Annotated in this window: 50 protein-coding genes (2 of these 50 cut by a window edge); 31 read left to right on the forward strand and 19 right to left on the reverse strand. The window is 67.6% G+C overall.

The features are described 5' to 3' along the window. From acnA to CA236_RS18660, 3 genes are all read right to left on the reverse strand, one after another. A protein-coding gene (gene acnA, locus CA236_RS01720; RefSeq protein ID WP_125944283.1) for an aconitate hydratase AcnA crosses the window boundary here: on the reverse strand, positions 1-2,455 show its 5' portion. 230 nt of this gene lie to the left of the window's left edge; only the first 2,455 of its 2,685 coding nucleotides appear in the window; it begins with the start codon at positions 2,453-2,455; its stop codon lies beyond the left edge, outside the window. Between the two features lie 150 nt (positions 2,456-2,605). Further along, positions 2,606-3,961, reverse strand: coding sequence for a putative O-glycosylation ligase, exosortase A system-associated (locus CA236_RS01725; protein WP_125944284.1), 1,356 nt, complete (start codon positions 3,959-3,961; stop codon positions 2,606-2,608). Continuing rightward, on the reverse strand, positions 3,954-4,091 hold the full coding sequence (locus CA236_RS18660) for a hypothetical protein (protein WP_164518821.1): 138 nt from the start codon (positions 4,089-4,091) through the stop codon (positions 3,954-3,956). Before CA236_RS18660 ends, CA236_RS01725 begins: the two co-directional genes overlap by 8 nt. Before the next feature lie 122 nt (positions 4,092-4,213). On the opposite strand from CA236_RS18660, the gene CA236_RS01730 reads away from it, so the two are divergent. After that, entirely contained in the window at positions 4,214-5,431 is a 1,218-nt protein-coding gene (locus CA236_RS01730) for a TIGR04063 family PEP-CTERM/XrtA system glycosyltransferase (RefSeq protein WP_125944354.1), read from the forward strand. After that, positions 5,422-6,480 carry a hypothetical protein gene (locus CA236_RS01735; protein ID WP_164518822.1) on the forward strand — a complete coding sequence of 353 codons (1,059 nt, stop codon included), beginning with the start codon at positions 5,422-5,424 and terminating at the stop codon, positions 6,478-6,480. The genes CA236_RS01730 and CA236_RS01735 overlap by 10 nt, the downstream gene beginning before the upstream one ends. Positions 6,481-6,493: 13 nt before the next feature. Here CA236_RS01735 and CA236_RS01740 read toward each other — a convergent pair whose 3' ends face one another. Beyond that, positions 6,494-6,805, reverse strand: coding sequence for a hypothetical protein (locus CA236_RS01740; RefSeq protein ID WP_125944286.1), 312 nt, complete (start codon positions 6,803-6,805; stop codon positions 6,494-6,496). Beyond that, complete coding sequence (locus CA236_RS01745; protein ID WP_046409226.1) at positions 6,805-7,023, reverse strand: hypothetical protein; 219 nt, start codon at positions 7,021-7,023, stop codon at positions 6,805-6,807. The genes CA236_RS01740 and CA236_RS01745 overlap by 1 nt, the downstream gene beginning before the upstream one ends. Before the next feature lie 87 nt (positions 7,024-7,110). Here CA236_RS01745 and CA236_RS01750 point away from each other — a divergent pair, with 87 nt between their 5' ends. Then, complete coding sequence (locus CA236_RS01750) at positions 7,111-7,731, forward strand: S24 family peptidase (RefSeq protein ID WP_125944287.1); 621 nt, start codon at positions 7,111-7,113, stop codon at positions 7,729-7,731. A gap of 29 nt (positions 7,732-7,760) precedes the next feature. On the opposite strand, the gene CA236_RS18665 is transcribed toward CA236_RS01750, so the two are convergent. Then, entirely contained in the window at positions 7,761-7,934 is a 174-nt protein-coding gene (locus CA236_RS18665) for a hypothetical protein (RefSeq protein WP_164518823.1), read from the reverse strand. Between the two features lie 123 nt (positions 7,935-8,057). Between CA236_RS18665 and CA236_RS01755 the strand changes: the two genes are divergently transcribed. From CA236_RS01755 to CA236_RS01795, 9 genes are all read left to right on the forward strand, one after another. Beyond that, entirely contained in the window at positions 8,058-8,267 is a 210-nt protein-coding gene (locus CA236_RS01755; protein ID WP_046409229.1) for a hypothetical protein, read from the forward strand. A gap of 49 nt (positions 8,268-8,316) precedes the next feature. Further along, positions 8,317-10,272, forward strand: a complete 1,956-nt coding sequence (locus CA236_RS01760; protein ID WP_125944288.1) for an autotransporter assembly complex family protein — start codon at positions 8,317-8,319, stop codon at positions 10,270-10,272. Then, positions 10,272-14,384: a translocation/assembly module TamB domain-containing protein gene (locus CA236_RS01765; RefSeq protein WP_125944289.1), complete on the forward strand. Its 4,113-nt coding sequence runs from the start codon at positions 10,272-10,274 to the stop codon at positions 14,382-14,384. Before CA236_RS01760 ends, CA236_RS01765 begins: the two co-directional genes overlap by 1 nt. A gap of 85 nt (positions 14,385-14,469) precedes the next feature. Further along, entirely contained in the window at positions 14,470-15,072 is a 603-nt protein-coding gene (locus CA236_RS01770) for a polysaccharide biosynthesis/export family protein (protein WP_241212465.1), read from the forward strand. 79 nt (positions 15,073-15,151) lie between these two features. Next, the gene (locus tag CA236_RS01775; protein ID WP_125944290.1) at positions 15,152-16,420 is read left to right on the forward strand and encodes an outer membrane beta-barrel protein; all 1,269 of its coding nucleotides are present in this window, start codon (positions 15,152-15,154) and stop codon (positions 16,418-16,420) included. A 10-nt stretch (positions 16,421-16,430) separates the two neighbouring features. After that, a complete protein-coding gene (locus CA236_RS01780) occupies positions 16,431-18,557 on the forward strand; it encodes an AAA family ATPase (protein ID WP_164518824.1) in 2,127 nt (708 codons plus the stop codon). Positions 18,558-18,764: 207 nt separating this feature from the next. Beyond that, positions 18,765-19,040, forward strand: coding sequence for a PadR family transcriptional regulator (locus CA236_RS01785; RefSeq protein ID WP_241212466.1), 276 nt, complete (start codon positions 18,765-18,767; stop codon positions 19,038-19,040). 44 nt (positions 19,041-19,084) lie between these two features. Next, positions 19,085-20,215, forward strand: coding sequence for a hypothetical protein (locus tag CA236_RS01790; RefSeq protein WP_125944293.1), 1,131 nt, complete (start codon positions 19,085-19,087; stop codon positions 20,213-20,215). A gap of 4 nt (positions 20,216-20,219) precedes the next feature. Further along, positions 20,220-21,152, forward strand: a complete 933-nt coding sequence (locus CA236_RS01795; RefSeq protein ID WP_206430487.1) for an alpha/beta hydrolase-fold protein — start codon at positions 20,220-20,222, stop codon at positions 21,150-21,152. 365 nt (positions 21,153-21,517) lie between these two features. On the opposite strand, the gene CA236_RS19035 is transcribed toward CA236_RS01795, so the two are convergent. Continuing rightward, a complete protein-coding gene (locus CA236_RS19035; RefSeq protein ID WP_125944294.1) occupies positions 21,518-22,915 on the reverse strand; it encodes a sugar transferase in 1,398 nt (465 codons plus the stop codon). Between the two features lie 338 nt (positions 22,916-23,253). On the opposite strand from CA236_RS19035, the gene CA236_RS01805 reads away from it, so the two are divergent. Next, on the forward strand, positions 23,254-23,466 hold the full coding sequence (locus CA236_RS01805; RefSeq protein ID WP_125944295.1) for a hypothetical protein: 213 nt from the start codon (positions 23,254-23,256) through the stop codon (positions 23,464-23,466). Positions 23,467-23,494: 28 nt separating this feature from the next. Here CA236_RS01805 and trpS read toward each other — a convergent pair whose 3' ends face one another. The 3 genes from trpS to secB all read right to left on the reverse strand — a co-directional run bounded on the left by trpS (position 23,495) and on the right by secB (position 26,799). Then, positions 23,495-24,502 (reverse strand): tryptophan--tRNA ligase, encoded by a 1,008-nt coding sequence (trpS, locus tag CA236_RS01810; RefSeq protein ID WP_046409235.1) that lies wholly within the window; start codon positions 24,500-24,502, stop codon positions 23,495-23,497. Positions 24,503-24,514: 12 nt separating this feature from the next. After that, positions 24,515-26,074, reverse strand: a complete 1,560-nt coding sequence (gene murJ, locus CA236_RS01815; RefSeq protein ID WP_046409236.1) for a murein biosynthesis integral membrane protein MurJ — start codon at positions 26,072-26,074, stop codon at positions 24,515-24,517. Between the two features lie 197 nt (positions 26,075-26,271). Then, positions 26,272-26,799 carry a protein-export chaperone SecB gene (gene secB / locus CA236_RS01820; RefSeq protein WP_125944296.1) on the reverse strand — a complete coding sequence of 176 codons (528 nt, stop codon included), beginning with the start codon at positions 26,797-26,799 and terminating at the stop codon, positions 26,272-26,274. Between the two features lie 150 nt (positions 26,800-26,949). Here secB and CA236_RS01825 point away from each other — a divergent pair, with 150 nt between their 5' ends. The 3 genes from CA236_RS01825 to CA236_RS01835 are packed head-to-tail and all read left to right on the forward strand — an operon-like array spanning position 26,950 to position 29,376. Further along, on the forward strand, positions 26,950-27,594 hold the full coding sequence (locus tag CA236_RS01825; protein ID WP_136450662.1) for a Tim44/TimA family putative adaptor protein: 645 nt from the start codon (positions 26,950-26,952) through the stop codon (positions 27,592-27,594). Beyond that, entirely contained in the window at positions 27,594-28,847 is a 1,254-nt protein-coding gene (locus tag CA236_RS01830; protein ID WP_125944297.1) for a murein transglycosylase A, read from the forward strand. Before CA236_RS01825 ends, CA236_RS01830 begins: the two co-directional genes overlap by 1 nt. 31 nt (positions 28,848-28,878) lie before the next feature. Then, positions 28,879-29,376, forward strand: a complete 498-nt coding sequence (locus CA236_RS01835) for a Smr/MutS family protein (protein ID WP_125944298.1) — start codon at positions 28,879-28,881, stop codon at positions 29,374-29,376. Between the two features lie 6 nt (positions 29,377-29,382). Here CA236_RS01835 and CA236_RS01840 read toward each other — a convergent pair whose 3' ends face one another. Beyond that, positions 29,383-31,551 (reverse strand): primosomal protein N', encoded by a 2,169-nt coding sequence (locus tag CA236_RS01840; RefSeq protein WP_125944299.1) that lies wholly within the window; start codon positions 31,549-31,551, stop codon positions 29,383-29,385. Positions 31,552-31,609: 58 nt separating this feature from the next. Between CA236_RS01840 and CA236_RS01845 the strand changes: the two genes are divergently transcribed. Continuing rightward, positions 31,610-32,494: a tyrosine recombinase XerC gene (locus CA236_RS01845; RefSeq protein WP_125944300.1), complete on the forward strand. Its 885-nt coding sequence runs from the start codon at positions 31,610-31,612 to the stop codon at positions 32,492-32,494. Positions 32,495-33,018: 524 nt separating this feature from the next. Here the strand turns inward: CA236_RS01845 and CA236_RS19040 are convergent. Then, complete coding sequence (locus CA236_RS19040) at positions 33,019-33,396, reverse strand: hypothetical protein (RefSeq protein ID WP_241212468.1); 378 nt, start codon at positions 33,394-33,396, stop codon at positions 33,019-33,021. On the opposite strand from CA236_RS19040, the gene CA236_RS01850 reads away from it, so the two are divergent. Genes CA236_RS01850 through CA236_RS01860 form a run of 3 tightly spaced genes read left to right on the forward strand, consistent with a single transcriptional unit; the run spans position 33,388 to position 37,166 of the window. Further along, positions 33,388-34,323 (forward strand): EAL domain-containing protein, encoded by a 936-nt coding sequence (locus CA236_RS01850; protein ID WP_241212470.1) that lies wholly within the window; start codon positions 33,388-33,390, stop codon positions 34,321-34,323. The genes CA236_RS19040 and CA236_RS01850 overlap by 9 nt on opposite strands. Next, positions 34,323-36,725: an ATP-binding protein gene (locus CA236_RS01855; protein ID WP_125944302.1), complete on the forward strand. Its 2,403-nt coding sequence runs from the start codon at positions 34,323-34,325 to the stop codon at positions 36,723-36,725. Before CA236_RS01850 ends, CA236_RS01855 begins: the two co-directional genes overlap by 1 nt. Before the next feature lie 54 nt (positions 36,726-36,779). Continuing rightward, positions 36,780-37,166: a response regulator gene (locus CA236_RS01860; RefSeq protein ID WP_125944303.1), complete on the forward strand. Its 387-nt coding sequence runs from the start codon at positions 36,780-36,782 to the stop codon at positions 37,164-37,166. 20 nt (positions 37,167-37,186) lie between these two features. Here the strand turns inward: CA236_RS01860 and CA236_RS01865 are convergent, their stop codons facing one another. Next, positions 37,187-38,125 (reverse strand): D-2-hydroxyacid dehydrogenase, encoded by a 939-nt coding sequence (locus CA236_RS01865; protein WP_046409241.1) that lies wholly within the window; start codon positions 38,123-38,125, stop codon positions 37,187-37,189. Positions 38,126-38,205: 80 nt separating this feature from the next. Between CA236_RS01865 and CA236_RS01870 the strand changes: the two genes are divergently transcribed. Beyond that, on the forward strand, positions 38,206-39,135 hold the full coding sequence (locus tag CA236_RS01870; RefSeq protein WP_164518825.1) for a M48 family metallopeptidase: 930 nt from the start codon (positions 38,206-38,208) through the stop codon (positions 39,133-39,135). Between the two features lie 12 nt (positions 39,136-39,147). Here the strand turns inward: CA236_RS01870 and cysS are convergent, their stop codons facing one another. After that, positions 39,148-40,578, reverse strand: a complete 1,431-nt coding sequence (gene cysS / locus CA236_RS01875) for a cysteine--tRNA ligase (RefSeq protein ID WP_125944305.1) — start codon at positions 40,576-40,578, stop codon at positions 39,148-39,150. Positions 40,579-40,775: 197 nt separating this feature from the next. On the opposite strand from cysS, the gene rpsU reads away from it, so the two are divergent. Both rpsU and CA236_RS01885 read left to right on the forward strand, forming a co-directional pair. Then, positions 40,776-40,982 carry a 30S ribosomal protein S21 gene (gene rpsU, locus CA236_RS01880; protein WP_007404630.1) on the forward strand — a complete coding sequence of 69 codons (207 nt, stop codon included), beginning with the start codon at positions 40,776-40,778 and terminating at the stop codon, positions 40,980-40,982. 114 nt (positions 40,983-41,096) lie between these two features. Continuing rightward, the gene (locus CA236_RS01885) at positions 41,097-41,669 is read left to right on the forward strand and encodes an FKBP-type peptidyl-prolyl cis-trans isomerase (RefSeq protein WP_125944306.1); all 573 of its coding nucleotides are present in this window, start codon (positions 41,097-41,099) and stop codon (positions 41,667-41,669) included. 280 nt (positions 41,670-41,949) lie between these two features. Here the strand turns inward: CA236_RS01885 and CA236_RS01890 are convergent, their stop codons facing one another. Together CA236_RS01890 and CA236_RS01895 are read right to left on the reverse strand one after the other, a co-directional pair. Next, positions 41,950-42,246 (reverse strand): EthD family reductase, encoded by a 297-nt coding sequence (locus CA236_RS01890; RefSeq protein ID WP_125944307.1) that lies wholly within the window; start codon positions 42,244-42,246, stop codon positions 41,950-41,952. Positions 42,247-42,307: 61 nt separating this feature from the next. Continuing rightward, positions 42,308-43,738: an aldehyde dehydrogenase family protein gene (locus CA236_RS01895; protein WP_125944308.1), complete on the reverse strand. Its 1,431-nt coding sequence runs from the start codon at positions 43,736-43,738 to the stop codon at positions 42,308-42,310. 212 nt (positions 43,739-43,950) lie between these two features. On the opposite strand from CA236_RS01895, the gene CA236_RS01900 reads away from it, so the two are divergent. Next, positions 43,951-44,886, forward strand: a complete 936-nt coding sequence (locus tag CA236_RS01900; protein WP_125944309.1) for a right-handed parallel beta-helix repeat-containing protein — start codon at positions 43,951-43,953, stop codon at positions 44,884-44,886. A 52-nt stretch (positions 44,887-44,938) separates the two neighbouring features. Here CA236_RS01900 and CA236_RS01905 read toward each other — a convergent pair whose 3' ends face one another. Further along, positions 44,939-46,591: an alkaline phosphatase family protein gene (locus CA236_RS01905; protein WP_125944357.1), complete on the reverse strand. Its 1,653-nt coding sequence runs from the start codon at positions 46,589-46,591 to the stop codon at positions 44,939-44,941. Positions 46,592-46,674: 83 nt separating this feature from the next. On the opposite strand from CA236_RS01905, the gene CA236_RS01910 reads away from it, so the two are divergent. The 5 genes from CA236_RS01910 (at position 46,675) to CA236_RS01930 (ending at position 52,643) form a co-directional block, all read left to right on the forward strand. Further along, on the forward strand, positions 46,675-48,666 hold the full coding sequence (locus tag CA236_RS01910; RefSeq protein ID WP_241212479.1) for a protein-disulfide reductase DsbD domain-containing protein: 1,992 nt from the start codon (positions 46,675-46,677) through the stop codon (positions 48,664-48,666). A gap of 11 nt (positions 48,667-48,677) precedes the next feature. After that, positions 48,678-49,277: a redoxin domain-containing protein gene (locus CA236_RS01915; RefSeq protein ID WP_241212472.1), complete on the forward strand. Its 600-nt coding sequence runs from the start codon at positions 48,678-48,680 to the stop codon at positions 49,275-49,277. A gap of 120 nt (positions 49,278-49,397) precedes the next feature. Beyond that, positions 49,398-50,873 carry a circularly permuted type 2 ATP-grasp protein gene (locus CA236_RS01920; protein ID WP_046409250.1) on the forward strand — a complete coding sequence of 492 codons (1,476 nt, stop codon included), beginning with the start codon at positions 49,398-49,400 and terminating at the stop codon, positions 50,871-50,873. 37 nt (positions 50,874-50,910) lie between these two features. Continuing rightward, positions 50,911-51,846 (forward strand): alpha-E domain-containing protein, encoded by a 936-nt coding sequence (locus tag CA236_RS01925; RefSeq protein ID WP_046409251.1) that lies wholly within the window; start codon positions 50,911-50,913, stop codon positions 51,844-51,846. After that, a complete protein-coding gene (locus CA236_RS01930) occupies positions 51,846-52,643 on the forward strand; it encodes a transglutaminase family protein (RefSeq protein ID WP_125944312.1) in 798 nt (265 codons plus the stop codon). Before CA236_RS01925 ends, CA236_RS01930 begins: the two co-directional genes overlap by 1 nt. Positions 52,644-52,656: 13 nt before the next feature. Here the strand turns inward: CA236_RS01930 and CA236_RS01935 are convergent, their stop codons facing one another. Both CA236_RS01935 and CA236_RS01940 read right to left on the reverse strand, forming a co-directional pair. Continuing rightward, positions 52,657-53,424 (reverse strand): arginyltransferase, encoded by a 768-nt coding sequence (locus CA236_RS01935; protein WP_046409253.1) that lies wholly within the window; start codon positions 53,422-53,424, stop codon positions 52,657-52,659. A 181-nt stretch (positions 53,425-53,605) separates the two neighbouring features. Further along, positions 53,606-54,850, reverse strand: a complete 1,245-nt coding sequence (locus tag CA236_RS01940) for a threonine ammonia-lyase (protein ID WP_125944358.1) — start codon at positions 54,848-54,850, stop codon at positions 53,606-53,608. Between the two features lie 177 nt (positions 54,851-55,027). Between CA236_RS01940 and CA236_RS01945 the strand changes: the two genes are divergently transcribed. Then, positions 55,028-55,867: an NAD(P)-dependent oxidoreductase gene (locus tag CA236_RS01945; protein WP_125944313.1), complete on the forward strand. Its 840-nt coding sequence runs from the start codon at positions 55,028-55,030 to the stop codon at positions 55,865-55,867. Further along, positions 55,864-57,455, forward strand: partial view of an amidohydrolase gene (locus CA236_RS01950; RefSeq protein WP_125944314.1) — the 5' portion only. Its footprint extends 115 nt past the window's final position; the window shows 1,592 of its 1,707 coding nt (coding positions 1-1,592); the start codon lies at positions 55,864-55,866; its stop codon lies off the right edge, out of view. The genes CA236_RS01945 and CA236_RS01950 overlap by 4 nt, the downstream gene beginning before the upstream one ends.

The raw sequence follows: 57,455 nt of genomic DNA on the forward strand, positions 1-57,455 counted from the left end.
ACTGCAGCGGCAGGACGCCCATGCCGACCAGGTTCGACCGGTGGATACGCTCGAAGCTCTCCGCGATCACCGCGCGCACGCCGAGCAGGTTGGTGCCCTTCGCGGCCCAGTCACGCGACGAACCGGTGCCATATTCCTTGCCGGCGACAACGACCATCGGCGTGCCATCCGCCTTGTGGCGCATCGCGACGTCGTAGATCGGCATCACTTCCTCGCCATAGCGGCTCATGCCGCCTTCGATCCCCGGCACCATCTCGTTCTTGATGCGGATGTTGGCGAAGGTGCCACGCACCATGACCTGGTCGTTGCCGCGGCGCGAGCCATAGCTGTTGAAGTCCGCCTTGGAGACCTGACGCTCCATCAGCCACGCGCCCGCCGGGCTGTCGGCCTTGATCGAACCGGCCGGGGAGATGTGGTCGGTGGTGATCGAATCGCCCAGGATCGCCAGCGGCTTCGCCTCGATGATGTCGGTCACCGGCGCCGGGGTCATCTCCATGCCCTCGAAATACGGCGGGTTGGCGATGTAGGTCGATGCGGCCGGCCAGCTGTAGGTGTCCGAACCGGTCACGTCGATCGCGCGCCACTTGGCATCGCCCTCATACACGTTGCCGTAGCGGGTACGGAACATGTCGTCGTCAATGTTGGCGGTCATCAGCTCCGACACTTCCTGGTTCGAAGGCCAGATGTCCTTGAGGTACACCGGGCCGTTCGTCCCCTCGCCGATCGGCGTGTCGTTCATGTCGGTGGTGACGGTGCCCTTCAGCGCATAAGCGACGACGAGCGGCGGCGAGGCGAGGAAGTTCGCGCGCGCATCCGGCGACACGCGGCCTTCGAAGTTGCGGTTCCCCGACAGGACCGATGCGACGACGAGGTCATTCTCGTTGATCGCGCTGCTGATCGGCGCGGCGAGCGGACCTGAATTGCCGATGCAGGTCATGCAGCCATAGCCGGTGAGGTTGAACCCCATGGCATCGAAATCGTCCTGTAGGCCCGACTTCACGAGATAGTCGGTGACGACCTGCGAACCCGGCGACAGCGACGTCTTGACCCAGGGCTTGGGCTTCAGGCCCAGCGCGCGTGCCTTGCGGGCGACGAGGCCGGCAGCGACCAGCACCGACGGGTTCGACGTGTTGGTGCAGCTGGTGATCGCGGCGATCACGACGTCGCCGTCGCCGATGTCATGGCCACGCTCGGCCACCTCGACGCGCTTCGGCTCGGCCTTGCTGTACACCTTCGTCAGGTCGGCGTTGAACACGTCGTCGACCTTATCGAGCGCCACCTTGTCCTGCGGGCGCTTCGGGCCGGCGAGCGACGGCACGACCGAACCCATGTCGAGTTCCAGCGTGTCGGTGAACACCGGGTCCGGCGTGTTGGCGTCGCGCCAGAAACCGTTCGCCTTGGCATAGGCTTCGACCAGCGCGATCGTTTCGGCAGGGCGGGCGGTCAGCTTCATGTAGTCGATCGTCTTGTTGTCGATCGGGAAGAAGCCGCAGGTCGCGCCATATTCCGGCGCCATGTTGGCGATCGTCGCGCGGTCGGCCAGCGTCATCTGGTCGAGGCCCGGGCCGTAGAACTCCACGAAGCGGCCGACGACGCCCTTGGCGCGCAGCATCTGGGTGACGGTCAGCACCAGGTCGGTGGCGGTGATGCCCTCGCGCAGCGCGCCGGTCAGCTTGAAACCGACCACTTCCGGGATCAGCATCGACACCGGCTGGCCCAGCATCGCGGCCTCGGCCTCGATGCCGCCGACGCCCCAGCCCAGCACGCCCAGGCCGTTCACCATCGTGGTGTGGCTGTCGGTGCCGACGCAGGTGTCGGGATAGGCGATCGCTGCGCCCGCGGTGGCATTCTCGCCCGTCTCATTGGAGGTCCACACCGCCTGCGCGACATATTCCAGGTTCACCTGGTGGCAGATGCCGGTGCCCGGCGGGACAACCTTGAAGTTGTCGAGCGCCTTGGAACCCCACTTCAGGAACTCATAGCGCTCCGAATTGCGCTGATATTCGAGATCGACGTTATCCTCGAACGCCTTGGGCGTGCCGAATTCGTCGACCATGACCGAATGGTCGATGACGAGGTGGACGGGGACCTGCGGATTGATCTTCGCTGCATCGCCGCCCAGCTTGGTGATCGCGTCGCGCATCGCGGCGAGGTCGACGACGCACGGCACGCCGGTGAAATCCTGCATCAGCACGCGCGCGGGGCGATACTGGATCTCGCGGTCGGAACGGCGCTCCTTCTGCCAGTCGACGACGGCCTGCACGTCCTCCGCGGTCACGGTCTTGCCGTCCTCGAAGCGCAGCATGTTCTCGAGCAGCACCTTCATCGAGAAGGGCAGGCGGGAAATGTCGCCGAACTTCTCGGCGGCGACTTCCAGCGAGAAATAATCATAAGACTTGCCGCCGGCTTGCAGCGTGCGGCGAGCCTTGAGCGTATCGTGGCCGATGGCGGTCATGTGGGTCCTTTCCCCATAAGTGCGGCCAGCTCGGGCGCGGCGGGGAAGCAAGAAGCGCGATGGTCGCGCCTCTCGCGCGAGCGCGCCTGGGCGGGCGTGAGCGAGACGTCGCAGCGGCCGATAGCAGCGCTCAGGGGTGGGGGGAAGGTGTCAAGTCAGGCCGGCGGTGACTTCGTGCGCTTGCCGGCGCATCGGCCGCCACGCAGTCTCCCCGCGGCGTCGCGACAGATAGGTGTCGAGCCCGATCTGCGCCCCGATCAGCATGAACAGGAATGACTGGAAGGCGATACCGACGAACGCCCCGCCCAGCAGGTAGATCAGCTGCGCATTCTGCAACGCGCCCGCCAGGCTCCCGGCCCAGGCGAACGCGCCCTCGCGATAGCGCCGCCGCAGCACCTCCATCCGCACCAGCCCGATGACATTGATCAGCAGCCAGATCGCCAGCCCGGGATAACCCTGCTCGCCCAGCATCTCGAAATAGCTCGAATGATAGGCGCGGCTCTTGTCCACCGTCAGGTTGCGCTGGACGGTGCGATGCGGGCCTTCGCCCTCGACCGATACCGTGTCGTAGCGGATCCGGTTCTGGCGATAGGCCTCGAACCCGCCGCCGAACGGATGGTCCTTCACATAGTCCATCGTCCACTTCCACACGGCGATGCGGGTGGAGGCGGATTCGTCCGCCTGATAGGTCTTGATCGTCCCCATGCGCTCGCTGAACGCGCTCGGCAGGAACGGGATGGCGGCAACGCCGATCAGCCCCAGCGCCGCGAGGTACAGCACCTTGCGTTTCACTTCGCGCAGCATCAGCACCGCGAGCAGGCCGATGCACAACAGGCCGGTCCGCGCCGAAGTGCCGACCGGGATCAGCAGGCAGGCAAAGGTGAGCGCCGCACAGAACAGCCAGACGCGCCGGTCCGGCCGGAACACGGTGCCATATTTGCCCAGCCACACGATGATCGGGATGAGCGAGATCGACACTGCCGAGATGATCGATCCTTCGTACAGGCCCGAATTGTTGCTCACCATCAGGTTCAGTTCGCCATAGCCGCCGCCGGAGGCGAGCGTCTTGATGCCGCCGACGATGATGATCGACGCGGCGGACAGCACCACGAACAGCAGCAGCGATTCGATCCGCAGCCGGGTGCGCAGCGTCAGCGGCAGGAACGCGGCAAAGGCCAGGTTCTTCCACACCCACTCCCACTTGCCCTCGGCCTCGATCGGGAAATCGGCGGTGCGGGTGGTGATCCAGCAATAGAGCAAGAGCAGCACGATCAGCGCCTGGCGCGGCGCGAAGCGCGAATCCTTCTTGTCGTCCACCAGCAGCCAGCCGAGCACCGCCAGCCCCGCGGCGATCATCGACACCGGCACGCTGTTGAGCAGGTAATAGGTAATCCGCTGCGGCGAGACGATATCGATATAGATATAGGTCAATACGAAGATGAACGGCCGCTTGAACCCGCATGCGAACAACGCGAGCAGGAAACCGATGAAGGCAAAGTCACGCACGCGGGCGACGTCCCGGGCGAGTCTTGTCGGCAGGCGGCGCTTCCGAATCGAGATCGTCGCGCCGCAGCAGCAGCCAGGCCGTCAGCAGCAGCAGGCCATGGCTGATCGCAAGGGCGAAATTGTCGATCATGGCGCGGTGCTGGTCGATCCCGAGGGGCGCCGCCGTGCAGGGCGGGGCCGAAAAACGTTGCTCCCGCCTAGCGCCTTGGCAGTTGACGTGCCGTTAAGCGCCGGCGTGGCAGGCCAGCAGTGATGCGTATTCTTCACGTCCTCGATCACGGCCTGCCGTTGCAGAGCGGCTATACATTCCGCACCCGCGCGATCGTCAAGGCACAGTTCGCCCGCGGGTGGCAGGTGGCGGCCGTCACCGGCCCGCGCCATCATCACGGATCGCCAGCCACCGAGGTGGTCGACGGCATCACGTTCCACCGCACCGGCCCGTCGATGAAACTGCGCGCGCCCTTGTCGGAAATGGCCGAGGTCGCTGCCTTCGGTCGGCGGATCATGGCGGTGGCGCGCGATTTCCGCCCCGATATCATCCATGCCCATTCGCCCGTGCTCGACGCGCTGGCCGCGATGCGGGCGACCCGCGCGCTCCGCCTGCCGCTCGTTTACGAGATTCGCGCCTTCTGGGAGGATGCGGCGGTCGGCAATGGCACCGGGACCGAAGGCTCGCTGCGCTACCGCGCCACCCGCGCGCTGGAAAGCTGGGCGGTCCGCCGCGCCGATGCGGTGGCGGTGATCTGCGAGGGGTTGAAGACCGATCTGCTCGCCCGCGGCGTCGCTGCCGACAAGATCATGGTCTCCCCCAATGGCGTCGACATGGCGCTGTTCGGCGACCCGCCCCCGCGCGACGAGGCGCTGGCGCAGCAGCTCGGCCTTGACGGGGAGGTGATCGGCTTCATCGGCAGCTTCTACGATTATGAGGGGCTGGACGATCTCGTCGCCGCCATGCCCGCGCTCGTCGCGCAGCGCCCGCGCGCACAGCTGCTGCTGGTCGGCGGCGGCCCGATGGAGGCGGCGCTCCGCGCGCAGGTCGCGGCCTCGCCCGTCGCCGACCGGATCCACTTCGCCGGCCGCGTGCCGCATCAGGAGGTGGAGCGTTACTACAGCCTCGTCGATATCCTCGCCTATCCGCGCAAGAAGATGCGCCTCACCGATCTCGTCACCCCGCTGAAGCCGCTGGAAGCGATGGCACAGGGCCGGCTGGTCGCGGCATCGGACGTCGGCGGCCACCGCGAGCTGATCCGCGACGGGGAAACGGGCACGCTGTTCGCCGCCGATGATCCCGCCGCGATCACCGCCGCGCTCGCCGCGTTGCTCGCAGACCGCACGATCTGGGATAACCGCCGCGCCACCGCGCGCGCCTTTGTCGAGCGGGAGCGTAACTGGTCTTCAAATATTTCACGTTACGAACCGGTCTATCGGCGGCTGATGGATGCCGCGGGCAAGGGTGACACATGGTCGTAAGGCGCACCGGCACGGACGTGACACGCTATCTGATCCCCGCAGCCTTGCTGGCTGCCGGCGTCATCATTGCCGCGTCGATCGCCGCGATGCCGCGCGTGAACTTCGACCTGCTGCTGTGGCGACTCGGTCTGCCCGATGTCATCCCGGCGGCCGCCCCGCCTGTCGGCGCGACCGGGCGCACCCTGCTGGCACTGGCGGCGCTGTTCCCCTTCCTCCTTGTGTCGGCGATCGCCTGGCGGCTGGGAAATGGCGGCCCGCTGTTCGCCCTGCGCCGCCGAGACCGCGACGCTGGCCTCCCCGCCTTGCGCCGCGCGGACGCGCACCCCGATCACCCGCCGCGCTGGCCGATTCGCGCGGACGAGGATCTGGGCCCGCCCTTACCCGCGGTCGGCAGCCCGGCCGCGCGGGTGCTCCCCGGCGACGATCTGCCGCTCCCGGCCGATCTCGATCAGCCGCTTGCCGCCTTCGACCCGATCGCCATTCCCGACGTCCCGCGTGAACCGGCCCGCCCGGTCGCGCCGCTGGTCACGATCGTCGTCCCGCCGCGCAGCCACGATGCGGCGCCAGAAACGTCCGAGTCGCTGCCCGACATGCCGGCGGAGATCGCGGATGACCTCAGCCAGCCGCCGATCTCCGATGATGACGCCGCACCTGAAGAGCCAGTTCCGGAGCTTGTCCCGACCGCCGAGGTATCTCCCGCCGAATGGGAAGCACCAACGCCGGCCGCCGAAGAGCCAGATGCGGCCGCACCGGAACCGCTTCCCCTCAGCGAGCTGGCCGCCGAACCCGCGGCTGACCAGAGTGACGCCGACCAGCGGGACGAACCGGCCAGCCCCGAACCCCATCTCGAACCCGCGCCTGAACCCGCCAATACGGATCAGGACTCGATCAGCGCCTTGCTCGACCGGCTCGAACGCGGAGCGCAGCGGCGCAAGGGGGCGCCGCCGCCCGCGCCGCCGCTGCCCGAACCCGATCCGCCGGCCCCGTCGCCCCCGCCGGGCAGCCTCGACGATACGCTGGTGATGCTCCGCCGCATGGCGCGCGGCTGATCGGTCGCGCGGGCTACGCGCGATCCACCGTAACCGCCTCGATCCGCGCCTGCCATTGCCCGTCCTGCTCACGCGCCCCCGTCACCGACAGCCCGGCAAGCAGGCAGCCCGGCAGCGCCACGTCCACATCCTCCACCCGCGACAGCCACTCGCGCGCCGCGTCTCCCGCAGGGGTCGTCAGCGTCATCGCATGCCGCTCTCCGGCAAAGGTGGCGCTATACCAGGGCGCCGACCCCATCGGTTCGATCGTCACCGACAGGCGCCGCTGCGCCGCCGATGCGTGCAGCGCGCGCTCGATCAGCGCCGCCGGCGCAGGGCCGCGCATCAATTCGCCTCCGCTTCGTGGCCGTTGGCGGCAATCGGCACGTCCGCCGCAGCCTCGCGCAGCGCCGCCTCGACGCGCGCGCGCATCTTCGGTCCCGGCGTGCGCCCGCGCCGCAAGTCGTGGACCAGCCGGGGGTCATTCACCACGCGCCGGCCAAAGGTGGTCGGCGGAATTCCCGTCCGCCGCAGGTAGCAATCGATCTGGGTGAGGAGGGACATGGCAAGCTCCTGAGTCGCTTATGTTCCACTTTCGTTCTCTCAACTTTTCCAACTTGTCTAGGAAAAATCCTAGATTACAAGGATGGCATGGCGGAAACGGTGGCCCAGACGGTTGAGCGGCTCGCGGCAGCGCGCGGGATCAGCCTGTCGGAACTGTCCCGGCTGCTCGGGCGCAACCTTGCCTATCTTCAGCAATTCGTCCGCCGGGGGACGCCGCGTCGTCTGGCGGAGGCCGACCGCCGCGTGCTGGCGCAATTCTTCGGCGTCGATGAAACACTGCTCGGCGGCACCGCCGCGCCCGAGGCGCCGCTGGTATCCGTCCCTTATCTCACCGTCGCCGCCTCGGCCGGCGCGGGGCAGGCGACGGGGGAGGAGCGGGCGATCCGCCACGAGGCGTTCGGCGCGCGGCTGTTGCGCGACGCCGGCATCACCCCCGCTGCCGCCTCGCTCATCGATGCGGTGGGCGATTCGATGGCACCCACCATCCTGGCTGGTGACCGCCTGCTGGTCGACCGCAGCGATGTCGCACTCACCAGCGACGCCATCTTCGTGGTGCGCCGCGGCGATGAACTGTTGGTGAAACGGGTGCGGCGGGACGGCGCCGGCCTGACGCTGCTCAGCGACAATCCCGATTATGCGCCGCTATCGTGCGCAAGGGGGGAGGCTGACGTGATCGGCCGCGTCCGCCTGCTACTGCGTGAACCCTGATCGCCGGTGGCTGCCGCGCATCACGCGTTTCAGCCGCGATCCTTCAGCCACATGGCAACCGCGATCGCACTGCCGATCGCCAGCCCGGCGAGAAAGCCGATCGATGGCTGCCCGACGAGCAACCCGATGACGGTGCCGGCCAGCAAGCCAACGGCAATCAGGAATCCGCCGGCATTGCCCGGGCGCTTGAGGGGATCGGCCATGACGCGCGCCTTGCCACGCCGCACCGCACGCTGCCAAGCGGCAAACCGTTAACCCTCGCCGTTCACGCCCGGGGAGGACGTTGCGCGGTAGCGCGGCCGCGTCATTCGCAACGGGGCGCCACCTTGTCATCCTTGTACCTCGCCGACCGCCAACTGGTGTCTGACGCCGCCGCGCTGATCCACCGTTTCGGCACTTATGCTGCGGACGAGGCGGCACGTCGCGCCGATCGCAGCCGCACGGTCGGCAACGTGATCCACTTCTGCCGCTGGCGTCAGGTCGAACGGTTGGTGCGGGTGCTTGCGACCGATCAACGCCTGGGCACGCTGCACTGAGCGTCACGCCGCATTGCCGCCCGGCGGCGGACGGCTTACGGCAGGGTCAATGGACGGGCGTAGGGCGCTGATCGCTGGGGCAGGTCTGATCGCGTCGATCGTCTCGGCGCCGGCTGGCGCGCAGCAAGCGGCCGGGACCGCCCCCGCGCCTGCGCTTCCTGCGGAACAGCCGATCGATCCCGCCGCGCCGCTCGCCGACATGCCCGATATCGGCGTGGCCTGGCCGGAACTGCCGCCACAGACCGCCGCCGCCCAACAGGCGACCGCCGCGCAAACCGGCGAGACACGCTATGCGTGGCGCATCGACGGGCTCGACGACATGGCCTCGCCGCTCCTGCGCGAACGCTTCGCCGCTTTGTCGGTGCTCGACCAGAACGATGGTGAGGCCGCCAACGCCGCGCAACTCGATCGCCGTGCGCGCGAGGATTCGACGCTGCTCGTCACGCTGCTGCGCGCGCAGGGCTATTATGATGCGGAGGTCGAACCCCGCATCGACACCGTCGATGGCCGCCCACTGGTCATCCTTACCGCGACACCGGGGCCGATCTACCGGCTGAAGGAGGTGACGATCGATGGCGTCGCGGCGGCGGGTGACAAGGCGACCGCGCTGCGCGATGCCTTCGGCGTCAAGCCTGACGACCCCGTCGACGCAGATCGCATCACCACCGGCGAGGCAAAGCTGCGCGTCGAGGCGGGGGAACAAGGCTTCCCCTTCGCGAAGGTGGGCGAACCCGAGGTGACGATCGATCGCGAGGCGCGCACCGCGACGCTCGACATCAGCGTCGATCCCGGCACCGCGCGCGTCTTCGGACAGATCCGCGCCAATCCGAACAATCGCGTGTTCGATGCCGAGCATGTGCAGGAAATCGCCCGCTTCGAACCCGGAAAGCCCTATTACGCCCCCGCATTGGACGACCTGCGCCGCGCATTGGTGCAGACCGGGCTGGTGTCGGTGGCGGAAGTGACGCCGGTACCCGGCACCACGCCCGACACGGTCGACATCGACGTCCGCCTCGAACCCGCTCCCCCGCGCACCATTGCGGGCGAAATCGGCTATGGCACCGGCGAAGGCGCGCGCGTCGAGGCGAGCTGGACTCACCGCAACCTGTTCCCGCCCGAAGGCGCGCTGACGCTCCGTTCGGTGCTCGGCACGCGCGAGCAGCTCGGCGCGGTCACCTTCCGCCGCAACAATTTCAAGGGCCGCGACCGCGTGCTGACGGCGCAGATCAGCGCCGCGCACACCAATCGCGAAGCCTATGAGGCGAACACCTTCTCGCTCTCCGGCAGTCTGGAACGTCAGACCAACATCTTTTTCCAGAAGACATGGACCTGGTCGCTCGGCGCCGAGCTGGTGGCGTCCGACGAACGCGACGTGATCGTCTCGACCGGCGAGCCGCGTCGCCGCACCTTCTTCATCGCCGCCGCGCCGACCAGCCTCGTCTATGACGGGTCGGACGACCTTCTGAACCCGACGCGCGGCTTCCGCCTCGGCGGCCGCTTCAGCCCGGAGGTATCGCTCCAGGGTTCGGCCTTCGGCTATGCGCGGACCCAGGTCGATGCCAGCGCCTATAAATCGTTCAGCGACGGCGTGGTGCTGGCGGGGCGCATCCGCCTGGGCACGATCGTTGGCGCGCCGCGCGATGCGATCGCGCCGTCACGCCGCTTCTACGCCGGCGGCGGCGCCTCGGTGCGCGGCTATGGCTATCAGCTGATCGGCCCGCGCGATCCCAACAATGATCCGATCGGCGGGCGCAGCCTCGCCGAATTCGCCATCGAAGGCCGGATCAAGGCATTCGGCGACTTCGGCATCGTGCCCTTCTTCGACGGGGGCAACATCTACACCTCCGCGCTGCCCGACTTCTCGGGGCTGCGCTACGGCGCCGGGGTGGGCGTGCGCTATTACAGCAACTTCGGCCCGATCCGCGTCGACGTCGGCACCCCGCTCAATCCGCAGCCGGGCGATTCGCGCGTCGCGGTCTATGTCTCGCTCGGGCAGGCGTTCTGATGCGGCGGTGGCGCTGGGCCCTCGGCGGGATCGTCGCACTCGCCACGATCATCCTCGCCAGCCTGTGGATCGTCGACACCGATGTCGGCCACCGCTGGGTCGCGCAGCGGATCAACGCCGCACGGCCGGCGAACGGGCTGCGCATCACCGTCGGCCGGATCGACGGCTCGCTCTTTGGCGCTGCCGTGCTGCGCGACGTGAAGGTCCACGATCCCGAGGGGCTGGTATTCGCTGCGCCGCGCGCCAACCTCGACTGGCGGCCCTTCGCCTGGCTCTCCAACCGGCTGGAGATCCGCTCGCTCGATATTCCGGTCGCCATGCTGGCGAAACTGCCCCGGCCGCGCCCGACTGGCCGGCACGGGCCGATCCTGCCCGATTTCGACATCGTGATCGGCCGTTTGTCGCTCGATCGGCTCGTGGTCGCGCCCAAGGTGACCGGGGCATTGCGCTACGGCCGCATTGCGGGCCGCGCCGATATCCGCAACGGCAATGCCCTCGTCGCGCTTGATGCACTGGTCGAGGGGAGCGATCAGCTCCGCCTGCGCATTGACGCTGCGCCGGATCGCAATCGCTTCGATATCGACGTGCGCGCCCGCGGCACCGCCAACGGCGTGCTGGCGCGGCTCTCCGGCATCCGCCGGCCGCTGTCGCTCGACATCGCCGGCGACGGCCGCTGGGCCAATTGGCAGGGCCGCGCTGTGGCCCGCGCCGGCGACGCACAGATCGTCGATCTCGCGCTTGGCAACCGCGCCGGCGCCTACACCCTCGGCGGGACGCTGGCCCCCAGCAGCATTACCCGCGGCAAGCTTCAGCGCCTCTCCGCGCCGCGTGTACGCGTCGAGGGCGCCGGCACCTTCGTCAATCGCCGCCTCGACGGTCGCCTCTCGGCCCGCTCGTCCGCGCTCGCGATCGAGGCGACCGGCATTGCCGATCTGGGCGAAAGCGCGTGGCGCAACCTGCGCATCCGCGCGCGGCTGCTGCGGCCCGCCGCGCTATTCCCCAATATGAGCGGCCGGAATGTGGAGCTGCGCGCCGTGCTCGACGGGCGCTTCGCCACCGCCAGCTTCGACTATCGCATTACCGCGCCGCGCCTTGCCTTCGACAATACCGGGTTCGAACAGGCGCGGCTGGCGGGGAAGGGGCGGCTGTCCGCCTCACCGATCGCGCTGCCGGTCCGCTTCACCGCGGCGCGCGTGACCGGCGTCGGCGATGTTGCCGGGGGAATCCTGCGCAATTTGTCGGTCGACGGCATCCTGCGCGTGACATCCACGACGCTCACCGGCGACGACCTTCGCCTGCGCTCCGACAAGCTGACCGGCCGGATCAGCCTGCTCGTCGATCTGCGCACCGGCATCTATCAGGTCGGCCTGAACGGCGCGCTGGGCCGCTATCTTATCCCGGGCCTCGGCGTCGTCGACGTTACCTCGCGGCTGCGCGTGGTGCCGGGCCCGGGTGGGCGCGGCACGCGGGTGATCGGCGATGGCAGCGCGCAGATGGTCCGCCTCGACAATGGCTTCTTCCGCAGTCTGGCCGGGGGACTGCCGCGTATCGTCACTGGGCTGGAACGCACGCCCGACGGTATCCTCCATTTCCGCAATCTGGTGCTCACTGGCCCGTCGATCCGACTGGTCGGCAATGGCTACCGCCGCCGTGACGGTACCTTCGTCTTCGCCGGCGCCGGCCAGCAGGCACAATATGGCCCCGTCGCGCTGAAGCTCGACGGCCGCATCGAACGCCCGACGCTCGACCTTCAGTTCCGCCGGCCCAATGACGCCTTGGGGCTGCAGGATGTGCGGCTTCATCTCGATCCCACCGCGCAAGGTTTCACCTTCACCGCCGCCGGTCAGTCACGCCTCGGGCCATTCGATGGCGCCGGTGACATCCTGTTGCCCCGCGGCGCGAACGCGCAGATCGCGGTCCAGCGCCTCGATGTCAGCGGCACGCGCGCCACCGGCATGGTCACCATCGTCGATGACGGGTTCGACGGTCGGCTCGCGGTGAGCGGCGGCGGGATCGATGGAGACGTAATGCTCCGCCCGGTCAACGCGGTGCAGCGGATCGAGACCCGGCTGGCGCTGCGCAACGCCCAACTCGTCGGCGGCGCGACGCTGCGGCAGGGGCGCGTCGATCTCGCCATCATGCTCGACCCTGCCGGCACCACGCTGGAGGGGACGTTCAACGGCACCGGCTTGCGTCGTGGCCCGCTCAGCCTCGCGCGCTTCGCCGCCAATGCGCAGCTGCGCGACGGCTTGGGGCAGGTGCGGCTCGCCATCGCCGGCTCGCGCGGGCGATCGTTCGACCTGCAGAGCGTCGTGGATGTGACCCCCGACAGCTATCGCATCGTGGCGCAGGGCACGGTCGATCGCCGCCCGCTGCGCCTCGATGCGCCCGCGGTGGTGACCCGCGATGGCGATGGCTGGCGGCTGGCGCCGGCGACGATCGCCTTCGCCGGCGGCACCGCCACCGTCGGCGGCCGCTTCACCACCGACAGCAACATGATCGACGCCAGCCTGTCGCAGATGCCGCTCGCGGTGCTCGACATCGTGTCGCCCGGCCTTGGCCTCGGCGGCACCGCTTCGGGCAAGATCAGCTACGCCAGCACCACCGGCAGCGCGCCGACCGGCCGGATCGACATGGCGGTCAGCGGCCTGACGCGCTCCGGCCTGCTGGTGTCCTCCAACCCGATCGACATGGCGGTGGCCGGCGTCCTCACCGCCGATCGCGCCGGTATCCGCGCGGTGGTCGGCAGCGGCGGCCGGACGATCGGCCGCGCCCAGGCGTTGTTGCGGCTGGGGCAGGGGGATATCGCGACCCGCTTCGCGAATGCCGGCGTGTTCGGCCAGCTCCGCTACGAAGGTCCGGCCGACACCCTGTGGCGGCTGACCCGGGTCGAGCTGTTCGACCTCTCCGGCCCCGTCGCCATCGCCGCCGACGTGACTGGAACGCTCGCCGATCCCGCCATTCGCGGCTCCGTGCAGGCAAAGGGCGCGCGGATCGAAAGCGCCACCACCGGCACGGTGTTGACCGATGTGCAGGCGGGCGGCCGCTTCTCCGGCTCCTTGCTGTCGATCGACCAGTTCACCGCCAATGCCGGGCGCGAGGGCAAGGTGACGGGCACCGGCAGGTTCGACTTTGCGGCGCGCGGCGGCATCGGCCTTGACCTGACGCTCAACGCCAATCGCGCGGTGATGATCAACCGCGACGACATTGGCGCCACCGTCACCGGGCCGTTGCGCTTCCAGTCGACCGGCCGCGGCGGTACCATCTCGGGCGCGGTGAAGCTCGATCGCAGCCGCTACCGGCTGGGCCAGGCGACCGCCGCCAGCGCGGTGCCGCGCCTCAAGATAAGGGAGATCAACGAACCGGGCGGCGGCAGCGACGTCACCACCCCGCCCGCCCCGTGGCAGCTCGATATCCGCGCGCGCGCCAGCGATCAGCTGCTCGTCACGGGTCTAGGCCTCACCAGCGAATGGTCCGCCGACCTCGCGATCGGCGGCGCGCCGGACAATCCGGCAATCACCGGCCGGGCCGATCTCGTCCGCGGCGACTACGAATTCGCCGGGCGTGAATTTGAGCTGTCGCGCGGCGTCATCCGCTTCGCTGGCGAAGTGCCCGCCAATCCCGCCCTCGATATCGAGGCGGATGCCAACACGACCGGGCTCAACGCGTCGATCCGCGTGACCGGCGTCGCGCTGAAGCCCGAAATCACCTTCAGCAGCACGCCGGCGCTGCCGCAGGACGAACTGCTCTCGCGGCTGTTGTTCGGCACGTCGATCACCAATCTGTCCGCGCCCGAGGCGCTTCAGCTCGCCGCCGCGGTCGCTGCGCTGCGCGACGGCGACGGCGGGCTCAACCCGATCAACGCCGTGCGCCGCGCGGCGGGGCTGGACCGGTTGCGCATCCTTCCTGCCGATCCGCAAACCGGGCAGAGCACGTCGATCGCCGCCGGCAAATATGTGACGCGCCGGCTCTATGCGGAGATCGTCACCGACGGTCAGGGCTATTCCGCCACCCGCGTCGAATATCAGGTCACCCGCTGGCTCTCCTTGCTGTCGAGCATTTCCACCCTCGGCCGGCAAAGCGCGAACGTGCGTATCTCGCGCGATTATTGATCCGCCAGCCCCTGTTTATCCGGCAGTCCCAGGCTGCGGCGCGTCGTTGCGTTGACCCTTCTCCTGTGCAAGCGTCGCCGAAACAATGATTTACGCGAACGGGGGCGCGATGATCGGCCGGGCAGCACTTCTTTTCGGCATCCTCTCGCTATGCGGCGCCTGTGCCGAACAGGGGGACGGGCCGGTGCTCTCCTCCGGCGACCGCTACGTCGCGGCCGAGGCGCTGACGGCGGACTATCGCCTCGGCACCGGGGACAAGGTGAAGGTCAGCGTTTACAATGAACCCGGGCTCAGCGGCGAATATTGGATCAATCCCGACGGCACATTGTCGCTCCCGCTGATCGGCAGCGTCCCGGCGCGGGACAAACCGGTGGCCGAAGTCGCGGCGGAGGCGCGGGCGCGGCTCGCCGATGGCTATCTGCGCGACCCGATCGTCGCGATGGAGGTGGTCGCCTTTCGCCCCTTCTACATCATGGGGGAGGTCGCGGCGCCCGGCCAATATCCTTATGCCAGCGGCATGACCGCGATGAACGCCGTCGCGCTCGCCCGCGGGTTCACGCCGCGCGCCAACCGCGCCGTGATCCGCATCCGGGGGGAGGGGACTGCAGCAGAAGTGAATTATCGCCTGACCCCCGAATTGATCGTGCGCCCTGGTGACACGCTGCGCATCGGTGAACGCTTCTTCTGAAGACCCGCGAAAGGGTGTTGCATTGCGCACGCGTTAACCACACTATCTGCTTGGTTTCGGGGGGGATCATGCATTGTGGATGGGGCGGCTGGGGGGCGCGTTGCTCGCGCTTGCCACGGCATTCGCGGCGCAGGGCGCGCGGGCGCAGGACGGGCTCATCGTGTCCGCGGCGATCCCGCAAGGGGTCGATCGCGGCCGCAACCTCAGCGTCGCCCAGCGCCTTCGTCCCGCCTACACCCCCAGCGGCGCGCGGATCGGCGGGCTGATGATCTTTCCCCGCCTGCGCACGGCGGCAGGGGGCACGTCCAACAGCTATCTCGCGCCCAGCAATGGCCGCCCATCCGCCTTCGTATCGTTGGCGCCCGCCGTTGAGGTCGCCTCGCTCTGGTCGCGCCACGCGCTGCGGCTGCAGGCCGAGGCGCTCGACCGCCGCTACCTCAATGAATCGCGCCGCAACGAACGCACATGGACGCTGGCGGGGGAGGGGGAACTGGAGCTTGGCGCAACGCTGCGCGCCACCCCGCGTCTCGCAGCGTCGCAACAGGTCGAAGGACCGCTCTCGGGGGAAGTCGATGCGGCGCAGGCGGCCGTGTCGCGCTTCCGCCGCGATCTTGCGTCCGTCCGGGTGCAACATGTCAGCGGCCGCATACGCACCTTCGTCATCGCCGACGCCGCCACCTTCCGCTTCGCGCCCGTTCCCCGGGCCGACGGCACCCGCCTCGACCAAAGCGGCCGTGATCGCGAGGTGATCCGCGTCACCGGCCAGTTCGAATATGCCCGCTCGCCCGCCCTGTCGCTGTTCGTCCAGGCGGGGCACACCACCACCCGCTTCACCGCCCCCGGCCGCGCCCCGCTCGGGTCAGACATGATCCGCCTCGCCGCCGGCCTCAACGTCGATCTGGCGCAGCGCGCGCGCGGCACCATCGCCATCGGCCATGTCGACCGCCGCTACATCAGCGGGGAGCATCGCGGCGGACTGGTCGCGGAAGGCGCGCTGGAGCTGTTCCCGACGCAGCGTCTGACGCTCAGCGCCAAGGCGCGCCGCAGCCTGGAGGACGCGACCTACGGCAATCGCCGGCCCCGGCCGTTCTGGGACGATCGCCTGTCCGCCGGTGCCGACTACGAACTGCTCGCCAACCTCATCCTGATCGCTACCGCCGACGCGGCCCGCCAGACGGAGATTGCCGCCCCCAACCGCCGCACCATCCGCCGCGTCGGCGCAGGCGCCCGCTACCTCGTCTCGCGCCGGATCACCCTGGACGCCGCGATCGGCCATGTCGTGCGCGACGGCGCCGCCACCGCGGTGCGCGAAACACGGGGCCAGACGGGCCTCACCTTTCACCTTTGAGACATCGGACATGCGAATGACGGCTGGCCCCAGGGCAGAAGACGACGATCCACCGCTGGCCGACACCCTGGGCTATGCGCGTGATCTGCTCAGCCGGCGCTGGCCGATGCTGGCGGCGGTGACGATCCTCGTCGCGATCATCGGCGCCTTGCTGATCAGCAGCGTCCCGCCCAGCTACACCGCCACCGCGCGCATCCGCCTCGATCCGTCGCGCAATCCGCTGGCCGGCAACGCGCAGGCGCAGCGCAGCGAACTCACTCCCGAAGCGATCGAGACCGAGGTCAGTGCGATACGCTCGCTGGAGCTGGCGACCGGCATCGCGCGATCCTTCGGCCTCTTCGCCGATCCCGACTTCACCGCCACGCTCGATCCCGCCGCCGCCCGTTCGCTGGCGGTGCCGGCGGCGGTGCTGTCGCATCTGTCGGTCGATCGCGCCGCGCTCGCCTTCGTGCTCGACGTGCGCTTCACCGCCGCCGATCCGGTCAAGGCAGCGACGCTCGCGAACGCCTTTGCCGATGGCTATATCGAGCGGCGGACCCAGGGAAAGCTCGGCCATGCGGCGCGCCAGAGCGCCTGGTTCCAGCAGCGGCTGGAGGAACTGGGGCGCGAGGCGAGCACCGCCGAGACCCGCGCCGCCGAATTCCGCGCGGCGACCGGCATCATCGAAGGCGGATCGGGCGCTGGCCTCGGCACGATCACCGATCAACAGGTCGCGCCGCTCGCCAGCAACCTGGCCAGCGCGGAATCGGACGCGGCCGCCGCCCGCTCGAACCTTGCCGCCGCGCGCATCCAGGTGGCGCATGGCGGGATCGATGCCGTGTCCGAAGTGCTGGGCTCGGCCGTCATTGCCGACCTGCGCCGCCAGCGCGCCGAGACGCTGCGCAGTCGCGGAGAGGTCGACGCCCGCTATGGCGAGCGGCATCCCGAAAGCATCCGCGTGCGCGACCAGCTCGCCGCGCTCGACAGCCAGCTGGAAGCCGAATCACGCCGCGTCATCGGCGCCTTGCAGGCGAGCGCCGCGGCGACCGATGCCCGCGCCGCCAGCCTGCGCGGGGCACTCGATCGTCTCGAGCAGGAGCGGGCGCGCAGCACGCGAGACTCCGTCACCGCCGCGGCGCTGGAGCGGGAGGCCGCGGCCAAGCGTGCGCTCTACGATCGCATGTCGCAGCTCTCGCTCGACAGCATGCAGAACGCACGATTGGCGATGGCGCAGGCGGAGGTCATCGAACGCGCCGAGCCGCCGCTGCAGCCGGCCGCGCCCGACCGACCGATCCTCTATGCGCTGGCGCTGTTCGGCGGCGTCATCGCCGGGTCGGTGACGATCCTCGCGCTCGACATGGTTGGTGGCGGCTTCGCCTCGGTCGAGCAGATACAGCGGCGGCTGGGGCTGCCGGTGCTCGCGACCGTCCCGGTCGTGGCGCGCGGGCTCAACCCGCTCGATCTGATGCTGGAACGCCCGACGGTGATGTTCGCCGAAAGCTTCCGCGTGGCGCTGGCCGCGCTTGGCCGCGGGGGAGGGGGCACTCGCCGCGACGCCACGCCGCAGGTCATCGCCATCGCCTCGTCGCTGCCGGCGGAGGGCAAGTCGACCTCGGCGATCGCGCTTGCCCGCACCCTCGCGCTGACCGGCACGCGCACCTTGCTGGTCGATTGCGACACCCGGCGCGCCAGTGTGCGCCAGATGGTGCGCGCCCGCGCGCCCGGCGCCGGGCTGCTCGAGGTGCTGCGCGACAAGGCCGCGCTAGACAACGCGATCCAGCCCGGCGATGTCGCGGGGCTCGATCACCTCCTCGTCGCGCGCCCCTCGGCGGCCGGCGGTGAGCTGCTGCGCAACGGCCGGATGGAGGAGCTGCTCGCCACCTTGCGAGCCCGCTACGACCATGTCGTGCTCGATCTTCCCCCAATGGTCGGGCTGGCCGACGGCCGCCTCCTCGCGGCGATGGCCGACGCGACGGTGCTGGTCATCAAGTGGAACAGCACGCCCGTCTCGGCGGCGGTATCGGCGGTCGAATGGCTGCGGCACGACGGCGGCCACCCGGTCGGCGTCCTCTTCACCCAGGTCGACCCCGCCACCCGCGCCGCCGGCGGCATGCACCGCTACGCCAAACGCTACGCCAGCTATTACCCCGCCGACTAGGCCTGCTCGCCGGAGCAGGCGGCGTGCCAGGCAGATCGCCACCGCACCCCGATCGGGAAAACAAGCGGCTTCTTGAAACTTCGCCTTGTGAGAATGGCATGTTGGTCCGCACCGGGAGGGCAGGCAAAATCATCGCTTGACGCAAAGTCTACCTAGGTAGACTTATTGGGTATGTCTCGAACACGCGCGCTCTCGCCCCATGCCCGAATGGTCCTCGCCGTCCTGCTCGATGCCGACGGCCAATGGTCACACGGCTATGAGCTGGCGCGGCGCGCCGATGTAAAATCCGGCACGCTCTATCCGCTCCTGATCCGTCTGGAGGCGCAAGGCTATCTGGAAGCGGAATGGCAGCATCCGGCGGAAGGAGGGCGACCGCCGCGGCACGCCTACCGTCTGACGGCGAGCGGCGTGCAACTCGCCCGCGCCAATCCCCCCGCCAATACGGCGACCTCCACCACACGACCTCAAGAGGCGACCATATGAGCGCCGGCCTCCGCCGCGGTCTGGCCGATCTCGCCTGCCGTGCCTTGCAGGCGACGCTGCCTCCCTCGCTACATTCGTGGGGGTGGGCAATCCGGTGCGAGACGGCCGGCATCCCGGACGACACAGAGGCGCTTCTTTTCGCGCTTCACAGCGTGTGCGGGCTCCTGCCCCGCGCGGTCGCATCGCACCTGCTTGAACCGTTTGCGGTCCGTAGCGGTGCAGGCACGTCGTTCTCTGAACGATCGACCGCCATGACGATCATCGACGCCATGATGCTTCGCCCTCGCGCCCTCGGTATTGCCTGCGCGGTCGGGGCGGTCATTCTCGGCCTTGCCTATATGGTGATCGCCGGTGCGCCGACGCGCTATCTTGGGGTCAACGTCGGCGCGTTGGCGATCGGCCTGGCGATGCTGGCGCTGCTCGGCCGCACTCTCCCGCCGGGCCGCCAATGGATGGGCGGCGCGACGATCGCGATGGCGGTCGCGCTGCTGGCGACGGCTTTCATTGGCAATGAGGTCGAAGGCATATCGCGCTGGGTATGGCTTGGCGGCTTCGCACTCCAGCCGAGCCTGATCCTCCTGCCGGTGATGATTGTCGCCTTCTCACGAAGCCGAAGCGGTGTGACGAGCTCGGGCGTCGTCGCCGCCATTGCCGCGATCGCGCTGCAACCCGACCGGGCGATGGCCGGGATGCTTGTCCTTGGCCTCGCGACGCTCGCGATGATCCGCCGTGACCGACATTCCGCCGTGGTACTGATCGCAAGCATCGCCGGCTTCGCGGTGACGCTCGCTCGTGCCGATCCCTTGCCGGCGGTGCCGCATGTCGAACAAGTTCTCTACTCGTCCTTCAGCGTTCATGTCGCTGCCGGCCTGGCCGTGCTGGGAGGCTTGGTGCTCCTCCTTGTCCCGGCGATCGTCGGTTGGCGGCGCGATTCCGGCAACCGTGCGACCTACGCCGCTTTCGGCGCGGTCTGGTTTGCCGCGATCCTGGCGGCAGCCGTCGGCAATTATCCGACGCCAATCGTCGGCTATGGCGGCAGCGCGATCATCGGCTACGCATTGAGCCTGCTGGCATTGCCGAAGCGGGCAGGGGTTGGTGCCAGCGTGGTTTCCCGCGCTCGGGGTGAGACGGACGGCACGCTGTCCGACCGCCACCTGTTCGTTGGACTGGCCTGATCGCATGTCGGCCTCCACCGAAACCAGCAAGCTCCGCCGTGCGGCCCGGCTGATGATGACGCGCCGCTATCTATACTGGCTCATTGCCGCGATCATCGCTGCCCTGATCTACTACGCATGGGCACAGGTCACGCGAACGCGGGGCGCTCAAAAGGTATCGTTCCGCCCGGCGGAGGAAGCGTGCGATACATCCGGGTCGCTTCGCTACTGCGTCTATCGCGATCGGCGGGGGACCAACGGCGATGTCGTCTACCATATGCACGGTCGAAACCTCGACGAACGCATCTGGAACGACGACACCTACATGACGGCTCTGGTCCAGTCGGAATGGCAGCGCCGCCCAGAGCTGCCGCCCACCGTCGTGACCGTCTCCTATGGCTCGACCTGGCTGCTGACCCCGAAGGGAGAGAAGCCCGACAGCGGCCTGCTCGATGATCTGATGGCCCGCCTGCCCGCGATCGAGGCGAAGATCGGGCGTCCGCGTCGTCGCCTCCTGGTGGGAGAGTCGATGGGCGGCCTCAACGTCCTGATCGCCGGCCTGTCCTATCCGTCGCGGTTCGCCAAGGTCGCGGCCCTGTGCCCCGGCGTCTATTCCATCTCGCCGTTCGCATCGCTGTCCACGATACGCGCGACGATGCAGCGCACGGGGGCGAACCCCAAGATCGTCTTCGGCGTGTGGATGATGGCGCGCAGATATGCGGCAAACGATGCCGAGTGGCAGCGCGTATCGCCGCTCGCCCTGATCAAGCGGGCGGGGCCAGCCTATCCGGCGCTCTATCTCTCCAACGGCCTGTATGACGCTTACGGCAACTTCGAGGGCTCTCAGCAGCTTGTCGACATGGCGCGCCGCCGCGGCATCACGACACAGTGGCACCCGCTCTATGGCGGGCATTGCGCGACGGACGTGGCATCGCTGGCAGCCTTCCTCTCGTCTTGACCGGCTTCCAGGTCGACATGTTGAACGGCATGGCCCGGGCAACATCCGTCATCCTGCCGCGCCTGATGCGCTGGCTTTCCCGAGTCCCGTTCCCAATTCCGCTTGCCCGAAACGGTCCATCGGACATGGAGAAAGAGACTGCTGCGCGTTGGTCGATCGGCGGTTTCGGGGTAGTGCCCCGATCTACAGAACGACCTTGATTTGGCACTTTCCGTCAGTCCGCTTTATGAGTCGACGGCTTAGTGTCGCTCCGATCATTGGCTACTCCACATCAGGTCATAGCACCCTGCGATCAGATCACGTCGAGCCGGCACCACCGCCAACGCCAACGCCAACGCCAACGCCAGCGCCAGCGCCAGCGCTGCTCAAAACGCGTTGCGGTGCACCACCACCTTCAACGTCGCGAACAGGATCATGATGTCGCGCATCAGGCTCCATCCGTTGACATATTCCAGGTCGGCGCGAAGCCGGTTGATCAGATCCTCGCGCCGGTGAGTCGCGCCGCGAAAGCCGCGGACCTGTGCCAGGCCGGTCAGTCCGGGCTTGCAGACATGGCGATGATGGTATCGCTGGTCGACTTCCCAGAATAGCTGATCCCCGGCGAGCGAGCCGATGGCGTGCGGACGCGGTCCGACGAAGCTCATGTCGCCGCGCAGGATGTTGAACAGCTGCGGCAGTTCATCGATGCTCGTCGCGCGGATGAAACGGCCGATGCGAGTCACCCGCGCATCGTCGCGCAGCGTCGAAACCCGGCCCTCGCTGTCGCACGCCGCCAGCCGCATGCTGCGGAACTTGTACATGGCGAACAGCCGGTTGCCCTTGCCAACCCGCGTCTGCACGAACAGCGCCGGCCCCTTGCTGTCGATCTTCACCAGCAGCGCGACGGTGATCAGCAGGGGCGCGAGGAAGACGAGCGCCGGGATGACGATGGCAAGGTCCAGCGCACGTTTCAGCAGGCGATCGCGCAGCGGCAGCCCGCCGGCCGATACCAGCACGCAGGCGATGCCGTTGAAGTGGCGGTGGCCGATCACCCCGATCGTGTCGAGTTCCGGGATCAGCAGGCGCGCCGTGACATTGCTGCCCTTCAACACGGTCGACCATGTCGCCCGGCGCGACGGGGGGCAGGCGACGAACACCTCGTCCACGCCGCGCAACTGCCGCGCGAGGCGGTCGAGCGCGAGCGGATGGATTGTCGTCTGCGCCGAATCCAGCGGCTCGCTCGCGACGATCTTCAGCCCGGGCGGCAGCGGCACGTCGACGCCATCGAGGATCAGCATGCGGCTGAGCGCGGAGCCCGCGAGCAACCGGTCGCTCCACATGCCGATGACGCTGCGCCCCAGCAGCAGCATCGCCGCCGAGCAGAAGAAGGTCACCATCGCGCTCACCCGGGAGATGGGCGACACTTCCTGCAACAGGAAGGCGATGAAGATCGTCAGCAGGAACGCGGTCAGGAGATTGGCAAACGCGCCCCATGCCGAGGCCCGCCAGCGTTCCAGCGTCGGCGCGCGATAGGTGCGCGTGCCCAGCAGCAGGTAGATCGGCAGGATCGCCGCGAGCAGCGCAGGGTTGCCCAGCGGCAGCCCGCGAAGGGCCGCGATCAGCCGACCCATGCCAAATCCGAACAGCGGCGACAGGACGTCGCAGACGAGCAAGGCCACATACAGCCGCAGCCGCAATGCCCGCTTCCCGTCGCTTGGCGCGCTGATCATATCGACGGGGGTCAGCCAGTCGCGCGCCAAGGGGAAGTCGGACAAAGTCGTCACCCAAACCCCCTTGAACCCTCCAGGTCATGATCTTTCACGCCTGGTTTTGCGATGAACGCTTCAGAAGACGGCCTGATGAACCAGCCCGAATCCCGATCTTATCGTGTCTTATCTTGTCGCACTGGGTGACTTCTTAGCGGACTGGCGGTCAAGCATCATTCTTCCGCAAGGCCGAAGGATGTATCCAATACGGGGGAAGTATTTGCGATAAGGAAGCGCGCATCACGCACCGCCCGGGGCTTGGGAAGGTCACGCCACTCCGCGCATTATCTTGTTCTTTACTCGCCTGCGCGATCCCGGCGGCTGCAATAATGGCGTCGAAATGGATGGATGGCCGAATGGCAGGTGAGCTTCACGCCCATACGATCGCTTCGTCGGCCGCTCATGCGGACGCGCGGGACGGCGCAACCGTGCCGCGCCCGGCACCGCTCATCGGCGTGAGCTACGACGTAACCGCGGCATGCACGCTCGATCCGGCATGCCTCGGCTTCTGGATTGCGGCGTCGACCTTCCTCTGGTCGCTGATCGCGCTGGTCGTCCTGCTGCTCTGACGGCCAGCGACCAGCGCCCGCCATCACCTCAGGCGAGGAGGCCCATCGCCTTCTGCGCGTCCGCCAGCACCGGCGCCGCCAGATCGCGCGCCTTCTCCGCCCCGCGCGCCAGGATCGCGTCGATCGCCCCGCGATCGTTCAGCAGGCGCAGCATCTCGTCGCGGATCGGGCCCAGCTTCGCCACCGCCAGGTCGGCGAGCGCCGGCTTGAACTGGCCGAAGCCCTGCCCCGCAAATTCCGCCACCACATCCTCGGGCGTACGATCCGCCAGCGCGGCGAAGATCGTCACCAGGTTGCGCGCCTCGGGCCGCTCGGCCAGCGCCTCCCAGCTGTCGGGCAGCGCGTCGGGATCGGTCTTCGCCTTGCGGAACTTGTCAGCGATCTCGCTGTCGCTATCGATCAGCTTCACCACCGACTGCGCCGACGGGTTGGATTTGGACATTTTGGCCGACGCATCGCGCAGGCTCATGATCCGCGGCGCGGCCTTGCTGATCAGCGGCTCGGGCAGGGTGAACAGCTCGGTCTGATAGTCCTGGTTGAACTTGGTCGCGATGTCGCGCGCCAGCTCCAGATGCTGCTTCTGGTCCTCGCCCACCGGCACGTGGGTGGCGTTATAGAGCAGCACGTCGGCCGCCATCAGCACCGGATAGTCATACAGGCCGACGCTTGCGCCCTCGCGGTTCTTGCCCGCCTTGTCCTTGAACTGCGTCATGCGATTGAGCCAGCCGACCCGCGCGACATTGTTGAGCAGCCAGGCCAGCTCGCTGTGCGCCGGCACGCGCGTCTGGTTGAACAGTGTCGACCGCTCGGGGTCGATCCCGGCGGCGACCAGCGTCGCGGTCATCTCGATCGTGTTGGCGGTCAGCTCGGCCGGCGCGATCCATTCGGTCAGGCCATGAAGGTCGGCGATGAAATACATCGTCTCGCCCCCGGCGGCCTGGATCTCGTCCTGCATCGCCACCCACTGCTTCACCGCGCCCAGGTAATTGCCGAGGTGAAGATTGCCGGTGGGCTTGATGCCGGAAACGACGCGCATTGTGGGGGGATCCTATCGACGAACAAGCCTTCTGACGTCCGCCATCCGAAAGGCGCCGAACAGGAAGGTGGCGGCGAAATAGACCAGCGCACCCGCGCTGACCAGCACCAGCATCGCGCCCCAGCGGTGCAGGCTCGGCCCGGTGGTATAGGGGCGGAACAGGTCATTGGCGAACCACATGACGACGCCCATCAGCAGCGCCGCCAGCACCAGCCGCCATGCCCGCCGCTTCAGCTGCGCATCGGCAACGAAATGCCCCTTCGCCACCAGCGCACGCCACAACAGGACGACATTGACGGTGGAGGCAAGCGCCGTCGCCAGCGGCGGCCCCATATGCCCCAGCGGGTAGATGAAGGCGAGGTTGAGCACCAGGTTCACCACCATCGACGCCGTGGCATAGCGCACCGGCGTGCGCGTATCCTGCCGCGCATAGAAACCGGGGGTCAGCACTTTGACCAAGATGTACGCCGGCAGCCCGACCGAGAAGGCGGCGAGCGACTGCGCCGTCGCCACCGTGTCCGCCGGGGTGAAGGCGCCATGCTGGAACAGCGCGGCGACGATCGGCTGGCCGCACACGATCAGCGCCGCGGTCGCCGGCAGCGTCAGGAACAGCGCCAGCTCCATGCCCCGGTTCTGCGTCTCCATCGCCGCTGCGTCCTCGCCGCGGCCAAGCTGCGCGGAAATCGTCGGGAGAAGGACGGTGCCAAGGCCGATCCCGATCAGGCCCAGCGGCAATTGGTTCAGCCGGTCGGCATAATAAATGTAGCTGACGGATCCCGCGGACAGCAGGCTCGCCGCCAGCGCGGTGGAAATGACGAGGTTGATCTGCACCGCGCCCGCGCCCGCCGCGGTCGGCCAGATCAGCGACATCAGCCGCTTCACGTCCGGCGTCAGCGTCGGCCGCTTCAGCTTCAGCACCACGCCCGCCTTGCGGCACGCCCAGATCAGCCAGATCAGCTGAAGCGCGCCCGATACCGTCACCGCGATCGCCTGGTTGCGCGCGGTCACCAGATTGTCCTGATGGTGGAAGAACAGCAGCGCCGCGATCAGCGTCAGGTTGAGGAGGATCGGTGCCGCCGCCGCGACCCAGAAACGGTGCAGTGAATTAAGAATCCCGCCCAGCAGCGAGACCAGGCTGATCAGCATCAGATAGGGGAAGGTCAGCCGCGACAGTTCGACGGCATAGGCGAATTCCGCCCGCGTCGCATCGTTGAACCCGCCTGACAGCAGCCAGGTCACCGGCCAGGCGGCCAGCTCCATGACGATCGTGAAGACGATCAGCACGGGCACCAGGATCGACAGCGTATCGCTGGCAAAGCCGATCCCGTCGTTCAGCCCGCGGCCGTCCTTGTCGGCGACCTTGCGGTTGAACATCGGGATGAAGGCGGCGGAAAAGGCGCCTTCCGCGAACAATGCCCGAAACATGTTGGGCAGGCGGAACGCGATCAGGAAGGCGTCGGAGGCGAACCCTGCGCCGACGAAGCGCGCGAACAGCGAATCGCGCACCAGCCCGAGGATGCGGCTGGCCAGGGTCAGCCCGCCAACGGAGCCGAGCGCACGCGTCAGGTTCATCGTGTCAGGTTCCGCTCGCCGGATGGCCGTGGCGCCCGCTTGATGATGCGCGTGGTCGCCCGCTGGATCGCCCGCCTGGTCATTGCCGGCCGGCGGCGGGCGCGCCGGTCAGGTGGCCGTTCGCGGGCCGGCACGTCACAGCGCCAGCCCGCGGATCATGGCCCCAGTCAGGTTCAGGCCCAGCTTCAGGCCCAGCTTCAGGCCTGACCGAAATTGCCCGAGGCGATCTGCGCGTCGCGCTGCTCGGCCTGCTGCATGTACAGCGAGTTGAAATCGATTGGCTCCAGCAGCAGCGGCGGGAAGCCGCCGTCGCGGATCGTGTCGGCAACGACGCGGCGCGCGAACGGGAACAGCAGGCGCGGTGCCTCGCCCAGCAGGAACGGCTGCAGCGCGTCCATCGGCACGTTGCGCACGCCGAACAGGCCGGCATAGGCCAGCTCGACGAGGAAGGTGACACGGCCCTGCGTCTCGGCGCGAACCTCGATCTTCAGCGTCACTTCGTGCGCGTCATCGGCCACCTGGTTGGCGGCGATGTCGAACTGGACGTTGATTTCCGGGCCCTGTGCGTCCTGGAAGACGGCCGGTGCGTTCGGGTTCTCGAACGACAGGTCCTTCACATATTGCGACAGCAGGCCGACGGCGGGGGCATTGTCCGCGCCGTTGGGCAGCGCGCCGTCCTGGCCGGGTTGGTTGCCGATTCCGGCGCCGTTGTCCTGCTCGTCCATGTCAATCTTCCTTGAGGATGATGGGGGCGCGGGGTGCCGCGCACATGCGGCCGGCGCCTAGCAGGGGGCAAAGGCGGATTCAACGCCGGCACCCATTTGAAACGTGGCGCGTTGCGCCCTATGTTGGAACCTTAGCGTATCGGAGGTCGGGTGTTCTACATAGTCCTTCTTGCGATGGTTGCGGCATTCCTTGCGCTCCGGCTCTATTCGGTGCTGGGCAAGCGTACGGGACATGAGCAGCCATTGCCCAAGCCGGCGGAGGACCGCGTCGTGGCCAGTGCATTGCCGCGCGCCGTGGAAACGACCGCCGAACCGCGTGAGCCGGTGGTGAAGCCGTTTGAGGGTAATGCCGAGCCTGGCATTCGCGCGATCATCGCGGCCGAACAGGGCTTTGACGTCAATCGCTTCGTCGATGGCGCGCAGGCGGCGTACCGCATGATTCTGGAGGCCTTCTGGAAGGGTGACGAGGATACGCTCCGCGATCTCGTCTCGCCCGATGTCGGCCGTGCGTTCAGCGATGCGATCGCCGCACGTCAGGCGGCCGGGCAGGTGCTCGACAATCGACTGGTGTCGATCGACAAGGCGACGATCACCGGCGCCTCTCTGCAGGGCAAGGAAGCACGAATCACCGTTCGCTTCGATGCGCTGATCGCCGCGGTGACGCGCGATGCGGAGGGCAATGTGATCGCCGGGTCGACGAGCGACGCGCTCGAAACCCACGACATCTGGACCTTCGCCCGCACGCTGCGCAGCAGCGATCCCAACTGGAAGCTGTCGGACACCGACGAAGCGTGATGCATCTTCGGGGGGGGATTACGCTGGCCGCGGCGCTGGCGCTGTCGGCCTGTGTCGGCGGCGTCGTGCCGCCAACGCCGGGTTCGGCGCCGCCGCGCGGCACATCACAGCAACAGCCACCGCGCACCAGCGGTCCGGTACGGCATCCGACGCCCGCGACGCCAATGGCGCCGCTGCCGGCCACGACCAACGCTGGTGCCACCACTGCCGTCGCTGCCGGCCTTGCGGCGGGGCCTTCGGTCGCCAGCCTGCCGATCACCCGCGATGCCGCGGCCCGCGCGCTGGCCGCCTTCCGCATCAGCTGCCCCTCGCTGGTCCGCCGCACCGACCCTACCGGGCTGACGCGCGGCGCCGACTGGAAGCCGGCCTGTGACGCCGCGGCGCGTAGCGGCGACCCGCGCGATTTCTTCACCCGCTGGTTCGAAACCGTTCAGGTCGGCGACGGCAAGGCCTTCGCCACCGGCTATTACATCCCTGAAATCGCCGGCTCGCGTACGCACCGCCCGGGCTATGCGCCGATCTACGGCCGTCCCAGCGATCTCGTCGATGTCGATCTCGGCCAGTTCTCCGAGGCGCTGAAGGGCAAGAAGATCCGCGGCCGCGTCGAAGGCAGCAATTTCGTCCCCTATTACGATCGCACCATGATCGAGGAAGGCGCGCTTTCCGGTAAGGCGCGGATCCTCGGCTATGCCGTCGATCCGGTGGAGCTGTTCTTCCTTCAGGTGCAGGGCTCGGGCCTCGTCCGCATGCCCGACGGCCAGGTGCTGCGGATCGGCTACGAAACGCAGAACGGCCGCGATTATACCGGCATCGGCAAGCTGATGCTCGATCGCGGGCTGATCGGCCGCGGCGAGGCGAGCATGCAGGGCATCGTCGCCTGGCTCCACGCCAATCCCGCGCAGGGGCGGGAGATCATGCGGGAGAACAAGAGCTACGTGTTCTTCCGCGAACTCGACGGGCCACCGCTCGGCGCGATGGGGCTGCCGGTCTCCGATCAGGCGACGGTCGCCGCTGACGTGCGCTTCGTGCCGCTCGGCGCGCCGGTGTTCCTTTCGATGGACCGCACCGACGCGACTGGCCTCTGGGTGGCGCAGGACACCGGCGGCGCGATCAAGGGCACCAACCGCTTCGACACCTTCTGGGGCGCTGGCGACGAGGCCCGCGCGATCGCCGGCGGGATGAGCGCACGCGGCACCGCATTCCTGCTGGTGCCGGTGGGCACGCTGGCCCGGCTCGGTGTCGCGCGCCCTTGATCCCGATGAGGCCGCGCTCTGGGCGCGGGTGATGGCCACCGTCCGTCCGCTGCGCGCGGCGGCGGTGACGATCGTGCCGCGTCCGGTGCCGGGGCCGGCACCGGTTGATCGCAGGCCAAAAGTCTCCGCAAACAGGCCGATTACCCCCGCCAAGACCCCGCCGCCGGCGCGCCCGGGGCCGGGCGTCACCCTGGATGGCGGCTGGGACAAGCGTCTGTCGCGCGGCCTGGTCAGCCCCGACGCGACCATCGACCTCCACGGCCACACGCTCCATTCCGCCTATGACATGCTCGACGGCGCACTCGCCCGCTCGATCGCGCACGGCGACCGGGTGGTGCTTCTGGTGACCGGAAAACCGCCCCGCCCCGAGAGCGAACGCCCCCACGCCCGCGGTGCGATTCGCGCTGCGATCGGCGACTGGCTGGCCGGCTCCCGCCACGCCTCCGCCATCGCCGCGGTTCGCAACGCGCACCCTCGTCATGGCGGGCAGGGCGCGCTCTACATCGTCCTGCGCCGCCCTCGCACCTGACGGCGGCTAGAGGAAACTGTACGGGTCGACGTCCACTGCCACCCGCACCTTGATGGGCCAGTCGAGTGCCCCCAGCCAGTCGCGAATCGCGTCCTGCACGTCCAGCGTGCGCTTGGCATGCACCAGCAGCCGGAACCGATGCCGCCCGCGCAGCATCGCAAGCGGGGCGGGGGCTGGGCCATAGACATGCATCCCCTCCACCTTCGGCGCGCTCCGCCCGATCAGCCGCGCCGTTTCCTGCGCCGCGGCGCTATCCTCGCTCGACACGATGATCGCCGCATAGCGCCCGAACGGCGGCGCCCCGGCATCCTGCCGCGCCTCCACCTCCGCGGCGTAAAAGGCATCCGCATCCCCGGTGATCAGCGCCTGCATCACCTGCGCCGCAGGCGAATGAGTCTGGATAAACACGCGGCCCGGCTTCTCGCCACGCCCGGCCCGGCCCGACACCTGCCGGATCTGCTGAAATGTCCGCTCCGCCGCGCGCAGATCGCCGCCCTCCAGCCCCAGATCCGCGTCGATCACGCCGACCAGCGTCAGGTTGGGGAAGTGATAGCCCTTGGTCACCAATTGCGTGCCTACCACGATGTCGATCGCGCCCGCCTCCATCCGCGCGACGAACTCGGCGGCCTTAGCCGGTGACCAGATCGTGTCGGACGTGACGATCGCGACTCGTGCGTCCGGAAACAGCGCCGTCGCCTCATCAGCGATCCGCTCCACCCCGGGGCCGCAGGCAACCAGGCTGTCCTCTTCCCCACATTCCGGGCAGGCGCGCGGGATCGGTTCGACATGGCCGCAATGGTGGCACGCCAACCGCCGCGTCAGACGATGCTCCACCATCCAGGCGGTACAATTCGGGCATTGGAAACGATGCCCGCAATGTCGGCAGAGCGTCAGCGGCGCATAGCCGCGGCGGTTCAGGAACAGCAACGACTGCTCGCCCCGCTCAAGCGTCTCCTCGATCGCCTTCACCAGCGGCGGCGCGATCCAGCGGCCCCGATCCGGCTTGTGCTCCAGCAGGTCGATCGCCTCGATCGCCGGCATGGTCGCCGCACCGAACCGCCCCGGCAACTTCACCTCGGCATAATTGCCCAGCGTCACTTGCTGCCGTGTCTCGATCGCTGGCGTGGCGGACGCGAGGATCACCGGGCATTGCTCGAACTTGCCGCGCATCACCGCCACATCGCGCGCGTGATAATGAACGCCATCTTCCTGTTTGAAGCTCGTCTCATGAGCTTCGTCGACGACGATCAGTCCCAGATCGGCATAGGGCAGGAACAAGGCCGATCGCGCGCCCACGGTAACCCGGGCTTCGCCGCTTGCGATGGCGCGCCACGCGCGCCGCCGCTGCGTCGATCGCAAGCCGGAGTGCCAGGGGACTGGCTCGCAGCCGAAGCGGTCGTGGAACCGCCGAAGGAACGGCTCGGTCAGCGCAATCTCGGGCAACAGCACCAGCACCTGCCGCCCCCGGCGCAGCGCCTCGGCGACCGCCTCGAAATAAACCTCCGTCTTGCCCGATCCGGTTACGCCATCGAGCAATGTGGGACGAAACGCCCCGGCCGCCACATCGCCGACGAGCGAATCAGCGGCCGCACGCTGGTTCTCGGACAGGACGGGGGCAGCAAAATCGGGGGCCGGCACCGGAAAGGGGCTGTCGATATCAACCTCGACACTCTCGATCGCCCCCAGCTTCACCAGCCCGCGAATCACCCCGTCCGATACATCGGCTATGGTCGCGAGTTCGCGGATCAGGCCCTGACGATCCCCGATCCGCTCCAGCGCCTGCTCGCGCTGCGGGGTCATCCGCTCTGGCCGGTGTCCTGTCGCGCGATATTCCGTCGCCAGCCGCGATCCCTCCAGCGCGGACGTTGAGGAAAGCGCCATGCGCAGCACAGACGCTGGCGGCGCGAGATAATAATCCGCCGTCCATTCGATCAGGCGTCGCAGCGCCGGGCGCAGTGGCGGCGCGTCGGCAACGGCCAGAAGGTTGCGCAGGCGATTGTCGCCCACCTCCGCATCGGACGGCATCCGCTCCGGCTCCCACACCACCCCGACCAGCTGCCGGGGCCCGAGTGGCGCGACGACAATCGACCCTGGCTCGACCGACATGCCATGCGGCACTCGGTAATCCAGCGGGCCAAGGGCAGCATTGAGGAGAAGGACACGGGCGCGGGACATCGGCCTGCGCATATGGGGCGCAGGCGACTCGGAGGAAAGCAGGTGATACGGTTTTGCGGTGGAAGACCTGCCCGCCAGCTTCGCCGAGCATCTGATTCGGGACAGACGCCGTTCGATCCACACGGTCCGGGCGTATCGCGCCACGGCACAGCGCCTGGTGGACTTCCTGCAGGATCATCTCGGCATGCCGGTCGGTCGCGCGGAACTCGCCGGCCTGACGCCCGCGGACCTTCGCGCTTTCCTCGCGCGGCGCCGGGGCGAGGGGCTTTCCAACGCCTCGGCGGCGCGCGAATTGTCGGCGGCGCGGGCTTTCTTGGAATGGGGCACCGGCGCCAGCGGCGTCCCGATGCTCAAGGGCCCTCGAGTACGCAAGGGCGTGCCGCGCGCCGTTGCGCCGCATGAGGCAGTCGCGCTTGCGGACGAAGTGGCGGAGGGCGCGGCAGAGCCATGGATCGGCCAGCGCGACTGGGCCTTGCTGCTCCTGCTCTACGGTGCGGGGCTGCGAATCGGGGAGGCGCTGGGGCTCACCGGCGCCGTCCTGCCGCTGGGAGAGACGATCCGCGTCACCGGGAAACGCGACAAGCAACGCATCGTGCCGTTGATCCCCCCGGTCCGCAGTGCGCTCGACGCCTATCTGGCCGCCGTCCCTTGGCCGATCGACCGTGAATCACCCTTGTTCCGCGGGCAACGGGGCGGGCCACTGTCGCCCGGCGTAGTGCGTGCAAAGGTAAGGGCGGCGCGCGGCGCGCTGGGCTTGCCCAACCGAACGACGCCGCACGCGCTGCGGCATTCGTTCGCGACTCATTTGCTGGGCCGGGGCGCGGATCTGCGCGCGCTACAGGAATTGCTTGGTCACGCCAGCCTGAGTTCGACTCAGATCTATACCGCGGTCGATGCGGCGCACCTTCTCGACGTCTACCGACACGCTCATCCGCGCGGCTGAGGGCACGCCCGAGAACGACCCCTCCCGCATTGCACGGCACGTCTTCTTTTCATGTCGTCTGGCGGAGCGCCGTTCTTCTGCCCGAGGGCGGCTGATGCACCGGCCGAACCAGGCCGGTCACCTGCACAAGACAGGAAAAAGCCCCCATCGCTGACGATGAGGGCTCCCTGTTCCATTAGCGCAAGACGCTAATCTTAACATGTGTTGGTCCGCAAATGCGAACCAGTCCGGCTGTTGATCGGAAAAATACTGCCTAGCCGCAGTTCTGCCGATCAACCTGACCGAACGAAACCCTTACCAGGGCTTGATTTCGGTGCCGTAGATCAGCGCGATGATGAAAGCGAGCATGTTGAACTCCCTAGTTTTTTAGCACCTTTGACGGTGCATGCTGTGATTTAACGATTTGTTTACCATATCACAAGCGCATTCATTCGGCCCATCTTGATCGTCCCGACTTTGGACGGTGATTAAAGGTATGTTTAGGCATGGTGCGCTAGCTGCGGCACGGTATGGCTGGCCCCGGCTCACAACCCGAAGTCCCCGCGTCGCGAGAGCAGGCGCTGGCAACGCTTTCCGCTTTGGCGGCGCAACGTCCCGCCTGGCGGTTTCTGGTCCTCGCGGAGATTGCCAATTTCGCGCGTGTCAGACGGCATCTTGGCTGCGCGCGCGCCGATCTCCTGATCACCGATGTCCAATCCCGCATTGAGGCTGCGCTGCCTGATCTGCGCCTTCTCGTTACCGGCAGAATCAGCATCGAGATTGCGTTCGAGGGCGGTCGAGCGGCGGACCTGGATGAGACGTTGGATCGCCTGCGCGATCTGTGTGAGCCGATGTTCGATCTGGACGGCGAAATGTATCAGGTCGATGTCGTGTTCGGCGCAGCGGCTGGCCGCGTGCCGCAAACCGATGAACTCAGGCTGGTTGAGGAGGCAGAGGCGGCGCTGGTCGAGGCCCGGTCGGCACACTCGCCGGTGCGGCATGATCTGGTGGGCCCGGAAGCGCGTGACATTCGCCGCGTGGCGGATGAACTGCGCACGGCGATTGCCGAGGATCAGCTGCTGCTCGCCTATCAGCCGAAGATCCACGTTCGGCGGCAGGAGATCAGTAGCGCCGAAGCACTTGTACGCTGGCACCATCCCGAGCGCGGCCTCGTGCTGCCGGGCGACTTCATCGGCGCGGCAGAGGACGGCGAGGTCATCGACCTGCTAACGCTGTGGACCATTCGCCGCGCGATCGACGATCAGCGCACGCTGCTCGCTGCCGGGCATGACCTGCGCATCTTCATCAATATCTCGGGTCAGCTGCTTGCCGATCAGGCCTTCGTCGATGCCACCTGCCGGCTCGTTGCCGAGGCGGACGCCAAGCTCGGGTTCGAGGTGACGGAAACCTCCGTCATCCGCGATCCCGAATCGGCGATCGCCAACCTGCAACGCTTCGCCGACATTGGCATCATCGTCGCAATCGACGATTACGGCGCCGGCCTGTCGAGCTTGGCGTATCTGAAGCAGCTGCCGGCTCGGGAGCTGAAGATCGACAAGCTCTTCGTCACGCAGCTGACCAGCTCGAACCGCGATCCCCTCATCGTGCGCTCGACGATCGACCTGGCGCATGCCCTGGAGATGGAGGTCGTCGCCGAAGGCGTGGAAACGCATGCGGCTCTCGCCTTACTGACCGTCATGGGGTGTGACATGGTGCAGGGATTCCTCATCAGTCGCCCGGTCGCGCTGCCGGCGCTGATGGCCTTCCTTGAGGAGGACCAGCACCATCATGTCTCGCGAGATAGCCGCGCTTCATTCAACGGGTTGGCGACGGCGTGGAAGCGCGGGTGATGACGCGGGGCTTCCTGGCCCGCATTGTCGCAAGCATCCTCCCGCTGCTTCTCGCGGGAACTGCGCTTGCAGCGTCGACGCGCGACGCGCGATTTGACGTCATGATCGCGGGGATCAAGGCGGAGATACTGACGGATCCCGCGAGTGCCGTCGATCAAGCGTCTGCCGCATTGGATTACGCCCGGCGGGCCAAGTCGCCGCACATGGAGGCGACTACGCGATGGCTGCGCGGGGAGGCGAGGAGCCGTATCATCCAACACCAGGCTGCGGAGCAGGACCTTGCAGCCGCCCGCGTCCTCGTTGAGCGCACTGCGCCGAGATCACAGTTGAATGCCGACATTCTCCTCTCAGAGGGCGGTGTTCTGTATGCGACGGGCAAATTGGCTCGTGCGCTCGACGATCTGCGCCGAGCGCACGACATGTTCCGCGAATTGGGCGACACGCGCGGGCGCGCAAAAGCGCTGATCATGCTCGCCGTCGTTCACTCGATTGGCAAAGACCATGCGACGGCGTTGCGCTATTTCGATCAAGCGTTGGAGGTTTACCGCGGCGACCCAGGCTTGTTGGTGTCGATCCATAATGGTCGCGGCCTTGCTCTCAAGGATCTCGGCCGGTTGGCCCAGGCCGAGGCGGAATTCGGAAAAGCTCTGCACTACGCAGCGCAGATGAAGAGCAAGCTGGTATATGCTCAAGCCCTGACAAATATTGCTGATGTCCGGCTTGATCGTGGCAAGACCGTGAGCGCGGATGACGCCATCGATGAAGGTCTGGCCTTAACGCGCCAACCTGGAGCATCCTCCTATCATCCCAGCTTTGTCGTTCTTGCGGCAGATGCGGCAATACGGCGTGGTGCGGTCGGTACCGCCGAGCGGCTGATCTCGCAGCGCTTCGCCGGGACGGATCTCACCGCCACGCTGTCTCCTGACCGTCAGGCACATGATGTTGCGTACAAGATCTACTCAAAGGCGGGCCGCAGCGATCTCGCCCTCCAGCACCTCGCTGCCCTGAAGCGGCTCGATGATCTCGCAACCGAGACCGCGCGCTCCAACAGTGCCGCAATTGCCGCGGCGCGGTTCGATTTCGCCAATCAGGAACTGCGCATCGCCCAGTTGAAAGCGGCCGATCTCCAGAAGACCGTCGCGTTCGAACGGGCACGCACGCAGACGCAACAATGGATCACGGTTGGGGTGGGCGCAACGACGCTCCTGATCATCGGCCTGCTGGCATTCGGCCTGATCACCATCCGGCGCAGCCGCAACACGCTCGCCCGGACCAATATCGCGCTCGGCAAGGCACTCACGGCGAAGACCGAGTTCCTTGCGACCACCAGCCACGAGATTCGTACCCCGCTCAACGGCATCCTCGGCATGACGCAGGTGATGCTCGCCGACGAACGGCTGGATGCGCCGACACGCGATCGGCTGTCGGTCGTTCAGGGCGCCGGCATCACGATGCGGGCGCTGGTCGACGACATCCTCGACGTTGCCAAGATCGAAACCGGCAAGATGACGCTGGAGGAAGCGCCCACCGACATCCGGCGCGTGCTGGAGGAGGCGGGCCAATTGTGGGTCGGCCCCGCGCGCGACAAGAAGCTGACGTTTGACCTCGCCATTGCCGATGCGCCGCAATGGGCGCTGGTCGACGGCATGCGCCTGCGCCAGATCATCTTCAACCTGCTTTCCAATGCGGTGAAGTTCACGCCCGCCGGCTCGGTGCGGGTCGAGGCCGCGGTGCACGGCGATCGGTGGCGGCTGACCGTGGCCGATACCGGCATTGGTATCGCCCCTGACAAGCACGAGATCATCTTCGAACCGTTTCGACAGGCCGATACGGGCACGACGCGCCAGTTCGGCGGCACGGGGCTGGGCCTGTCGATCTGCCGCAACCTGTCGCGCGCGATGGGGGGCGACGTCACCGTCTCGAGCGAAGAGGGCAAGGGAGCGACCTTCACGCTCGAGTTGCCGTATCAACCCGCGGCGCCCGCGGAGGAGGCTTCACCGCAGCCGGCAGGCGAGGGTGTGCTGGTGATCGACCGCAATCCCATCACGCGCGCGATGTTCAAGGCGCTGCTCGAGCCGCGCGGCGGCGCCGTCGCCTTTGCAGCCAGTGCCAGCGAAGCAATCGAAATACTGTGCGACCGCCAGCCCGCCATCGTGCTGATCGATCACGCAACGCTTCAAGCTGTGGAGAATGCAGCGGCTGCGGTGGAGGAGATCGCAGCAGCCGCCCCGCACGCCAGGATCTCGTTGCTCGGCCCAGCGATGGTCGAGGAAGAGCAGTCCGCACTTGCCGAATCAGGCGTGTCGCAGTTCATCGTAAAGCCCATCGCCAAGGATAACTTGGTTAACGCCCTTTTCGGAGCCGAACAGAACGCAACTGGACTTGTCTCCGAGGCGGCTTGAGACGATAATAGTATCGGCAATGGAACAATCAGACTGCCTCCTCGGCAAACGCCCATGAACGTCCTTTTCATCGAGGACGACAGGATGAATCGTCGGGTCGTCCGCGACATGCTTCACGTGGCGGGTGCCGACATGATCGAGGCGGAAAGCGCAGAAGAGGGGCTCCGGCTGCTCGATGGGCAGGATTTCGACATGCTCCTCGTCGATCTGCGCATGCCGGGCATGGATGGTATCACCGCAATTCGTCACATTCGCGCGCGCCCGGAGCAGAAGGGCCGGGTGCCGATCATCGTGGTGACGGCCGATACCGCGGTCGACCTGCGCGAGCGCTGTCTCGCGGCGGGCGCTGATGATGTGATCTTCAAGCCCGTCGCGATGGACAATTTGTTCGATGCCATGGGTCGGGTGCTGGCCGCCGACGAGGGCGGCCTGATCGGCTGATCGCGGACCTTTGCCGCGGCTCAATAGCCGCGGTCGAGATCGGCGACATTCTCCATCGGCTGTCCCGCACGGAAAGCGGCCAGGTTGCGCAGGAACAAAGAGGCTGCGCGCTGGAACATCTTGGTCTGGCTGCGGCCCGACAGATGCATCGAGATCATGCAATTGGGCGCGGTCCACAGCGGATGATCCGCGGGCAGCGGCTCCGGGTTCGTCGGGTCGAGGAAGGCGCCGCCGATCGACCCGCTCGACAATGCTGACAGCAGCGCGTCGTCATCGATCATGTCGCCGCGAGCGATGTTGATCAGCCATGCACCGCGCTTCATCGACGCGAGCTCCGCCGCCCCGATCATCGCCTTCGTCTCGCTGGTCGACGGCGCGGCCAGGATCACCCAGTCGTAATCGCCCAGCTGCGCGCGCCATGCGTCCGGGGTCAGCGTCCCGTCGCTGCCGGACCGGGTGACACCCGTCACCTCAACGCCGAACGCCGCCAGCCGCTCGCCGATCAAGCGGCCAATCGCGCCATAGCCGATGATGATCGCCTTGGTGTCGGCAAGCTCGATCTTGCCCGGCGAGTCGCGCAGCCACTCGGCGCGATCCTGGGCGCGCACCACTTCGTCGAAGCGCTTGGCCGCGGCCAACACGCCCAACACGGCATATTCCGCCACCGCAATGGCATTGATCCCGACGCCATTGGTCAACGTCGCCTCGCGTTCGCGCAGCGTGTCGAGCGGAAAGGCATCCAGTCCGGCATAGATCGTCGTCACCCAGCGCAGCGCCGGCCCCGCGGCGCGCAGCGTTTCCTCGGTCAGCCGCGTCGGCTGCATGTCCACCCAGGCAATCTCCGCGTCGCCGATCATCTCCTTGGCGTCGGCGGGGCTGGACCACCATGCCACCTCCAGATCGTGCGGGAGCTGCGATTCCAGCAGCGGACGGGCGAGCGCGGGGAGAACAGCCTTCATGGACAAGGGTGATAGCGCGTGATCCAGGGGTCGCCTATCATCAACGCGTGATTGCCTTACCCATCGCTACCGCCGCCCCGATGCCCGCTCCGGCCGCGGGGCTCGACGCCGCCAGCCTTGAAGCACTGCGCGCGATCGATCTACGCCTCGCCACCATCGCGCACCGCCTGGTCACTGCCAACGCGCCCTTGTGCCAGGATCAGGCGCCGGCGACCGGCATGGTGGTTCATGCGATCAACCAATATGATCGCGATACCCAGCCTGCCGCACGGCAGGTGTTCGGCTTCTCCGCCCCGATCGCCGTAGAGGGCGTGGTGCCTGGCTCGGCCGCGGCGGCGGCGGGCGTCTCCGCTGATGATGGCCTGCTGTCGATCGGCCCGCGCGCGCTGACCGCGTCCACTGCGCCGCCCTCCAGCGTTGATCGCGATTTGGCGCTCTCGCTTCTGGAAGGGGCCGCGTCGCCTGTTCGCGTTACGGTAACGCGCGGCGGCGGCGAGGCACGGGACATCGCGATCAACGCGCCCGCCGGCTGTCGCAGCCGGTTCGAGGTTCTGCTCGGCCCCGCGATGACGGCGCAGGCGGATGGCAAGGTCGTGCAGATCGGCGTCCGCTTCTTTGAGCGCTATCGCGATGACGAGGTCGCCGTGATCGTCGCGCATGAACTGGCCCACAACATCCTGCGCCACCGCGTCCGGCTGGAGGCGGCGGGCGTAAAGGGCGGCCTGCTAGGCGAGATCGGCCGCAACGCCAGCCTCGGGCAGGCGGCGGAGCTTGAGGCCGATCAACTGGGCGTCGTCCTGCTCTACAATGCCGGCTATGATTCGGCGTCCGCCGCGCGCTTCTGGCAGCAGCGCGGTGGCGACATCGATGGTGGGCTGTTCCGCAGCCGCACCCATCCGGCAACGAAGCGGCGCGTCGCCGCGATCGACACCGCGGCCGCGTCACTCACAGAGCAACAGCGCCCCGTCATCCCGCCAATCCTCGCACGGCGCGACCAGCCGATGAAGTAAACGGCCGGCCGCTCAGGCGGCCGGCACGCGCCAATCCCAGCCCAGCGGATCGCCGTCCATCACCTCGACGCCGGCGGCCGCAAGCTCGTCGCGAATCGCGTCGGACGCGGCAAAGTCCTTCGCGGCCCGCGCTGCCTTGCGCTCCTCAAGCCGTGCCTCGATCACCTCCGCCGAGATCGTCGCCGTGGACGGTCGCACGCGAAGGTCCTCGCGCCGCAGCGTATCGAGCGGCAGGCCCAGCACATTGACAAAGTCACCCATCGCGGCCAGCCGGTCGCCGGCCGACACCTTCTTGTCTCCCAGCAACGCGTCGAGCACGGGCAGCACGCGCGGCGTCGCCAGATCGTCGGAGATCGCGGCGTCAAGCTGCGAGCGATACTCGGCAGCAGAGCCCTTGGACGGGCCGTCCGCGCGCGACCGCAAACCTTCGATCGCCTGCACCATCCGCTTCAATCGCACCTGTGCCGCGGCCAGATTCTCCCACGAGAACTCCAGCTCGCTGCGATAATGCGCCTGCAGGCACAGCATCCGGTACGACAGCGGATGGTAGCCACGGTCCACGAGCGCTTGCAGCGTCAGGAACTCTCCCGACGACTTGCTCATCTTGCCCGCCCGCTCGACCAGGAAGTTGTTGTGCATCCAGAAGGCGGCACCCGTGTCGGCGCAGTCGCAATGCGCCTGATTCTGCGCGATCTCGTTGGGATGGTGGATCTCGCGATGGTCGATCCCGCCGGTATGGATGTCGAACGATTCGCCCAGATACTTCTGGCTCATCACCGAACATTCCAGATGCCAGCCCGGCGCGCCGCGGCCCCAGGGCGAATCCCATTCCATCTGGCGGTTCTCACCCGGCGCGGAGGTGCGCCAGATCGCGAAATCCTGCGCATGGCGCTTGCCGTCGACCGGATCGATCCGGCTCTCTCCCGCATCGTCCTTCAATCGCGCAAGGCGGCCGTAATCCGGCACCGTCGTCACATCGAAGTACAGCCCGCTTTCCAGACGGTAGCAATGCTTCGGCTCGATCGCGGCGGCGAAATCGATCATCTCAGCGATGTGATCGGTCGCCAGCGGCAGGTGAGTCGGGTTGCGGATGTTGAGATCCGCCAGGTTGCGCTTGAACGCGTCGGTGTAATGACGCGCGATCGCCCAGATGTCCTGACCCGCCCGTCGGGCGGCCGCTTCCATCTTGTCGTCACCGGCATCGGCGTCCGATGTCAGATGGCCGACATCGGTGATGTTGATGACATGGGTCAGGTCGTAACCCTTCCACGTCAGCGTGCGCGACAGCGTGTCGGTGAACACATAGGCGCGCAGATTGCCGATATGCGCGTAATTGTAGACGGTCGGGCCGCAGGAATAGACTCGCACCCCGCGCTGCGGATCAAGCGGTTCGAAAACGCGCAGGGAGCGCGACAGGCTGTCGTACAGCGATAACGGCGTCATGCCCGCGCTCTACCCGCGTGATCGGCGGCCGAAAAGGGCGGGTCTGGCGCTGTGATGTAATCGCCACAGACCAGCGGGTTGCACGGGTGGCGGGCTGGTGGTAGACGCAGCGGGTTCACGGCGCAGGCGATGCTTGGTGCCGCCGTTTCCGTTTGACGGAATCGGGCTGTTTCAGATCTCGGAGAAGTGTCGGTTTTATGCAGATCATCGTTCGCGACAACAACGTCGACCAGGCCCTGCGTGCGCTCAAGAAGAAGCTGCAGCGTGAAGGCGTGTACCGCGAGATGAAGTTGCGCCGCCACTATGAGAAGCCGTCGGAAAAGCGCGCTCGCGAGCGTGCCGCTGCGGTCCGTCGTGCGCGCAAGCTGGAGCGCAAGCGCGCCGAGCGTGACGGCGCCCGGTAAGAACCGGCTTTCTCGAGTCGGCTCGCCGCCAACAGTGCTGGCCAACTCGATCATACATATCTGATGTTGCTACCCGGGGGCGGTACACCGCGTCCGGCCTTTACGGGGATCGCCATGTCGACCGTTACCGCTGTTCCGATCGCTCCGGTGAAGCGCAGCTATGTCGTCTGGTTGATCGTGGGTATCATCGCCGCGGTCATGGCGGCCGCCGCGCTGGCGGTTCAGGGGGATGATTTCCTCACCCGCAACGCCCGCGCCAAGGGCGTCGTGACGACGCCGTCAGGCCTTCAGTATCAGGTGATCGAGCCGGGTTCGGGGGCGAAGCCGACCGACACCGACGTCGCGCTGGTGATGTATGAGGGGAAGCTCCTCGACGGCACCACTTTCGACAAGTCGCAGCAGCCCACGCCGTTTCCGGTCACCGGCGTCGTTCCGGGCTTCTCCGAAGGGCTGAAGCTGATGCCGAAGGGGGCCAAGTATCGCTTCTGGATCAAGCCGGAGCTTGGCTATGGCGCTGAGACCAAGGGGCCGATCCCGGGCAACTCCACGCTCGTGTTCGATGTCGAGCTGCTCGATTTCCTGCCTGAGGCGGTGATCCGCCAGCTTCAGCAGCAGCAGATGGGCGGCGCACCCGGCATGCCGGGTGCTGCGATGCCGGGTGCCGAGGCTCCGCCCCAGGGTCGCTGATCCTCGCACGAACCTGAATGATTTCGCACCGTCGTCGCTCCTAGCGGCGGCGGTGTTTTCTTATGTGCCACACGGCCTTGGACGCGAACGGGCTCTTGACCGAGACAGCCGTGGTCGCGGCCGATCAGTCGCGCGGCGTTGCGCCTATCCGGAGGGAGTGGCCCGGCTCACAGGTCTAAGGGGCACTGCAGTGGCAGCGATCGTCGCGCCCGCATTCGCAGATAATCAGCATCGACTGGACGCCCCCAGCCGGCGCCTTGCCGACCGGGGGCTCCGGCGCTCAGAGCGCCCGGCCAACCATGATGGTGGGCGTGATGTCGGTGAAGTTGGGCACGTCGGCCTGAAGCTCGCTGATGCGCGGATTGGCCATCGCCTGGCCCATGCTTTCGGGCGAGGCGAAATGGAAGTGCGCGATCAGCGCAAAGGGCGCAGCCCCGCCGCCCGGCGCCTGGCCTTCGATCAGCTCGACTCGCTCGGGCTGCCAGATCTCCTTGGCGAGCTCGGCGTGCTTCGCCTTGTAATAGCTCGCGTCAAACTTCGCCCCGTCGTGATTCGGGTACAGAACACTGACGATCATTTTCCTCTCCCCTCAAGAAAACGGGCGCCCCCTTGTGTGGAGACGCCCGCGATTGTTTTCATCAGGCGGCGTTTTCGCCGATGATGGTCTTCACTTCCATGAAGTCTGTCAGGCCCCATTTGCCGCCCTCGCGGCCGTTGCCCGAGGATTTGTAGCCGCCAAAGGGCGTTGCGCCGTTCGGTCCCCAGGCGTTGATGGTGACAAGGCCCGCGCGCAGCTTGCCGGCGATCTTGGACGCCTCGGCGGGATCGCCGGAGATGGTCGCCGACAGGCCGTAATCGGTGTCGTTGGCCATTTCGACGGCCTGCTCGCTGTCCTCATAGGTGGTGATCGTCGCGACGGGCCCGAAGGTTTCCTCGCGATAGATGCGCATGTCGGGGGTCACGTCAGCGAGGACGGTCGGCTTCACATAATAGCCGGCATTGCGGCCATCGGGACGACCCACGCCGCCGGTGACGAGACGTGCGCCTTCGTCGAGCGCCGACTGGATCAGGTCCTGGATCTTCTCGAACTGGGCCTTGTTGACGACCGGACCGATGTGCGCGCCCTGCTTGTCGGGGCTGTCGACCTGGATCGCCTCCATGATCGCCTTCACGACCTCCTCGGCCTCGTTCACCTGGCTCTTGTGGACCAGGAGGCGGGTGGGGGCGATGCAGCTCTGGCCGGTGTTGGCGATAACGCCGGCGAGCGTCGGTGGCAGGACTTCGCCCAGCTTCGCGCCTTCCAGCACCACGTTCGGCGCCTTGCCGCCCAGTTCCTGGTGGACGCGCTTGACCGTCGCGGCGGCCGCGGTCGCGACGGCAACGCCTGCGCGGGTCGAGCCGGTGAAGCTCACCATGTCGACGTCCTTGTGCGCCGAAAGCGCCGCGCCGACCGTCGGGCCGTCACCATTGACCAGGTTGAACACGCCCGCCGGCACGCCAGCCTCTTCCAGAATCTCGGCCAGGATCATGGCGTTGGTGGGGGCTTCTTCGGACGGCTTCAGAACCATCGTGTTGCCCGCTGCCAGCGCCGGGGCGACCTTGGCGCAGATCTGGTTCAGCGGCCAGTTCCACGGCGTGATCATCGCCACGACGCCGATCGGCTCATGGACGACGCGCGCACCCTTGGCGGCCTGTTCGGAGAAGCTGAATTCCTTCAGCGCGGCGAGCGTGCCCATGAAATGGCCAAGGCCAGCGGGGGCCTGCGCCATGTTGGCGAAGGAGATCGGCGCACCCATTTCGCGGCTCGTCGCGGCGGCCAGATCGGGGATGCGTGCCTTGTAGCCGGCGATGATCCGCTCGAGCAGCGCGATGCGGTCCTCGACCGTCGACTGCGACCAGGTCTTGAACGCCTTCTTCGCGGCAGCCACTGCCTTGTTGACGTCCGCCTCGCTGCCCAGGGTGATTTCGGTGGTGGGCTGCTCGGTCGCGGGATCGATCACTTCGTGGCGCTTGCCGCCTTCGCTGTCGACCCACGCACCGTCGATATAATGTTTCAGATAGCTCTGCATGATGCCTCTCCGTCTCTTGAAATCGGCGTTTCCGTCCATGTGTGGGGCGCGATTAAGTCAGTTGCAACAGGAAACGCGACGCACTGCGGCCGTGCCGCGACGGGACAAGGGGGGCGCCCGTCATGGGCTGCGCGGCTCGCCCCGCGCCACTATCGCACCGGGAGCCTGCCCGCCGCGCGGCCCGACGCGGTGACCGACAAAGGGACCCGACCATGCGCACCGCTTCCGCCCTCCTTGCGCTTCTCCTCGCCGTCCCGGTGGCCAGCCAGCAGCGCGCGGCGCCATTCACGGTGGCGGAGACGGGCGAGGCTTACGGGACGTTGGACGATGCGCTTCAGGCCAATCGCGGGCGCGACTTCACCGTCCTGATCGCTCCCGGCACCTACCGCGAATGTGCGATCCAGCAGGCCGGCCGCGTCACGTTCAAGGCGGTGCAGCCCGGCACCGCGATCTTCGAGGGCGCGTGCGAGGGGAAGGCGGCGCTGGTGCTGCGCGGCAACGGATCGACCGTCGACGGCCTCGTCTTCCGCGGCATCCGCGTGCCGGACGGCAATGGCGCGGGCATCCGCATCGAGATCGGCGACCTAGTGGTGCGCAACTCGATGTTCCTCGATAGCCAGGAGGGGATCCTGGGTGCGACCGACGATCCGGCCAGCGTCACGATCGATCGCTCGACCTTCTCGGGCCTTGGCCAATGCCATGAGACGGAGGATTGCGCCCATTCGATCTATCTCGCCAACCGCGGCAGCGTGACGATCACCAATTCGCGGTTCGAGCGCGGGGAGGGCGGCCATTATGTGAAGCTGCGCGCCCCGCGCGTGGGGATTGTCGACAACAGCTTCGACGACAGCGCCGGCAACCGCACCAATTACATGATCGATCTGCCGGAGGGCGGCACCGGGGAGATCGCGCGCAACACCTTCGTGCAGGGACCACGTAAGGAAAACTGGGGCGGCATGATCGTGGTCTCGGCCGAGCAGCGCAAATACAGCGCGGCCGGCCTTTCGATCCACGACAATGTCGCCAGCCTCGCGCCCGGGCAGCAGAAAAGCCCCGCCTTTGTCGCCAATGTCAGCGGCGACCGGCTGGCGATCGGCGCCAACCAGCTCGGTGCCGGGGTGCGCGCCTATGAGGTGCGCCAGCCCTGATTGGTGGGAAGAACGCCGGCTGCCACCCTGACAGCCGGCGCTCCGCCCTCGATTAGCGGCAGGTGTCGCCCGGCCCGCTGTCCAGATCGAGGCAGCGGCCATCCAGCCCCTTCACCGGCAGGTTGATCGTCGCGGCCAGCGTTGGGACGATGTCCACCGTTTCGATCGACTGCGGCTGTTCAAAGCCGGCCATCCCCTTGCGCCAGAACAGGATCGGCACGCGCCGGTCGTAATCCCACGGGCTGCCATGCGTGGCGACATAGCCCGGGCCGGGCTTCGCAATCCCGCTGACGCGCGGCTTCAGCATGATCAGCAGGTCTCCCGAGCGTTCGGGATCGTAGGAGGCGTGCGCGCGCTGCTCCAGCGTCCAGGCTTCGGGCGGCAGATCCGGAATCGTCGCCGCCGCGATCTGCTCGCGGGTCAGAACGGCTGCGACCTGCGGGAAGGCGCTGATCCGCTTCACCGCCTCCGCGAGCACCGCCTTGCGGCGGTTCACCGGCACCGTGTTGGAGACATAGACGTCACCTTCCGAACCCAGCAGCACCGGTCCAGCGATGCGCAGCTGCTTGCCGATCTCGGCGCCGATGTCGCGCACCGACAGCGCGGGGGTGACTCGCGTCTCGCCCGGCATGCCGCGCTGCTGCTGCCGCTCGGTCGCGTCATGGCCGCCATGGTCGGCGGTCAGCACCACCTGATAGTCGATCCCCCAGGAATCGAGCGCGGCGAAGAAGCCGCCAAGCGTCTTGTCGAGCTCCGCCATCTGCAGGCACATCTCGCCACCGCCGGGGCCATAGCCGTGGCCGACGTAATCGGTCGCCGACGCCCCGATCGAGATGATGTCGGGCGCATCGCCCTGGCCCAGTTTCATGTCCTGGATCAGCCCGGCGGCGATCGCGAACACCGCGCCGTCAAGCGCTGGGGAACCGCGGAACGCGCGCAAGTCCCCGGCCGCGCGGGCAAAGCGCCCGTCGCCGATCGTCTGGCCGCCGACCGTGATCGGCTGCATCAGCGGCCGGCAGAAGGCGGGCACCGCCAGCGGCTCCTGCGGCTGCGCGATCAGACGGGCCACCGCCTCGCGCCCGCGCTGCACCGCTGGCGGGACGGGACGCTGGTCATAGGAAACGAAATCCTTGCCGTCCCAGAACCATAGTTCGTCCACCTTGTGGCCGCCCATCATGATCGCGGCGCGATCCTTGCCCGCGACCGAGACGACCCGGCTGGCGGGGTTCGCCGCCTTCATCATCTCGCCCAGCGTCGGCACCTTCAGGTGAAGATCCGCGACCTTGTAGTTGCGGTGGTCGGTCCCGGGGATCCGCTCATCCTCGGAGCAATAGACTTCCTTGTCCTCGCGCGGCGCGTCCTGGTTGATCCAGTTGTTGGCGATGATGCCGGTGCGGCCCGGCCGCATCCCGGTCAGGATCGTCGAATGGCCGGGGCACGTCTCGGTCGCGGCGTGGCTCTGATAACCCGCCGGGAACACCGCGCCCCGCAACAGTCGCGCAAAGCCGTCGGTGAACCGGTTGCGATATTGCGCGAACAAATTGGCGGAGAATTGGTCCACCGAAATCGCGACGATCAGCTTGGGCGGGGTACGCGGGGTGATCGCATTGGCAGGTGCGGGCGGCTGGGCGGATTCGAGAACCGCCTCCTGCGCGGCAGCCGGAAGCGCAATGGAGGCAAGAAGCGCGGCGAGAAGAGCTTTCATCATGAACCTTGGTGCTTGGCGACGAGGCGGGGTATGTGCCGGGCATGACGGCGAGGCAAGCTTGGGTAGCGACCCTGTTTTTCATGGTCATGACGGTGCTGGCGACTGTCGCGCCGGCGCAGACCCGTCATGTGGCGATCACCCTGGTGCCCGAGACGGCGCGCCCGGCCGCCGGCAGCACCGTGACGCTCGCGTTCGATTCGCGACCCGAGCCGGAATGGCACGGCTATTGGCGCAATCCGGGCGACGCCGGGATCGAAACTCAGCTCGACTGGAAACTGCCCGACGGCGTGAGCGCGGGCGAACTGCGCTATCCGGTGCCCGAGCGGCTGATCGTCGGCGGGCTGATGAACTATGTCTATGAGGCGCCCTTCGCCCAGCTGGTCGACCTGAAGATCCCCGCTGGCCTGCCCGCCGGCACGCGCCTGCCGGTGTCGGTGAAGGCGGACTATCTGGTCTGCACCAAGGAGATCTGCGTCCCCGAAAGCCAGACGCTGTCGACCGAACTCGTCGTCGGTGACGGCGCGGTTGATCCTGCGACCCGCGCGCGCTTCGACCAATGGCGCCAGAAGCTGCCCCGGCCCTTGGGTTCGACCGCGACATGGCAGGCAGCGGATGGCCAGTTCCGCCTCGCCGTGCCGTTCCCTGCCGATGCGTCCATTCGCGACGCCTATTTCTACCCGCTCGCCGGTGGCGCGATCGATTATGCCGCGCCGCAGAGCGTGACTCGCGATGGCGACCAGCTCGTCGTCGCGACAAAGGCCGCATCGACCCCTGCGACTGGCGCGATCGAGGGCGTGCTGGCGACCGGCGACGGGCAGGGTTTTGCGATCAGCGCCAACGCCGGCACCGTCGCTGCGCCGGCGCTCGTGGCAGCGACCGGCGCGCTGATGCCGGCGCTGCTCGCCTTTGCCGGCGCATTGCTCGGCGGCCTGCTGCTCAACATCATGCCCTGCGTCTTCCCGATCCTCAGCCTGAAGGCGCTGGGGCTCGCGCGTTCGGGTGAGACGGAGAGCGCCGCGCGGCGCGAGGCGCTGGCCTATACCGCCGGTGTCGTGCTGGTCTGCCTGGCGCTGGGCGGCGTGCTGCTCGCCTTGCGCGCGGGCGGCGCCAGCGTCGGCTGGGCGTTCCAGTTGCAGGATCCGCGCGTCATCGGCGTGCTCCTGCTGCTGGTGATGGGGATCGCGCTCAACTTGGCGGGGCTGTTCGAGCTGCCGACGCCGCGCTTCGCCAGCCGCTCAGGGACCGGCGGCGCCTTTGCCACCGGCGCTCTCGCGGCGTTCGTGGCGACGCCGTGCACCGGGCCGTTCATGGGCGCGGCGCTGGGGGCTGCGCTGATCCTCCCGCCGCTTGCCGCCATGTTGGTGTTCGCCGGGCTGGGGCTCGGCATCGCGCTGCCGTTCCTCGCGATCGGCTTCGTCCCCGCGCTGCGCCGCCGCTTGCCGAAGCCGGGGCCGTGGATGGCGCGGCTGCGGCGCATCCTGTCGGTGCCGATGTTCCTCACCGCGCTGGCGCTTGCCTGGGTGCTCGGGCGTCAGGCGGGCGTCGACGGGATGACGATCGGGCTCGGCGCCACCTTGCTCGCCGCCTTCGGCCTGTGGTGGTCCGGTCGCCGCCAGGCTGCGGGCCGCGAGCGTGTGTGGTGGCCCGCAGTGCCGGCGCTTGCGCTGGCGATGGCCGGCGTGCTGCTGGTCCGTGCAGCGCCGCCCGCTGCCGCGGTCGCCTCTGCCACCGATGAGCCCTTCACCGAGGAGCGACTCGCCGCCCTGCGTGCCGAGGGGCGGCCGGTGTTCGCCTATTTCACCGCTGACTGGTGCGTGACGTGCAAGGTCAATGAGAAAACCGCGATCGAGACCGACGCCGCGCGCCAGGCCTTTGCCGATGGCAATGTCGCGGTGCTGGTGGGCGACTGGACCGACGGCGATCCCGCGCTCGGCCGCTTCATCGAGGCGCACAACCGCGCCGGCGTGCCGCTCTATCTCTGGTATCCGAAGGGCGCCGATCGTCCGCAGGTCTTGCCGCAATTGCTGACCAGCGGCATGCTGGCGGCATTGCCGGGGGGCACGAAGAGTTGAGGAGAGCGATGATGCGCCTGCTTCCTTTTGCGATCGTGGCCCTGGCCGCGATGCCCGCCGCCGCCGAACAGACGACCGGCCAGCCCGCCGGCAACTTCCGGCTCATGGACGCCGATGGCAAGGCGGTGACGCTGTCGCAGTTCAAGGGCCGCCCCGTGGTGCTCGAATGGAACAACCCCGGCTGCCCGTTCGTGCAAAAGCACTACGACAGCGGCAACATGCAGGCCGCGCAGGCCAAGGCGAAGGCGATGGGCGCCGCATGGCTCACCATCAATTCCGGCGCCCCGGGCAAGCAGGGCCATATGACCGGCGCCGAGGCAAAGGCGTTCCTCGCCGCGCAAAAGGCGCAGCCGACCGCCTACCTCCTCGATCCGCAGGGCCGCGTCGGCAAGGGCTATGGCGCCAAGACCACGCCGCACATGTATCTGATCGATGCCTCGGGGAAGCTCGTCTACCAGGGCGGGATCGACGACAAGCCGACCGCTAACAAGGCCGACATCGCCGGCGCGCGCAACCACCTGCTCGCCGCCTTGGGAGAGGTGAAGGCCGGCAAGAAAGTGTCAGTGCCCGAGGCGCGCCCCTATGGCTGTTCGGTGAAATACGCGGACTGAGGACGACGGAACGCCGCCACAATGGCGGCGTTTTCGCACCTGACTTTCTCCGCGCTCTTGTGCGGCGCAACATTATCGCACAGCATGCACCCGAAACGATCCTGGAGCGTTATCGGTCGAATGGGGACTCGGGCATTCGACGAAATCATGGGGCTGGGTGCGCAAACGCGCCCGGAAATGGACAATCTCGTCCGGTGGCTGGACGAAACGCCGTCCGACGAATTGCGCCGGCGGCAGGAGGCGGCCGAAACCACGTTTCGCCAGCTCGGCATCACCTTTGCGGTCTATGGCGATAGCGACGCGAGCGAGCGGATCATCCCGTTCGACATCGTGCCGCGCGTCTTTCTTGCGGACGAATGGGCGCGCCTGTCGCAGGGGCTGGTCCAGCGGGTGGAGGCGATCAACGCCTTCCTCGACGATATCTATGGCGCGCAGGAGATATTGAAGGCCGGCGTGCTGCCGGAGGAACTGATCTTCCTCAACCCGCAGTTCCGCCCCGAGATCTTCGGCATCCGCCCGCCGCACGGGATCTGGGCGCATATCTGCGGGATCGACCTGGTGCGTACCGGCGCCGACGAATTCTACGTGCTGGAGGACAATGCCCGCACGCCATCGGGCGTCAGCTACATGCTGGAAAATCGCGAGGCGATGGTCCGGCTCTGCCCCGAATTGTTCGAGCAGTTCCGCGTCGCCGCGGTCGACAGCTACCCCGATCGCCTGCTGGAAACGATGCGCTCGGTCGCGCCGCGCGGCTGCGCGCAGAACCCAACGTGCGTCGTGCTGACCCCCGGCCACTTCAACTCCGCTTATTACGAACACAGCTTCCTCGCCGATTCGATGGGGATCGAACTGGTCGAGGCGGCGGACCTCGTGGTCGATGACGACATGGTCTACATGCGGACCATCGCTGGGCGCGTGAAGGTGGACGTGATCTACCGCCGCGTCGACGACGACTTCCTCGATCCTTTGGTGTTCCGTCCCGATTCGCTGCTCGGCGTTCCCGGCCTTATCGCCGCTTATGCCGCCGGCAACGTCGCGATCATCAACGCGCCGGGCAACGGCATCGCCGACGACAAGGCGATCTACAGCTACATGCCCGAAATCGTCCGCTTCTATTCGGGCGCCGAGGCGAAGCTGCCCAACGTCGAAACCTGGCGCTGCCGCGAACCGGAGGCGCTTCGCTACACGCTCGACCACCTCGACGAACTGGTGGTGAAGCTGGTCGATGGCTCGGGCGGCTACGGCATGCTCGTCGGCCCGACGGCCAGCAAGGAGGAGATCGCCACCTTCCGCGCCGTGCTGGAAAAGGAGCCGCATCGCTACATCGCGCAGCCGACGCTCGCGCTTTCGACTGTGCCCACGTTGGTTGATCAGGGCGTCGCACCGCGCCACGTCGATTTCCGCCCCTTCGTCCTCACCGGCTCGAAGGGCGTTCAGGTGGTCCCCGGCGGCCTCACCCGCGTCGCGCTTCGCGAAGGGTCGCTGGTCGTCAATTCGTCGCAGGGCGGCGGCACCAAGGATTCGTTCGTGCTGCTCGACGATCAGTGGCGCCAGTCCCAGACGATGGGCACGATGACGCAGGAGCAGAGCCTGTGAGCCCCGCGCTTCGCCGCTCCGTTTGGGCGGACGCGCGATGCTGAGCCGTACCGCCAGCTCGCTCTACTGGCTCGGCCGCTACATCGAACGTGCCGATTTCATCGCCCGGCTGGTCGAGGCGACGATCCGCCTCGATGTCCTGTCCGCCCGCCCAGCGGGGGAGGCGGCGTGGCTCTCCGCGCTGACCGTCACTGATACGGAGGCTGCGTTCAAGGCGACTGGCGCCAGCCTGACGCGCGAGGCCGTTTCGCGCTTCCTCACCAGCGATACGTCGCACCCCGGCTCGCTCGTGCGCAGCCTCGACATGGCGCGGATGAACGCCCGCGCCGTGCGCACCGCTCTGACGCGAGAGGCCTGGTCCGCGATCAACGGCGCCTGGCTGGTGTTCGACAAGCGCGTCAGCCGGCTCGATCCCGATCGTGCGCTGGCGCTGGTCGATGCGGTGAAGGCGGAGACTCGCGGGTTCGAGGGCGCGCTGCACCGCATGCTGCGCAACCAGACGACGTTGTTCATCCGGCTGGGGCAGGCGACCGAGCGGGTCGATAACACCGCGCGCCTGCTGGACGTCAAATACCATATCCTCCTTCCCGAAGGGCAGGAGGTCGGCGGCGCGGTCGATCGCGATCAATGGACCACCATCCTGCAGACGGTGTCGGCCGTCACCGCCTTCCGCTGGCTCTACAATGACGGATTGCAGCCCGCGAACGTGATCGACCTGCTGCTCTCGCGCGTTGAATTGCCGCGCAGCATTGCCGGCGCGATCGAGGAGGTGACCGACGTGCTGACCCAGCTTGCCAAGCGCACCGGCACCAATGGCGAGGCCGATCGCATGGCCCGCACCCGCCATGCGCGGGTCAGCAAGACGCGCACCAGCGACGTCATCGTGTCCGGCCTGCACCAGCATCTGGAGGCGCTGATCGCCGAGAATGATCAACTTCACGCGGCGATCGGCCGCCAGTTCAAGTTCGCCTGATGCGCCTGTCGATCGATCACCGCACCTTTTACGCCTTCACCGCGCCGCAGGGCCGTGTCGTGCAATTGCTGCGGCTCACCCCCTCCGACCTGCACGACCAGACGGTCGCCTCCTGGCATATCGCGGTCGATTGCGATGCACGCATGACGCACCATCGCGACGGCTTTGGCAATGCCACCACCATGCTCTATTGCGAAGGCCCGCTCGACCAGCTTGAGCTGACCGTCACGGGGGAGGTGGTGACCAGCCCGTCGGCCGGCGTGCTGCACGGCGCACACGAACTGCTGCCGCCGCGCTTCTTCCTGCGCACCACACCGACCACCGCGGCCGACGCGGAGATTGCCGATTTCGCCACGCGTGCTGCCGACGGCACCGACATTCCCGCGCTGCACCGGCTGAACCATGCGGTGCGTGATCGCTTCGCCGACGATTGCGGCCGGCCGGAGGCTGGCCTTGCCGTCACCGACGCATTCGCGCGCGACGCGCTGACCGCGCGCGACATGGCGCAGGTGTTCATCGCCGCGGCTCGCGCGATCGGCGTGCCCGCACGCTACGTCTCGGGGTATTGTGATCTTGCCGGCGATCACCGCCCCACGCCGCATGGCTGGGCGGAGGCATGGCAGGAAGGCTTGGGCTGGGTCGGCTTCGATCCCTGGCTCGGCCAGTCGCCGGAGGAGCATCACGTCCGCGTCGCCGTCGCGCTTGATGCGGCGCAGGCGGCACCGGTGGCGGGATCACGCCTCGGCGATGGGCGCGAGGCGCTGGAGGTCGACGTGACGGTGCAGGGCGCGGACTAAGCGCCCGAAAACGTCAGGCGATCTGCTCGGCCGACGCTGCTTCACCTTCATCCTCCATCAGCGCCCAGCCGCGCGGGCCCAGCGCCTCGAGCGGCTGGTAGCGCGTCTTGTACGCCATCCGCTCCGCGCCCTTCACCCAATAGCCAAGATACACATAGGGCAGCCCCGCACGCGCCGCGCGCAGGATGTGGTCGAGGATGATGAGATTGCCGAGCCCCGGACGTGTCGGCAGGTCGGGGTCGAAGAAGCTGTAGATCATCGACAGCCCATCGGCCTGCTGGTCGGTCAGGCACGCGCCGATCAGCCGCCCCGGCCGCCCGTCGCGCGCCGGCTCGCGATATTCGACGATGACGGTGTTGACCGGCGAATGCTCGACCATGTCGGCATAATCCTGCTCGTCCATCCCGGCCATGCCGCCCGTCGGATGGCGATGCGTCAGGTAGCGCGACAGCAACTGGAACTGCTCGTCCGTCGCCCATGGCTTGCACGCCGCCACGTCAAGGTCGGCGCTGCGGCGGATCAGCTTGCGCTGGCTGGCATTGGCGACGAACTCGGTCGTGCGCACCCGTACCGACACGCAGGCGCTGCACCCGGCGCAGGAGGGGCGATAGGCGACCGACTGACTGCGACGAAACCCGATCCGCCCCAGCGCATCGTTCAGCTCCGCCGCGTTCGGCCCCGACAATTCGGTGAACACCTTCCGCTCCTCGCGCCCGGGCAGATACGGGCACGGCGCAGGGCTGGTGACGAAGAAACGCGGAAAACGGAAAGAGGCGGTCACCGCTGACGGAACTCCAGTCGAACGCGGCCCTCGCGCGCGTGCCGTGATCGATATGAAGAGACGCCGCCCCCGTGAGAAGCCGGCGCGCCGCCGTTTTGCCGCGGATGGGTGAAGCAATTGCTACCGGCGCGGCGAAATGCCCCAATGTGGGGCAGAATATCGCGCGCCGTCGGTGGTTTGCTCAGGCAAGCTCGATCAGGCTGACCTGATATTTCGCCACGTCCAGCGCGGCGAGCAGCCGGTCGAGATGCGCGCGGTCGCGCGTCTCGCATTCCACGTCGAGGCTCAGGCCCTTCGCCGGCAGGTTGGTGAAGATGCGCTGGTGCGACAGCTCCAGGATGTTGACCCGCTCCTGGTCGAAGATGCGGGCGACATTGTAGAGCGCGCCCGGCTGGTCCTGCAGCCGGATGCGCAGCCGCGCCAGCCGGCCGGAGCGGGCGAGGTCGCGCAGCAGGACGTTGGCCAGCAGCCGGGTGTCGATATTGCCGCCGCACAGCACGATGCCGACCGACTTGCCGGCAAAGCGATCCTTGTTCGCCAGCACCGCGGCTAGGCCCGCCGCCCCGGCGCCCTCGACCACCGTCTTTTCGATCTGCAGCAGCAGGCTGACCGATTCCTCCAGGCTGCGTTCGGACACCAGCAGGATGTCGTCGACCAGCGCCTCGACCATCTTCGCCGTGACGCCGCCAGGCTGCTTCACCGCAATGCCCTCGGCCAGCGTGTCGCCGGCGCAGGGCAGGTCGGTGTGGCGCAGCTTGTTGTACATCGACGGGAACAGCTCGGCCTGCACGCCGATCACCTCGATCGGATGGTCAGCCGCGCGCGCCACCGTTGCCATGCCGGAAATCAGCCCGCCGCCGCCGATCGGCACCACCAAAGTGTCGAGCGTGGGGATCTCCTCCAGCATCTCGATCGCCACCGTGCCCTGGCCGGCGATGACTCGCGCATCATCGAACGGATGGACGAAAGTATAGCCGCGCTCCGCCTCCAGCACCCGCGCATGGGCATAAGCCTCGTCAAAGGTCGCGCCGTGCAGCACCACCGTCGCGCCATGGCCCTCGGTCTGGACGATCTTCACGATCGGCGTGGTCGTCGGCATGACGATCGTCGCGGGCACGCCCAGCCGGTTGGCGTGATAGGCCAGCCCCTGCGCATGGTTGCCGGCCGATGCGGCGATGACGCCGCGCGCCTTGGCCTCGTCGTCCAGCAGCAGCAGCGTATTGAGTGCGCCGCGCTCCTTGTACGCCGCGGTGAACTGCAAATTCTCGAACTTGAGGTAGATCGTCGCGCCGGCCAGCGCCGACAGCGTCTTGCTGATCAGCGTGGGCGTTCGAACGATGGAATCGCGAATTCGGCTGTGGGCGGCGCGCACGTCCGCCATGCTGACGGGAAGGGTTTCGGTCGTCGGGTGCACCGCAGTCGCCATACGCATAGGTCCTACCAGCCGCTCGCCCCGGCATGTCGAAAGGGCTGTCGTTTCTTCGGAGAAGAAGGGCAGGGGCTTCGACATGCTCGGCCCGAACGGGATCATCGATCCTGGTTCGCAAAGGTCGCCAGTAGGAGCATCTGGCGCGCGGTGCAAACAGGCCCTATCCCGCCGGGCATGAGGATCGCTTTCATCGGCACCGGCGTCATGGGTGCACCCATGGCCGGGCATCTGGCGCGCGCCGGCCATCAGGTCACCGTCTATAACAGGACACGGGCAAAGGCGGAGGCGACCGGGCTTACCGTCGCCGATACGCCCGCGGCTGCGGCGGCAGGCGCCGAGGCGGTGATCACCTGCGTCGGCAACGACGATGATCTCGCCGCCGTCACTTTGGGCACCGATGGCGCGTTCGGTGCGATGGCCGACGATGCGCTGTTCATCGACCATACCACCGTCTCGGCGGACATCGCGCGGCGGCTCGCAGCGGCGCGGCCGCTTAGCGTCGATGCGCCGGTATCGGGCGGCCAGGCAGGCGCAGAAAAGGGCCAATTGTCGATCATGTGCGGCGCCAGCGAGGCCGCCTTTCTCCGCGCCCGCCCCGTGATGGAGGCCTATGCGGCCCGGATCGTCCATGTCGGCGCGCCGGGTGCCGGCCAGCAGACGAAGATGGTCAACCAGATCTGCATCGCCGGCGTCGTTCAGGGCCTGTCTGAGGCGCTTCGCTTCGCCCAGGCCAGCCACCTCGATCTCGACAAGGTGTTCGAGGCGATCTCCGGCGGCGCGGCGCAAAGCTGGCAGATGGTGAACCGCTGGCCGACCATGGCCCGCGACGAATTCGACTTTGGTTTCGCGATCGACTGGATGCGTAAGGATCTTGGCCTTGCGCTGGATGAGGCGAAGCGGAACGGGGCGGTGCTGCCGGTGGCGGCGCTCGTGGATCAATTCTACGCCGAGGTACAGAAAATGGGTGGTGGCAGGCAGGATACGAGTGCGCTGGTGCGGAGGTTGCCGCGATGAAGCGCGCTCTTCTCCTGCTCGCAACGGCCGTGATGGCGGTCCCGGCGAGCGCCGATGGCATCGTCGACAACGTCAACGGAATCGCGCCCACCGCCGACGGCAAGGTCGTCCGCTTCAAGGCGCTGCTGATCGACCAGCAGGGCCGTGTCACCCGCTTGGTCCCGCCGGGCGAGCAGCCGCCCAAGCTCAGCCGTCGCGAGCTGAAGAAGAACGCCGGCAAGCCGCTCTACGACTGGCGCATCGACATGGGCGGCAAGACGGTGCTGCCCGGCTTCATCGACGCGCACGGCCACGTCATGGGGCTCGGCTTCGGCGCGCTCTCGCTCGACCTGTCGGGCGCGCGTTCGCTGGATGAGGCGAAGGCGATGGTCGCCGCCTATGCGCGCGCCAACCCCAATCGCAAGTGGATCACCGGTCGCGGCTGGAACCAGGAAGCATGGGGCCTCGGCCGCTTCCCGACCGCCGCTGATCTCGATTCGGTGGTCGGCGACCGCGCCGTCTGGCTGGAGCGCGCCGACGGCCACGCCGGCTGGGCCAACACTGCGGCGATGCGGGAGGCAAATGTCACCGCGGCGACGGCGTCTCCTGCCGGCGGCCGCATCGAGAAGAGCGGCAATGCGCCGTCCGGCGTCTTCGTCGACGCGGCGATGCAGCTGATCGAGCGCGCGGTGCCCAAGCCTCTGCCCAAGGAGCGCGACGCCGCCTTCCTCGAGGCGCAGCAGGCGCTTCTCGCCAATGGCATCACCGCCGTCGCCGACATGGGCACAACGGTCGATGACTGGCTCAGCTATCGCCGCATGGCTGATATCGGCGCGATGCGCGTGCGCGTCATGAGCTATGCCGCCGGTGTCGATACCGCGAGCCAGATTGGCGGCAAGGGGCCGACGCCGTGGCTGTACGACGATCGCCTGCGCCTTGGCGGGGTGAAGATCTACCTCGACGGCGCGCTCGGGTCGCGCGGCGCGGCGCTGAAGGCGCCTTATGCCGATGCGGCGGGAGAGAAGGGGCTGAGCTTCCTGTCCGACACGCAGCTGCAGAACCAGATGAGCCGCGCCGCGATGGATAATTTCCAGCTCGCGGTGCACGCGATCGGCGACAAGGCCAATTCGCAGGTGCTCGACGCCATCCAGGTGCTGAACGCCACCTATGGCGGCGATCGTCGCTGGCGGATCGAACATGCCCAGATCGTCGATCCCAACGATCTCAAGAGCTTTGGCAAATATGGCACGATCGCCTCGATGCAGCCGACTCACCAGACCGGCGACCGCACCATGGCGGAGGCGCGGCTCGGCCCCAACCGGCTGAACGGCGCCTATGCCTGGAAATCGGTGCTCGACAATGGCGGCAGGCTGGCGTTCGGCTCCGACTTCCCGGTCGAGAAGCCCGATCCCTGGGCCGGCTGGGCCGCCGCCTTCACGCGGCAGGACGCCAATGGCCAGCCGCCCGGCGGCTGGCACCCGGAGGAAGCGGTCACGCGCGAACAGGCGTGGTGGGCGTTCACCGGCGGCGCGGCCTATGCCGGCTTCGCGGAAAAGAACTTCGGCAACCTCGCCCCCGGCCAGAAGGCCGACTTCATCGTCGTGGACCG

The sequence above is a fragment of the Sphingomonas sp. ABOLG genome, from assembly GCF_003950435.1.
Classification (GTDB): domain Bacteria; phylum Pseudomonadota; class Alphaproteobacteria; order Sphingomonadales; family Sphingomonadaceae; genus Sphingomonas; species Sphingomonas panaciterrae.

Bases quoted from the DNA above. Each gene is read 5' to 3' on its own strand.
- cysS (WP_125944305.1), bottom strand. From the start codon at position 40,578: ATGACGCCGTTATCGCTGTACGACAGCCTGTCGCGCTCCCTGCGCGTT.
- CA236_RS01940 (WP_125944358.1), bottom strand. From the start codon at position 54,850: ATGGCGACTGCGGTGCACCCGACGACCGAAACCCTTCCCGTCAGCATG.
- CA236_RS01775 (WP_125944290.1), top strand. From the start codon at position 15,152: ATGGGGCGGCTGGGGGGCGCGTTGCTCGCGCTTGCCACGGCATTCGCG.
- CA236_RS01770 (WP_241212465.1), top strand. From the start codon at position 14,470: ATGATTTACGCGAACGGGGGCGCGATGATCGGCCGGGCAGCACTTCTT.
- rpsU (WP_007404630.1), top strand. From the start codon at position 40,776: ATGCAGATCATCGTTCGCGACAACAACGTCGACCAGGCCCTGCGTGCG.
- CA236_RS01730 (WP_125944354.1), top strand. From the start codon at position 4,214: ATGCGTATTCTTCACGTCCTCGATCACGGCCTGCCGTTGCAGAGCGGC.
- murJ (WP_046409236.1), bottom strand. From the start codon at position 26,074: ATGAACCTGACGCGTGCGCTCGGCTCCGTTGGCGGGCTGACCCTGGCC.
- CA236_RS01945 (WP_125944313.1), top strand. From the start codon at position 55,028: ATGAGGATCGCTTTCATCGGCACCGGCGTCATGGGTGCACCCATGGCC.
- CA236_RS01915 (WP_241212472.1), top strand. From the start codon at position 48,678: ATGCGCCTGCTTCCTTTTGCGATCGTGGCCCTGGCCGCGATGCCCGCC.
- CA236_RS01855 (WP_125944302.1), top strand. From the start codon at position 34,323: ATGACGCGGGGCTTCCTGGCCCGCATTGTCGCAAGCATCCTCCCGCTG.
- CA236_RS01745 (WP_046409226.1), bottom strand. From the start codon at position 7,023: ATGTCCCTCCTCACCCAGATCGATTGCTACCTGCGGCGGACGGGAATT.
- CA236_RS01795 (WP_206430487.1), top strand. From the start codon at position 20,220: ATGTCGGCCTCCACCGAAACCAGCAAGCTCCGCCGTGCGGCCCGGCTG.
- CA236_RS18665 (WP_164518823.1), bottom strand. From the start codon at position 7,934: ATGGCCGATCCCCTCAAGCGCCCGGGCAATGCCGGCGGATTCCTGATT.
- CA236_RS01925 (WP_046409251.1), top strand. From the start codon at position 50,911: ATGCTGAGCCGTACCGCCAGCTCGCTCTACTGGCTCGGCCGCTACATC.
- CA236_RS01805 (WP_125944295.1), top strand. From the start codon at position 23,254: ATGGCAGGTGAGCTTCACGCCCATACGATCGCTTCGTCGGCCGCTCAT.
- CA236_RS01840 (WP_125944299.1), bottom strand. From the start codon at position 31,551: ATGTCCCGCGCCCGTGTCCTTCTCCTCAATGCTGCCCTTGGCCCGCTG.
- CA236_RS01735 (WP_164518822.1), top strand. From the start codon at position 5,422: ATGGTCGTAAGGCGCACCGGCACGGACGTGACACGCTATCTGATCCCC.
- CA236_RS01905 (WP_125944357.1), bottom strand. From the start codon at position 46,591: ATGAAAGCTCTTCTCGCCGCGCTTCTTGCCTCCATTGCGCTTCCGGCT.
- CA236_RS01835 (WP_125944298.1), top strand. From the start codon at position 28,879: ATGGCCACCGTCCGTCCGCTGCGCGCGGCGGCGGTGACGATCGTGCCG.
- CA236_RS01860 (WP_125944303.1), top strand. From the start codon at position 36,780: ATGAACGTCCTTTTCATCGAGGACGACAGGATGAATCGTCGGGTCGTC.
- CA236_RS01885 (WP_125944306.1), top strand. From the start codon at position 41,097: ATGTCGACCGTTACCGCTGTTCCGATCGCTCCGGTGAAGCGCAGCTAT.
- CA236_RS01900 (WP_125944309.1), top strand. From the start codon at position 43,951: ATGCGCACCGCTTCCGCCCTCCTTGCGCTTCTCCTCGCCGTCCCGGTG.
- CA236_RS01920 (WP_046409250.1), top strand. From the start codon at position 49,398: ATGGGGACTCGGGCATTCGACGAAATCATGGGGCTGGGTGCGCAAACG.
- CA236_RS01870 (WP_164518825.1), top strand. From the start codon at position 38,206: ATGCCCGCTCCGGCCGCGGGGCTCGACGCCGCCAGCCTTGAAGCACTG.
- CA236_RS01760 (WP_125944288.1), top strand. From the start codon at position 8,317: ATGGACGGGCGTAGGGCGCTGATCGCTGGGGCAGGTCTGATCGCGTCG.
- CA236_RS01910 (WP_241212479.1), top strand. From the start codon at position 46,675: ATGGTCATGACGGTGCTGGCGACTGTCGCGCCGGCGCAGACCCGTCAT.
- CA236_RS18660 (WP_164518821.1), bottom strand. From the start codon at position 4,091: ATGATCGACAATTTCGCCCTTGCGATCAGCCATGGCCTGCTGCTGCTG.
- CA236_RS01895 (WP_125944308.1), bottom strand. From the start codon at position 43,738: ATGCAGAGCTATCTGAAACATTATATCGACGGTGCGTGGGTCGACAGC.
- CA236_RS01830 (WP_125944297.1), top strand. From the start codon at position 27,594: ATGCATCTTCGGGGGGGGATTACGCTGGCCGCGGCGCTGGCGCTGTCG.
- CA236_RS01780 (WP_164518824.1), top strand. From the start codon at position 16,431: ATGCGAATGACGGCTGGCCCCAGGGCAGAAGACGACGATCCACCGCTG.
- CA236_RS01740 (WP_125944286.1), bottom strand. From the start codon at position 6,805: ATGCGCGGCCCTGCGCCGGCGGCGCTGATCGAGCGCGCGCTGCACGCA.
- trpS (WP_046409235.1), bottom strand. From the start codon at position 24,502: ATGCGCGTCGTTTCCGGCATCAAGCCCACCGGCAATCTTCACCTCGGC.
- CA236_RS01890 (WP_125944307.1), bottom strand. From the start codon at position 42,246: ATGATCGTCAGTGTTCTGTACCCGAATCACGACGGGGCGAAGTTTGAC.
- CA236_RS01765 (WP_125944289.1), top strand. From the start codon at position 10,272: ATGCGGCGGTGGCGCTGGGCCCTCGGCGGGATCGTCGCACTCGCCACG.
- secB (WP_125944296.1), bottom strand. From the start codon at position 26,799: ATGGACGAGCAGGACAACGGCGCCGGAATCGGCAACCAACCCGGCCAG.
- CA236_RS01930 (WP_125944312.1), top strand. From the start codon at position 51,846: ATGCGCCTGTCGATCGATCACCGCACCTTTTACGCCTTCACCGCGCCG.
- CA236_RS01865 (WP_046409241.1), bottom strand. From the start codon at position 38,125: ATGAAGGCTGTTCTCCCCGCGCTCGCCCGTCCGCTGCTGGAATCGCAG.
- CA236_RS01750 (WP_125944287.1), top strand. From the start codon at position 7,111: ATGGCGGAAACGGTGGCCCAGACGGTTGAGCGGCTCGCGGCAGCGCGC.
- CA236_RS01785 (WP_241212466.1), top strand. From the start codon at position 18,765: ATGGTCCTCGCCGTCCTGCTCGATGCCGACGGCCAATGGTCACACGGC.